At 59.6% G+C, this 57,671-nt stretch carries 43 protein-coding genes and 2 pseudogenes; 27 read left to right on the forward strand and 18 right to left on the reverse strand.

The genetic code is table 11. The features are described 5' to 3' along the window. Positions 1 to 183 precede the first annotated feature (183 nt). Positions 184 to 537: a hydroxyisourate hydrolase gene (gene uraH, locus OX460_RS20735; protein WP_070303439.1), complete on the reverse strand. Its 354-nt coding sequence runs from the start codon at positions 535 to 537 to the stop codon at positions 184 to 186. A 121-nt stretch (positions 538 to 658) separates the two neighbouring features. Here uraH and puuE point away from each other — a divergent pair, with 121 nt between their 5' ends. From puuE to OX460_RS20785, 10 genes are all read left to right on the forward strand, one after another. Further along, positions 659 to 1,612, forward strand: a complete 954-nt coding sequence (gene puuE, locus OX460_RS20740) for an allantoinase PuuE (RefSeq protein ID WP_251349723.1) — start codon at positions 659 to 661, stop codon at positions 1,610 to 1,612. A gap of 99 nt (positions 1,613 to 1,711) precedes the next feature. After that, complete coding sequence (gene xdhA / locus OX460_RS20745) at positions 1,712 to 3,178, forward strand: xanthine dehydrogenase small subunit (RefSeq protein ID WP_289899778.1); 1,467 nt, start codon at positions 1,712 to 1,714, stop codon at positions 3,176 to 3,178. Between the two features lie 10 nt (positions 3,179 to 3,188). Continuing rightward, complete coding sequence (gene xdhB, locus OX460_RS20750; protein ID WP_289899779.1) at positions 3,189 to 5,534, forward strand: xanthine dehydrogenase molybdopterin binding subunit; 2,346 nt, start codon at positions 3,189 to 3,191, stop codon at positions 5,532 to 5,534. Positions 5,535 to 5,543: 9 nt separating this feature from the next. Continuing rightward, positions 5,544 to 6,611 carry a xanthine dehydrogenase accessory protein XdhC gene (gene xdhC, locus OX460_RS20755; RefSeq protein WP_289899780.1) on the forward strand — a complete coding sequence of 356 codons (1,068 nt, stop codon included), beginning with the start codon at positions 5,544 to 5,546 and terminating at the stop codon, positions 6,609 to 6,611. 9 nt (positions 6,612 to 6,620) lie between these two features. Then, positions 6,621 to 7,937, forward strand: coding sequence for a guanine deaminase (gene guaD, locus OX460_RS20760; RefSeq protein WP_289899781.1), 1,317 nt, complete (start codon positions 6,621 to 6,623; stop codon positions 7,935 to 7,937). Positions 7,938 to 7,980: 43 nt separating this feature from the next. Next, positions 7,981 to 9,468 (forward strand): adenosine deaminase, encoded by a 1,488-nt coding sequence (locus tag OX460_RS20765; protein WP_289899782.1) that lies wholly within the window; start codon positions 7,981 to 7,983, stop codon positions 9,466 to 9,468. Between the two features lie 531 nt (positions 9,469 to 9,999). Beyond that, complete coding sequence (locus OX460_RS20770; protein WP_289899783.1) at positions 10,000 to 12,423, forward strand: TonB-dependent receptor; 2,424 nt, start codon at positions 10,000 to 10,002, stop codon at positions 12,421 to 12,423. Positions 12,424 to 12,634: 211 nt separating this feature from the next. Further along, positions 12,635 to 14,287 (forward strand): bifunctional metallophosphatase/5'-nucleotidase, encoded by a 1,653-nt coding sequence (locus OX460_RS20775; protein ID WP_289899784.1) that lies wholly within the window; start codon positions 12,635 to 12,637, stop codon positions 14,285 to 14,287. A gap of 17 nt (positions 14,288 to 14,304) precedes the next feature. Beyond that, on the forward strand, positions 14,305 to 15,534 hold the full coding sequence (locus tag OX460_RS20780; RefSeq protein ID WP_289899785.1) for a phospholipase D-like domain-containing protein: 1,230 nt from the start codon (positions 14,305 to 14,307) through the stop codon (positions 15,532 to 15,534). A gap of 2 nt (positions 15,535 to 15,536) precedes the next feature. Next, positions 15,537 to 16,607 carry a S1/P1 nuclease gene (locus OX460_RS20785; RefSeq protein WP_289899786.1) on the forward strand — a complete coding sequence of 357 codons (1,071 nt, stop codon included), beginning with the start codon at positions 15,537 to 15,539 and terminating at the stop codon, positions 16,605 to 16,607. A 35-nt stretch (positions 16,608 to 16,642) separates the two neighbouring features. On the opposite strand, the gene OX460_RS20790 is transcribed toward OX460_RS20785, so the two are convergent. Then, positions 16,643 to 17,407: a DeoR/GlpR family DNA-binding transcription regulator gene (locus OX460_RS20790; protein ID WP_289899787.1), complete on the reverse strand. Its 765-nt coding sequence runs from the start codon at positions 17,405 to 17,407 to the stop codon at positions 16,643 to 16,645. A 95-nt stretch (positions 17,408 to 17,502) separates the two neighbouring features. Here OX460_RS20790 and OX460_RS20795 point away from each other — a divergent pair. After that, positions 17,503 to 18,087 (forward strand): annotated as a pseudogene (locus OX460_RS20795) (NUDIX domain-containing protein); the annotation flags it as partial. A gap of 392 nt (positions 18,088 to 18,479) precedes the next feature. On the opposite strand, the gene OX460_RS20800 reads toward OX460_RS20795, so the two are convergent. From OX460_RS20800 to OX460_RS20810, 3 genes are all read right to left on the reverse strand, one after another. Further along, positions 18,480 to 18,980 (reverse strand): toxin-activating lysine-acyltransferase, encoded by a 501-nt coding sequence (locus OX460_RS20800; RefSeq protein WP_289899788.1) that lies wholly within the window; start codon positions 18,978 to 18,980, stop codon positions 18,480 to 18,482. Between the two features lie 26 nt (positions 18,981 to 19,006). Beyond that, a complete protein-coding gene (locus OX460_RS20805; protein WP_289899789.1) occupies positions 19,007 to 20,725 on the reverse strand; it encodes a hypothetical protein in 1,719 nt (572 codons plus the stop codon). Between the two features lie 136 nt (positions 20,726 to 20,861). Continuing rightward, positions 20,862 to 21,104: a hypothetical protein gene (locus OX460_RS20810; RefSeq protein WP_143451385.1), complete on the reverse strand. Its 243-nt coding sequence runs from the start codon at positions 21,102 to 21,104 to the stop codon at positions 20,862 to 20,864. Between the two features lie 515 nt (positions 21,105 to 21,619). Between OX460_RS20810 and OX460_RS20815 the strand changes: the two genes are divergently transcribed. Together OX460_RS20815 and OX460_RS20820 are read left to right on the forward strand one after the other, a co-directional pair. Beyond that, the gene (locus tag OX460_RS20815; RefSeq protein WP_289899790.1) at positions 21,620 to 22,999 is read left to right on the forward strand and encodes an HlyD family efflux transporter periplasmic adaptor subunit; all 1,380 of its coding nucleotides are present in this window, start codon (positions 21,620 to 21,622) and stop codon (positions 22,997 to 22,999) included. A gap of 38 nt (positions 23,000 to 23,037) precedes the next feature. Continuing rightward, a complete protein-coding gene (locus OX460_RS20820) occupies positions 23,038 to 25,137 on the forward strand; it encodes a peptidase domain-containing ABC transporter (RefSeq protein WP_099665378.1) in 2,100 nt (699 codons plus the stop codon). 107 nt (positions 25,138 to 25,244) lie between these two features. Here OX460_RS20820 and OX460_RS20825 read toward each other — a convergent pair whose 3' ends face one another. The 7 genes from OX460_RS20825 to OX460_RS20855 all read right to left on the reverse strand — a co-directional run bounded on the left by OX460_RS20825 (position 25,245) and on the right by OX460_RS20855 (position 33,360). After that, complete coding sequence (locus OX460_RS20825) at positions 25,245 to 26,216, reverse strand: ABC transporter permease (RefSeq protein ID WP_086145100.1); 972 nt, start codon at positions 26,214 to 26,216, stop codon at positions 25,245 to 25,247. Positions 26,217 to 26,219: 3 nt separating this feature from the next. Then, positions 26,220 to 27,299 carry an ABC transporter permease gene (locus OX460_RS20830; protein WP_289899791.1) on the reverse strand — a complete coding sequence of 360 codons (1,080 nt, stop codon included), beginning with the start codon at positions 27,297 to 27,299 and terminating at the stop codon, positions 26,220 to 26,222. Then, positions 27,296 to 28,825, reverse strand: a complete 1,530-nt coding sequence (locus tag OX460_RS20835) for an ABC transporter ATP-binding protein (RefSeq protein ID WP_099665375.1) — start codon at positions 28,823 to 28,825, stop codon at positions 27,296 to 27,298. The genes OX460_RS20830 and OX460_RS20835 overlap by 4 nt, the downstream gene beginning before the upstream one ends. Before the next feature lie 81 nt (positions 28,826 to 28,906). After that, positions 28,907 to 29,902, reverse strand: coding sequence for a BMP family ABC transporter substrate-binding protein (locus OX460_RS20840; RefSeq protein ID WP_071325222.1), 996 nt, complete (start codon positions 29,900 to 29,902; stop codon positions 28,907 to 28,909). A 379-nt stretch (positions 29,903 to 30,281) separates the two neighbouring features. Next, positions 30,282 to 31,184 carry a LysR family transcriptional regulator gene (locus tag OX460_RS20845; RefSeq protein ID WP_077400023.1) on the reverse strand — a complete coding sequence of 301 codons (903 nt, stop codon included), beginning with the start codon at positions 31,182 to 31,184 and terminating at the stop codon, positions 30,282 to 30,284. A gap of 87 nt (positions 31,185 to 31,271) precedes the next feature. Then, positions 31,272 to 32,201 (reverse strand): pseudouridine-5'-phosphate glycosidase, encoded by a 930-nt coding sequence (locus tag OX460_RS20850; protein WP_289899792.1) that lies wholly within the window; start codon positions 32,199 to 32,201, stop codon positions 31,272 to 31,274. 1 nt (position 32,202) lies between these two features. Continuing rightward, complete coding sequence (locus OX460_RS20855; RefSeq protein ID WP_099665373.1) at positions 32,203 to 33,360, reverse strand: carbohydrate kinase; 1,158 nt, start codon at positions 33,358 to 33,360, stop codon at positions 32,203 to 32,205. A gap of 380 nt (positions 33,361 to 33,740) precedes the next feature. On the opposite strand from OX460_RS20855, the gene xapA reads away from it, so the two are divergent. The 7 genes and pseudogenes from xapA to OX460_RS20890 all read left to right on the forward strand — a co-directional run bounded on the left by xapA (position 33,741) and on the right by OX460_RS20890 (position 42,356). Continuing rightward, on the forward strand, positions 33,741 to 34,580 hold the full coding sequence (xapA, locus tag OX460_RS20860; RefSeq protein ID WP_099665372.1) for a xanthosine phosphorylase: 840 nt from the start codon (positions 33,741 to 33,743) through the stop codon (positions 34,578 to 34,580). Positions 34,581 to 34,686: 106 nt separating this feature from the next. Further along, a complete protein-coding gene (locus OX460_RS20865; RefSeq protein ID WP_251349738.1) occupies positions 34,687 to 35,880 on the forward strand; it encodes a phosphopentomutase in 1,194 nt (397 codons plus the stop codon). Further along, a complete protein-coding gene (gene deoC, locus OX460_RS20870; RefSeq protein ID WP_099665370.1) occupies positions 35,877 to 36,836 on the forward strand; it encodes a deoxyribose-phosphate aldolase in 960 nt (319 codons plus the stop codon). The genes OX460_RS20865 and deoC overlap by 4 nt, the downstream gene beginning before the upstream one ends. Positions 36,837 to 36,878: 42 nt before the next feature. Then, a complete protein-coding gene (locus OX460_RS20875) occupies positions 36,879 to 39,230 on the forward strand; it encodes an aldehyde dehydrogenase family protein (protein ID WP_289900082.1) in 2,352 nt (783 codons plus the stop codon). A gap of 74 nt (positions 39,231 to 39,304) precedes the next feature. After that, positions 39,305 to 40,627 carry a thymidine phosphorylase gene (deoA, locus tag OX460_RS20880; protein ID WP_289899793.1) on the forward strand — a complete coding sequence of 441 codons (1,323 nt, stop codon included), beginning with the start codon at positions 39,305 to 39,307 and terminating at the stop codon, positions 40,625 to 40,627. 84 nt (positions 40,628 to 40,711) lie between these two features. Further along, a pseudogene (locus OX460_RS20885) lies at positions 40,712 to 41,134 on the forward strand (cytidine deaminase); the annotation flags it as partial. Between the two features lie 4 nt (positions 41,135 to 41,138). Continuing rightward, a complete protein-coding gene (locus OX460_RS20890) occupies positions 41,139 to 42,356 on the forward strand; it encodes a nucleoside deaminase (protein WP_180278815.1) in 1,218 nt (405 codons plus the stop codon). Position 42,357: 1 nt separating this feature from the next. On the opposite strand, the gene OX460_RS20895 is transcribed toward OX460_RS20890, so the two are convergent. From OX460_RS20895 to OX460_RS20920, 6 genes are all read right to left on the reverse strand, one after another. Further along, positions 42,358 to 43,521 (reverse strand): dipeptidase, encoded by a 1,164-nt coding sequence (locus tag OX460_RS20895; protein ID WP_289899794.1) that lies wholly within the window; start codon positions 43,519 to 43,521, stop codon positions 42,358 to 42,360. An 11-nt stretch (positions 43,522 to 43,532) separates the two neighbouring features. Continuing rightward, entirely contained in the window at positions 43,533 to 43,955 is a 423-nt protein-coding gene (locus OX460_RS20900) for a VOC family protein (RefSeq protein ID WP_099665365.1), read from the reverse strand. A gap of 160 nt (positions 43,956 to 44,115) precedes the next feature. Then, positions 44,116 to 44,385, reverse strand: coding sequence for a hypothetical protein (locus OX460_RS20905; RefSeq protein WP_289899795.1), 270 nt, complete (start codon positions 44,383 to 44,385; stop codon positions 44,116 to 44,118). A gap of 141 nt (positions 44,386 to 44,526) precedes the next feature. Continuing rightward, positions 44,527 to 45,042 (reverse strand): hypothetical protein, encoded by a 516-nt coding sequence (locus OX460_RS20910; RefSeq protein ID WP_289899796.1) that lies wholly within the window; start codon positions 45,040 to 45,042, stop codon positions 44,527 to 44,529. Between the two features lie 91 nt (positions 45,043 to 45,133). Next, positions 45,134 to 45,811, reverse strand: coding sequence for a TetR/AcrR family transcriptional regulator (locus tag OX460_RS20915; RefSeq protein WP_289899797.1), 678 nt, complete (start codon positions 45,809 to 45,811; stop codon positions 45,134 to 45,136). A 10-nt stretch (positions 45,812 to 45,821) separates the two neighbouring features. After that, positions 45,822 to 47,279, reverse strand: a complete 1,458-nt coding sequence (locus tag OX460_RS20920; protein ID WP_289899798.1) for a PLP-dependent aminotransferase family protein — start codon at positions 47,277 to 47,279, stop codon at positions 45,822 to 45,824. 199 nt (positions 47,280 to 47,478) lie between these two features. On the opposite strand from OX460_RS20920, the gene OX460_RS20925 reads away from it, so the two are divergent. From OX460_RS20925 to OX460_RS20955, 7 genes are all read left to right on the forward strand, one after another. Beyond that, entirely contained in the window at positions 47,479 to 48,795 is a 1,317-nt protein-coding gene (locus tag OX460_RS20925) for an aspartate aminotransferase family protein (protein WP_289899799.1), read from the forward strand. An 8-nt stretch (positions 48,796 to 48,803) separates the two neighbouring features. After that, entirely contained in the window at positions 48,804 to 50,306 is a 1,503-nt protein-coding gene (locus OX460_RS20930; protein ID WP_289899800.1) for a CoA-acylating methylmalonate-semialdehyde dehydrogenase, read from the forward strand. Between the two features lie 47 nt (positions 50,307 to 50,353). After that, a complete protein-coding gene (locus OX460_RS20935; protein ID WP_289899801.1) occupies positions 50,354 to 51,721 on the forward strand; it encodes an NAD(P)-dependent oxidoreductase in 1,368 nt (455 codons plus the stop codon). Beyond that, positions 51,721 to 53,001 (forward strand): NAD-dependent dihydropyrimidine dehydrogenase subunit PreA, encoded by a 1,281-nt coding sequence (preA, locus tag OX460_RS20940; RefSeq protein WP_289899802.1) that lies wholly within the window; start codon positions 51,721 to 51,723, stop codon positions 52,999 to 53,001. Before OX460_RS20935 ends, preA begins: the two co-directional genes overlap by 1 nt. Before the next feature lie 142 nt (positions 53,002 to 53,143). After that, complete coding sequence (locus tag OX460_RS20945) at positions 53,144 to 54,628, forward strand: NCS1 family nucleobase:cation symporter-1 (protein ID WP_289899803.1); 1,485 nt, start codon at positions 53,144 to 53,146, stop codon at positions 54,626 to 54,628. Positions 54,629 to 54,645: 17 nt separating this feature from the next. Beyond that, complete coding sequence (gene hydA, locus OX460_RS20950) at positions 54,646 to 56,037, forward strand: dihydropyrimidinase (protein WP_289899804.1); 1,392 nt, start codon at positions 54,646 to 54,648, stop codon at positions 56,035 to 56,037. A 10-nt stretch (positions 56,038 to 56,047) separates the two neighbouring features. Next, entirely contained in the window at positions 56,048 to 57,283 is a 1,236-nt protein-coding gene (locus OX460_RS20955; protein ID WP_289899805.1) for a Zn-dependent hydrolase, read from the forward strand. The last annotated feature ends 388 nt before the right edge of the window (positions 57,284 to 57,671 follow it).

A 57,671-nucleotide genomic window follows, 5' to 3' on the forward strand; every position in this document is an offset into this window, starting at 1 on the left:
GTGAAACAACTTTGCGCCGATGATAGTGCTGCAACCAGTGTGAAAGTAGGTTATCGTCAGGCTTGTTATTCAAAAAAACCCCTTCCGGTGATCCGGTTGGGGTTTTTTTACGTCTGGCGGTTTTGTCAGCAGACAGGCGTAAAAAAAGCAGCGCTGCGCGCTGCCTTTGTCATGTAACGTCGCTTAACTTCCGCGATAGGTCGAATACGACCACGGCGACACTACCAGCGGCACGTGGTAGTTCTCGTCCGTATGCGCAATGCCGAAGGCCAGGGTGACCAGATCGATGAAACGGGGCGAAGGCAGTTCCACTCCCTGGGCGGCGAAATAGTCGCCTGCGTTGAACACCAGTTCATATTGACCCGCTTTCATGCTCTCGCCTTCCAGTAATGGCGTGCTGCAGCGGCCATCGCTATTGGTCATATCCATCTTCAATAGCACTTTTCCTTCCGGCGCAACTGAAAACAGGGCCACCTTGACGCCGGCTCCCGGCCTGCCGTGGGCGATATCGAGTACATGCGTGCTGAGTTTTCCCATTTGCTATCCTGTATATAGGGTGAGTGAATGTGCTTATCGTGCAAATCATATACCGGTGACTGCGCCTGGCTATATGATTGGGCATATAGCCAACATTGTCCTCCTATAGGCGCGCCTCCGCATGAACAATTACGAAGATTATCCACGCGACTTGATCGGCTATGGCCGCACGCCCCCGCATCCGCAATGGCCGGGCAAGGCCCGCATCGCCCTGCAATTCGTCCTCAATTACGAGGAAGGGGCGGAGAACAGCGTGCTGCATGGCGATCCTGCCTCGGAAACCTTTTTATCGGAAATGATCGGTGCGGCCGCTTTTCCCGCGCGCCACCTGAGCATGGAGTCGATCTACGAATACGGCTCGCGTGCCGGACTGTGGCGCTTGCTGCGCATGTTCGAGGACCGGCGCCTGCCGCTGACCGTATTTGGTGTATCGATGGCCTTGAAACGCAATCCGGAGGCGGTGGCCGCGTTCCAGCAACTGGGGCATGAAATCGCCTGTCATGGCTTGCGCTGGATTTCCTACCAAAACATGGATGAAGCGACGGAGCGCGAACACATGCGCGAAGCCGTGCAGATCATTCGCGAATTGACGGGTTCCGCCCCGCAAGGCTGGTACACGGGGCGCGATTCGCCCAATACGCGCAAACTGGTGGTCGAGCATGGTGGTTTCCGCTACGACGCCGATTATTACGGCGACGATCTGCCATTCTGGGAGAAAGTGGCGTACACGGATGCCGCCGGCATGCCGGCCGTGCAGCCGCAGCTGATCGTGCCTTACACCCTGGACACGAACGACATGCGCTTTGCCGCCATGCAAGGCTTTAATTCGGGCACGCAATTTTTCGATTATCTGAAGGATGCCTTCGATGTGCTGTATGCGGAAGGCGATCCGAACGGCTTGAATCAGCCGAAGATGTTGTCGGTGGGCTTGCATTGCCGCCTGGTGGGACGTCCGGGACGGGCCGCGGCGCTGGCGCGCTTCCTCGACTATGTACAGGGCCATGAGCAGGTGTGGATCACGCGCCGCATCGATATCGCTGAGCACTGGCATGCGACGCATCCCTATGCTGCTTGATGGGTATTGATATTGGATGATAAGTAAAATCAGTCTTTGCATATAGTTGTCCCATATGCCGGTGTTAATCTCCTATACTGGGACTATACCGAGGCCAGCATGTCAGAACCGATCCGCTTTTATTACCGTGGTGCCGTACAGGAAGTACGCAACGCCGCCCCTACGCAGACTGTGTTGCAGCACCTGCGCGAGGATTTGCATTGCACTGGCACCAAGGAAGGCTGCGCCGAAGGCGATTGCGGCGCCTGCACCGTCGTCATCGGCAGCCTGGTCGATGGCCAGGTCGAGATGAAGGCCGTCAACGCTTGCATTCAGCTCACGCCCACCCTCGATGGCAAGGCCCTGTTTTCCGTGGAAGACTTGCAGCAGCCGGATGGCGCCCTGCACCCGGTGCAGCAGGCGATGGTCGAGTGCCACGGATCCCAGTGCGGTTTTTGCACGCCCGGTTTTGTCATGTCCTTGTGGGGCATGTATCTGAAAAAAAACGGCGAGACGCCCACGCGCTGCGAAATCGACGACACCCTGTCGGGCAATCTGTGCCGCTGCACCGGTTACCGGCCCATCATCGATGCCGCCAGGCGCATGGGGGAATTGCCGCACGTCACGTTCGATCGCGATGCCTTGAGGGAGCAATTGCAGGCGCTGCAGCGCGGCAGCCTGCATACGTATGAACATGGCGGCCAGCACTTCCACGCGCCGCGCAGCATCGATGAATTGGTGGCGTTGCGCGCGGAAAAGCCGCAAGCCTGCCTGCTGGCCGGTTCCACCGACGTGGGCTTGTGGGTGACCAAGCAATTGCGCGACCTGGGCGAGATCATTTATCTGGGCCACGTGGCTGCGCTGAAAACCATCTCCGCGGACGACGGCAAGCTGCACATCGGCGCTGGCGCCAGCCTGAACGATGCTTACGGGGCGCTGTGCCAGCATTACCCGGAGGAATTGTCGGAACTGTGGCAGCGCTTTGCCTCCTTGCCGATTCGTAACGCGGGTACCCTGGGCGGCAATGTGGCCAATGGTTCTCCCATCGGCGACTCGATGCCGTGGCTGATTGCGCTGGGCAGCGACATCGTGCTGCGCGGCCCTGCCGGCCAGCGCATCATGCCGCTGGAAAACTTCTATCTGGGGTACCAAAAGAAAGATTTGCAGCCAGGCGAATTCGTCGAAGCCGTGCGCGTGCCCTTGCCACGTGCCGACGTGCAATTTCGTACGTATAAACTGGCCAAGCGCTTCGACCAGGATATTTCGGCCGTGTGCGCCGCCTTCGCGTTCCAGCTCGATGGCGAATGCATCGTCGATGCGCGCATCGCCTTTGGCGGCATGGCGGCCACGCCGCAGCGCGCCGCGCAAACGGAAGCATTTTTGCGTGGACAGGCGTGGACGGAAGACAACCTGGTCATCGCCATGCGCTTGCTGGCCGACGATTACGCGCCCCTGTCCGACATGCGCGCGTCGACTACCTACCGCATGACGACGGCGCAAAACCTGCTGCGCCGCTTCTGGCTGGAAACACGTCCCGCTGCGCCCTTGTTGCGCACGGCCGTCAACGCCTACGCTTGCCGCGCCTGAAAGGACCAGCATGAACCATCCTGCCACGCCCGAACTGCAAGCGGCCGCCTGGGCCGCCGTGGGCAAGCCCAGCCCGCATGAATCGGCGCAATTGCATGTGCTGGGACAAGCCACGTACACGGACGACATCGCCGAACTGCAGGGTACCTTGCATGCGGCGCTGGGCCTGTCGCAAAAGCCGCACGCGCGCATTACGGCCATGGATTTGTCTGCCGTGCGCGCCGCTGGCGGTGTCGTCGCCGTCTATACGGCGCAGGACATTCCCGGCACGAATGATTGCGGTCCCATTATCCACGATGATCCCATCCTGGCTTTTGATCTGGTGCAATACGTGGGCCAGCCCATCTTCATCGTCGTGGCCGATACGCATGACCATGCGCGCCGCGCCGCCCGCCTGGCGCAAGTGTCATATGAGGAATTGCCCGCGATCATGACGCCGCAAGCGGCCAAGGCCGCGCAATCGTATGTGCTGCCGCCGATGCAGCTGACGCGCGGCAATTACCAGGCCGCGTTCGAAGGCGCGCCGCATGTGGTCAAGGGCCAGCTCTACGTGGGCGGCCAGGAACAGTTTTATCTGGAAGGACAGATTTCCTACGCCATCCCGAAGGAAGCGCAAGGCATGCTGGTGCTGTGTTCGACCCAGCATCCGAGCGAGATGCAGCACGTGGTGGCGCATGCGCTGGGCGTGCATTCGCACAACATCACGGTCGAGTGCCGGCGCATGGGGGGCGGTTTCGGTGGCAAGGAATCGCAGTCGGCCCTGTGGGCAGCGGCGTCATCGATTGCTGCGGCCAAACTGAAGCGCCCCGTCAAATTGCGGGCCGACCGCGACGACGACATGCTGGTGACGGGCAAGCGCCACTGTTTCTATTATGAATACGAAGTGGGCTACGACGACGAAGGCCGCATCCTTGCCGCCAAGGTCGACATGACCACGCGCGCGGGCTATTCGGCCGACTTGTCCGGCCCCGTCGCCACGCGCGCCGTCTGCCACTTCGACAATACATATTACCTGTCCGACGTGGATATCCGCGCCGCCTGCGGCAAGACGAATACCCAGTCGAACACGGCATTCCGGGGCTTTGGCGGGCCGCAGGGGGCCATTGCCATCGAGTATGTCATCGATGAAATCGCCCGCCACTTGCAACGCGATGCGCTCGATATCCGCCTGCTCAATTTCTATGGCCGCAACGATGCGGATGGACGCAACGTCACGCCCTACGGGCAGAAGATCGTCGACAACGTGATTCATGAACTCGTTGCCGAACTGGAAGAGAGCAGTGATTACCGGGCGCGCCGCCGCGCCATTGACGCCTTCAACGAGGCCAGCCCGGTCCTGAAGAAGGGCCTGGCCTTCACGCCCTTGAAATTCGGCATCGCCTTCAACGTCACGCATCTGAACCAAGCGGGCGCCCTCGTGCACGTGTACGTGGATGGCTCCGTGCTGGTCAACCATGGCGGCACGGAAATGGGCCAGGGCATCAATACCAAGGTCATGCAGGTGGTGGCGCACGAGCTGGGCCTGGACCTGGACCGCGTGCGGGCCACGGCCACCGATACCAGCAAGGTGGCGAACACGTCGGCCACGGCGGCGTCCACCGGCGCCGACTTGAACGGCAAGGCGGCGCAGGATGCGGCGCGCCAAATCCGTGAACGCCTGGCCGATTATGCGGTCAAACTGTACGGCGGCGACGTTGCTGCTGTGCGCTTCTTTGACAACCATATTCACGTGTATGGCCATGTCGTCGCGTTTGCCGAACTGGTGCAGAAGGCGTATCTGGACCGCGTACAACTGTGGTCGGACGGTTTCTATGCCACGCCCGGCCTGTCGTGGGATGCGAAGACGATGACGGGCCATCCGTTTTCGTATTACGCGTATGGTGCGGCTGTGGCGGAAGTGGTGGTCGATACCCTGACAGGCGAATGGAAATTGCTGCGTGCGGACGCCTTGTACGATGCGGGTCAGTCATTGAATCCCGCGATTGATCTGGGTCAAGTGGAGGGGGCATTTATCCAGGGCATGGGTTGGCTGACGACGGAGCAGCTGTGGTGGAATGCGGCGGGTAAGTTGATGACGCACGCGCCATCGACGTACAAAATTCCTGGCATTTCCGATTGTCCGGAAGATTTCCGTGTGAAACTGTTTCAGAATCGCAATGTGGAAGACAGCATCCACCGTTCCAAGGCCGTGGGCGAGCCGCCGCTGCTGTTGCCGTTTTCCGTGTTCTTCGCCATCCGCGACGCCATTTCCAGCGTGGGCCATCACGCCGTGCAGCCACCGCTCAACGCCCCCGCCACCAGCGAGGAAATCCTCAAGGCGGTCATGGCCGTGCAAGCGGCGCATGCCGGCGCCTAGGAGCAGAGCATGAGCGACTGGCTGACAGCGATGGAGAACGACACGCAGGCATCCGTGCTGGTGACGGTTGCCCTGGTGGAAGGTTCCGGACCGCGCGAGGCGGGCGCGAAGATGCGCGTGACCCTCGATGGCCAGGTGGACACCATCGGTGGCGGCCACCTGGAATTGCGCGCCGTGGAAATCGCCAAGACCATGCTGGCCACGGGCGAGACCCATGCGCGGCTCGAGCGTTTTGCGCTGGGCCCCAGCCTGGGACAATGCTGCGGCGGCGTCGTCCACCTGGCATTCGAATATGTCGATGCCAGCCTGAAAGAATTGCTGGCCGCCTTGCGCGAACGCCGCCAGCAAGACAGCTGGCGTTTGACGGCGCTCGACGGTGAAGCCGCGTCGGCGCTGTTCGATGCTGCCGGTCGCCTGATCGCCGGCACAGGCGCACAGGCGCCCGACACGTTTTCGCGCGAACGCAGTACCCATGTGGCCCAGGATGCCAAGGGCCGGCGCTGGCTGGTCGATCCCTGCCTGGCGCCGCGCGCCCATTTGACCTTGTTTGGCGCCGGCCATGTGGGTGCCGCCATCGTGCGCGCGCTGGCCCACTTGCCCTGCAATATCACCTGGGTGGATGAACGCGAAGACATGTTTCCTGCGCAACTACCGGATAATGTGCGCATCGCCGCCACCGATATGCCCGAGGAATTTGTCGCCATGGCGCCGCCGGGCGGCAGTTTTCTCGTCATGACGCATAGCCATGCGCTCGATCAGCGCTTGACGCAAGCCATCATGGAGCGCGAGGATGCGGGCTGGTTCGGCTTGATCGGTTCGCACACGAAACGCAAGCAGTTCGAGCACCGCCTGCAGGCGCGCGGCGTGCCGGACGCGCGTATTGCCGCCATGGTATGTCCGATCGGCATGCCCGGTATTCGCAACAAGGCGCCGGCCGTGATCGCCGCGTCCGTTGCCTGTCAACTACTCATGGTGTGGGAGGAAGCGGCCGCGGCCGCCCTGGCCGCACCGCTGCGGCTGGCCTCTGCCAGCGCGCCACCGCGACGCGAGAAACGCGCCGCCTTTCACCCGTTATAGAAAGAAGTCATGCCGATTGTTCCTGCTACATTGCAAGCTTACCGTGCCAGCTTGCTGCACTTCCACGCCGATCCCGCCTTCAGCGAGGAGGCGCACGCCTGGCATGCGGATGGCTTGCTGATCGTGGCCGATGGCAAGGTCGTGGCCGCCGGCGATTATGCGCAGCTGCAAGCGACTTTGCCGCCCGGCACCGAGATCGTCGATTACCGCGGCAAGCTGATCGTGCCGGGTTTCATCGATACCCATCTGCACTTCCCGCAGACGGAAATGATCGCCTCGCCCGCTCCCGGTTTGCTGCCGTGGCTGGAAACGTATACTTTCCCCACCGAGCGCGCGTTTGAGAATCCTCAACATGCGCGCGATGTGGCCGAGTTTTTCCTCGATGAACTGCTGCGCTGCGGCACCACGACGGCCATGGTGTATGGCAGCGTGCATCCGCAATCGGTCGATGCCTTCTTTGGCGCCAGCGAGGCGCGCGGCTTGCGCATGGTTGCGGGCAAGGTCATGATGGACCGCAATTGCCCCGAGTTCCTGCGCGACACGGCCGAGTCGGGCGCGCGCGAAAGCGAAGAGCTGATCCAGCGCTGGCACAAGCACGGCCGTTCGCTGTATGCGATCACGCCCCGTTTCGTGCCGACGTCCACCAATGAACAGATGCACCTGGCGGGCGAGCTGGCGCGCGCCTATCCGGATACGTATTTGCAGACGCACGTGTCGGAAAACGCGGATGAATGCCGCTGGGTGCGCGAATTGCATCCGCAGGCGCGCAGCTATCTCGATGTGTATGACCAGTACGGCATGCTGCGTCCGCGCGCCATGTTCGGGCACTGCATCTGGCTCGACGAGCGCGACCGCGCGCGCATGGCGGAGACGTCGTCGGCGGCCGCCATTTGTCCTACATCAAACCTGTTCCTGGGCAGCGGCCTGTTCGATTTCGAGCGGGCCGATGCGGCGCGGGTGCTGCTGTCGCTGGCCACCGACGTGGGCGGCGGCACCTCGTTCTCGATGTTGCAAACAATGAACGAAGCCTATAAAGTAGCACGCTTGAAAGGCAGCTATCTGCCCGCCTTGCGCATGTTTTATCTGGCGACCCTGGGCGCTGCAAGGGCCATGCAACTGGAAGGCACCCTGGGCAATTTCGCGGCAGGCACGGAAGCGGATTTTATTGTGCTCGACAAGCAATCGACGCCGCTGCTCGAGCGCCGCACGGCCGGCTGTCAAAGCCTGGAGGAATTGCTGTTTGCCTTTGCGCTGCTGGGCGACGACCGTGCCGTGGCCGCCACCTATTCAGGCGGCCGATGCGTGCATGTGCGGGGGCAGGGCTGACCTACCCGTTGTTCAACACGAATTATCCTGAGCGAGAACGCGAATGCACAAGAAACTCACTGGCCTGGCGCTTGGCGCCGCGCTGGCCTTGACCGGCACGGCGCAGGCCGCCCCGTCTTCCAATGAAGCGGCTACCGCGCGCCATTTTGCAGCCCTGGTTGCCGGTGCGCAGCCGAAGACGGCCGAGTTGAGCCTGTTCTTTTCCATGATGCCCAAGGGTGGTGACTTGCATCACCATTACTCGGGCGCCATTTACGCCGAGCAATTCCTCGACTGGGTCGACAAGGAAAACTATTGCGTCAACAAGACAACCTACCGCATCGAAAGCAACAAGGACGTCGTGGCGGCCGAGCGCGCCAAGCCGGCCGCGCAGCGTGGATGCCTGTCGTCCACGGAAGTGTTTGCCGATGCGGGCCTGTATGCGGAATTGCTGCAGCGCTGGTCGACCAAGGATTTCTATAATCACGGCGCCATCCAGACGCCGCCGGACCGTACCTTCTTCGATACCTTTGGCTATTTCGGCCCCGTGGCATCCACGAACACGGCCGATGGCCTGAAAACCCTGAAGCAGCGCGCCATCGCGGAAAACCTCAGCTACATCGAGACGATTTTTGAACTGTCGCCATTCGTGCAGAACGCGCAGTTCGACCAGCAAGTGCTGGCGCCGGGCTTGCAGCCGGCAGCATTGCAAGCCGTGCTGGCCAACTGGACAGGCAGCCTGGAGCAGGATGCCAGCTTCCAGAAAAGCATCACTGCCTACAACGACAACGTCAACGCCAGCAGCGCCGGTATCGACGATGCGAACTTCACCATGCGCTACCAGGCATATGTGCTGCGTTTCCTGTCGCCATCGCAAGTGTTCTCGTCCATGGTGGCCGCGTTCAAGGCAGCGAGCCTGAATCCGCTGCTGGTGGGCGTGAACATCGTGGGCCAGGAAAGCGTGAACGTGTCGATGCGCGATTACAGCCTGCACATGGAAATGTTCAAGTTCCTCAAGGCAAAATATCCGAACGTCAAGATCGCCTTGCACGCCGGTGAGCTGGCGCTGGGCATGGTGCCGCCGGAAGGCATGGCTTTCCACATCGCCGAAGCCGTCGATGTGGCGGGCGCCGACCGTATCGGTCACGGCATGGATATCGCCTACGAGCACAATGCGCTGGCGACCATGCAAAAGATGCGCGAACGGGGCATCCCCGTGGAAGTGAACCTGACCAGCAACGATTACATTCTCGGCATCAAGGGCCAGGCCCATCCGATCACCCTGTACCGCAAGTATGGCGTGCCCTTCGTCATCTCCACCGATGACGCGGGCGTCTCGCGCAATACCCTGTCGAATGAATACGTGCTGTTTGCCAGCCAGTACAAGACGGATTATGCGGAAATCAAAAAGCTGTCGTATAACAGCTTACGGTACTCGTTCCTGGCGGAAGCGGACAAGCAACGTTTGCTGAAAGCGCTCGATGCCCGTTTCACCCGTTTCGAAGCCTTGATCGCAAATAGTGATCGCAAAGCAACTGTTGTAAAACCGTAAAAGTATTTCACCTCTCTTCCTTGCCACGCGACCGCGACTAGCGGTCGCGTAATCTCCTGTTCTTCATAGTTACAAAACCCTCCTTTTATCCTTTTTGTTGTGCCTTTACGACAAAAAATGATGCTCTAGTAGTGCTTTCTTGCAATTATTTTCTGAAACAATTTCCAAGTCTTGCCGCTCATCTATAATTTCGCCCCGATGAGGTGAGCTTGCTCGGTTGATACAAAAAATGCGGCTTCCAGCGGTGATTTATATTTTTTATATATAAATCATTAAAAAAAAACGTATTTGTCAGCCTACAGACCTTAATGCATAGTTGGACGGCGAAGAATTGAATAAGTCATTTTTGATATCGCTTTTGTGACAATTCAGGATGTCTAGCGGCTCCTGTCACATTGCGGTCATATCCGTGTAACGGATTTGAAATATTCGATCTTTATACTGCCGTGTCTAGTTGGATAGTTTCCGTGTTTCACCACAATATAAGCAAGTCAAAATCTTGTAAGTTACAACACACTCTAGGGGGTTCAAATGCAGTTCATTCAACAACCAAAATTGCGACTAAGTATGATCGCAGTGGCATGCCAGCTGGCTTGCTTCGGCATCTCCACTGCGCATGCGCAAAGTGCTGAAGGCACGGTATCGCCATCGACGGTGACCGTTACCGGGAAAAAAGTTGGTATGGGCTTGATGGTGCAGGAAGATGCGCCAAAGGCACGCAGTACCGTGACGGCCGAGGAGTTGGCAAAACAGCGTCCAACCGGCAATGCATACGATGCCCTGACTCTGTTGCCATCGGTGAACACCTATGGCTACGATGCGACTGGTCTGTTTGGTGGCGGCTTGGCCATGCGCGGTTTCAACAGCGATCAGATCGGCGCGACGGTGAATGGCGTGCCAGTGAATGACTCCGGTAACTTCGCTGTATTTCCACAAGAATATGTAGACCAGGAAAACACCTGCTCGCAATTTGTGACCCAAGGCTCGACTGACGTTGATTCTCCACAAGTGGGTGCAACTGGCGGTAACTTTGGTATTACTACCTGCGATCCAGAAGATAAATTCCGTGTACGCGTCATGCAAACCCTGGGTCAGTTGAATCTGGCAAAGTCGTATGTGCGTGTCGATACCGGCCGTTTTGCCAATGACAAAGCGAAGGCATTCATGTCGGTGTCGAATGCGCAAGCGGATAAATGGAAAGGCAAGGGCAAAGCCGATCGTACTCACGTTGACGTTGGCTTCAATTACGACTGGAACCGTTTCAATTACATTCACGCTTCTATCGGTTATAACCGCGCGATTAATAACAACTTCCGCTCGCTTACGCTGAAAGAGCTGGCCACCGAAGGTTACGACGCTGATTACAGCTCCACTTATGCTGGCCAGGCTGCACTCAGCCCAGGCAAGGCAAGCGCTGCCGGTCCACAGGCAGGCACCGGCCAGCCAGCCGCTTACTACAAGCTGGCCCTGAACCCATTCGAGAACGTCATCGCGTCGGCGATCGGTAAATTCCGTCTGGCCGAAGATCTGGATCTGAAAGTCGTGCCTTACTACTGGTATGGTTTCGGCACCGGCGGCGTGCAGCAAAATACGCTGAAAGAAGCCGGCGGCTTCCTCAATCCTGTCACCGGCAAGATCGCCGCCAGCAAGGATGTGAACGGCGACGGCGACAGCCTCGACACCGTATCGATCTATCGCGGCAGTCTGACCCGTACTCATCGTCCTGGCGTCACGACTTCGATCACGTATAACGTGGGCGATCACCAGATTCTGGGTGGCATCTGGTACGAGCGTGCGAATCACCGTCAAACGGCACCTGGCCAACTGGTCAATGCAGATGGTTCCGCACCGGATATCTGGCTGCGCAACAACCTGATTACCCGTCCGGACGGCACCTTGTATCAAAACCGCGATTGGGAGACGATCAGCACGGCTTACCAGGCGTTCTTGCAAGATACCATCACTTTGATGGACAACAAGCTGAACCTTAACATCGGTGTGCGCGCTCCATACATCAAGCGTGATTTCACCAATAACGCCAGCGAAGGCAGCAATTCGCAAACCACGTACAACGTGTCGAAGACGTACTCGGACGTGTTGCCACAATTGGGCGCGCGTTACCGTGTTACCAACGACGACCAGATCTTTGCCAGCCTGGCGAAGAACATGCGTGCGCCGAACAACTTCGTGCTGGCACCGAACAATCCGCCGTACGTGACTGTGACGAATGGTGTTGCCACCATCGTCAAGGACGTCAAGCCTGAAGTGTCGTGGAGCCTGGACGTTGGCTACCGTCATCAAACCAAGGATATTTCGACCTCGCTGACCGCTTTCTACACGGACTTCAAAGATCGCCAGGCAACCGCAATCGATCCAAACACACTGACCAGCCTGACGACCAACGTAGGCAAAGTGCGTAACAAAGGTATTGAGCTGGAAGTCGGCAATACGCCGATCAACGGCTGGTCGGTTTATGGTTCGCTCGGCTACCTGAAGACCAAGATGGAAGATGATCTGGCCGTGGTCGCCAAAACCGTCAATGGCAAAACTATTGTTGGTTATGCACCAACCGCTGGCAAGAATTTCTCCCTGTCGCCTAAGCTGAAAGCCGGCTTGAGCGCCTCTTATGAAACCAACGCCTGGTATGTTCGCGTAAAAGCCCGTTACACCGCCTCGCAATACGCTACGCTGGTGAACGACGAGGAAGTGCCAGCGTACACCCTGGTTGACCTGGATGCGGCATATCAGTTGCCAACTTTCGGCATGTTCAAGAATCCTAAGCTGACCCTGAACGTATCGAATTTGTTGAACCGCGAGTACCGCAACCCAAGTTCCGGTACGGGTATTGGCGCCAATGATATCGTTACGGCTGCCGGTACGTTCGCAGGTCGCGCACCAACCTACTACATGGGTGCGCCGCGCTTCGCGTCGGTCACCTTGCGCGTCGACTTCTAAGCATGGCTGTCAACTCCGCGCTGCCCGTTAGGGCGGCGTCGAGTTGTATCAACCAGGCTGAGATAGCAAGAGTACAGGCCTTCGGGCCTGTTTTTTTTATGGGTAAGGATCTTTCACCGTCTTTGCCATTGGCGCCGCCCCGTCCAGGAGTCTCCGCATGATCCCATCCCTTTCCCTCCACCGGCCTCCATCGAGGTTGCCACGTCTGCTCATGCTTGCCCTGTTGATGACCGGTTGCGCCACGCATCCTGCGGTGCCCGTCGATATCAACCTGGTCGCCCTGAACGATTTTCACGGCAATCTCGACCGCAGCAAATTTAGCTACACGAGCATCGCCGATGCCGAGCGCAAGACGGTGCAGGCCGGTGGCATCGATACCTTGTCCGGCGCATTGACGGCGTGGCGGCGCGAAGACGCGCAGCTGATTTTTGTCGGCAATGGCGACCTGGTCGGCGCCAGCCCCGCCATGTCGGCGCTGTGGGCCGACGAACCGAGCATCGTCGCCATGAACATGCTGGGCATGAAGGCCAGTTCCGTCGGCAACCATGAATTTGACCAGGGCAAGGCGGAATTGCTGCGCCAGCAGCGCGGCGGTTGCGACTCGTCGCGCGCCGACAAGGCATGCAAGTTCACCCCCGACTTCAAGGGCGCCAGCTATACCTATATGGCGGCCAATGTCATCGACACGCAGACGGGCAAATCCCTGCTGCCCGCCTATCGCATCGAAGAGGCGCATGGCGTCAAGGTGGGCCTGATCGGCGCCGTGCTGAAAGATACGCCGTCCGTGGTGACGGCCGCCGGCATTGCCGGTTTGCAGTTCGGCGACGAAGCGGACGCCATCAACGCCACCTTGCCGCAGTTGCGCGCGCAGGGCGTGGGCGTGTTCGTCGTGCTGCTGCACCAGGGCGGCGAGACGAAGGAAGCCGTCGACCAGCCCGATTGCAGCCAGCTGAAGGGCGAAGTGGTGGATGTCGTGAAACGTCTCGATCCGGCGATTCAGTTGGTCATCAGCGGCCATTCGCACCAGGGTTATCTGTGCCGTGTCGATGGCCGCCTGGTGACGCAAGCGCAGATGGGCGGACACATGTTGACGCGCATCAAGCTCAAGGTCGATCCCGTCAAGAATGCGCTGATCGATGCCAGTGCGCAAAACGTGGTCATGCTGCCAGGCATGTATGAGCCGGACCCGGCCGTGGCAGCCTACCTGGAATCGGTGAAGCAGCGCAGCGCGGCCGAATTGTCGCGTCCCGTGGCCGCCATCGCCGTGCCCACCGTGGGCCGCAGCACCAAGGGCGGCGGCGCTTCCCCGCTGGGCGACCTGGTGGCCGACAGCACTCTGTTCGGCGCGCGCGCAGCCGGCGCGCAAATTGGCCTGATGAACAATGGCGGCATCCGCAAGGACCTGGAAGCGGGCGCCGACCTGATGACGAACGTGGGCCAGAACCAGGCCGTGGTGCCGTTCGGCAACACTCTGATCGTCGTGAGTCTTTCCGGCGCGCAAATTCGTACCTTGCTCGAGCAGCAATGGCCGGGCGAAGAGGCCGGCGAGGGCAATCTGCTGCAAGTGTCCCAAGGTTTTAGCTACCGTTGGGACAGCACGCAGCCGCAAGGCCAGCGCGTGGTGCCGGGCAGCATCATGCTGAATGGCATTCCTCTTGAAGACAATCAACAATACCGAGTCGCCGCCAACAGTTTCCTGGCTGGTGGCGGCGACCGCTTCACCGTGCTGGCGGCCGGCACGCGCCGCCTGGACACGGGCGTGCGCGACATCGACGCCTTCAGCAATTACCTGATCGACCGCGCGCGCGCCGGCAAGCCGACTGGCAGCGCCACGGCGGCCGGCCGCATCGTGCGCGTCAAATAACATTACAAGGAATAACCATGCGTCGCTTATTTGTTTCTGTCGTTCTCTCCAGTCTGTTCGCGGGCACGGCCCACGCCGATTTCACGATTCCCGGCTTTGAGCTGGTACACACCTCGCCCGTGGAAACGAGCTTGACGAATCCTGACCTGCGCGAGCCCGTCACCGTGTGGAGCGAGCTGTTTGATTCGGCCAAGAAAGAAATCGTCATCGCCCAGTTCTATGCCGTCAGCAAGCCGGGCACGGCCTTTGAAAAAGTGCTGGCGAGCCTGACGGCCGCAGGCCAGCGCGGCGTGAAAATCCGCTTCCTGCTGGACCAGAAGGGCGTGGGCCTGTCGGAAGCGGCCACCATCGACCGGATCAAGGCGATACCCAACCTTGATCTGCGCCTCATCGACTTCAATAAAATCACGGGCAATGGCATCGTGCACGCGAAATACCTGGCCGTCGATGGCCAGGTGGCATACATCGGCAGCCAGAATTTTGACTGGCGCTCGTTCGAGCACATCCATGAGACGGGCTTGAAGATCACGGAGCCGGCCATGGTGAGCCAGGTGCAAGCGATTTTCGAGCAGGATTGGCAAGCCCAGGCATTGACGTCGCAAGGCAGCCGCGCCACGGTGCTCAACAGCAAGATCGTGCCTGCCAACTACGCGCAAAACGCCTTCCTGCTGGCCAGCCCGAATGCCTACAACCCGGCCGGCGTGGGTGACTCGGAAACGGGCTTGCCCGCCTTGCTGGCGGAAGCGAAAAGCGAAGTGCGCATCCAGCTGCTCGACTATGCCCCCCTGTCCTACGGCCCGAACCGCACGCGGCCGTATTACGCCGTGATCGACAATGCCGTGCGCGCGGCTGCCCAGCGTGGCGTGAAAATCAAGCTGATGGTGTCCGCCTGGAACACGGAGGCGCCTGCCATCGCTTACTTGAAAAGCCTGGCCCTGGTGCCGAACGTGGAAATCCGCATTGTGACGATACCCGCGGCATCGACGGGATTCATCCCGTTCGCGCGCGTGATCCACAGCAAGACCATGAGCATCGACGGCAAGCTGGCCTGGGTCGGCACGAGCAACTGGGCGGGCGGCTATTTCGACCTGTCGCGCAACCTGGAAGTGGTGTTGCGCAACGATGCCATGGCGCAGCGTATTGCCGCGCTGCATGAGCAGACGTGGAGCTCGGCGTATGCGCAGCCCATCGATATCAACAAGCAATATCCGAAGCCGGCCAAGGCGGCGCCGCAAGGCAAGGAGTGAACATGAAAAAACTGTTGACGGTGCTGGCGCTGGGCGCGGTTTTCTCCTCCGGCAATGTGCTGGCCTGGGGCAACGACGGCCACCGCGCCGTGGGCGCCATCGCCGATCAGTTGCTCAAGGGTAGCGTGGCGCAGGCACGGCTGGAGAAATTGCTGTTGCCCGGCGAAAGCCTGGAAAAGATCGCCAACTGGCCCGATTGCGTGAAGGGCACATATTGCGGTCCGCAATCGCCCGAAATGTTGACCTATGTCGCGGCGAACCCCAAGCATGGCGAATACCATTACACGAACGTGCCGTTCCAGAACGCGCATTACCACGACCATGGCGTGGGCACGGCCGATGTCGATATCGTGCAGACGCTCAAGCAGGCGATCCTGGTGTTGCAAGGCAAGGATGATGCGGCCAGCAATCCGCACGGCTTCAGCCAGCGCGAAGCGTTGATCCTGATCACGCACCTGGTCGGTGATATCCACCAGCCATTGCATGTGGGTAATGCGTTTGTCGGCAAGGATGGCCAGTTTTTCGTGCCCGCCACGCAGGCGCAGATTGACGATGTCACCATTTTCAATGCGCGCGGCGGCAATGACTTGCTGCTCGACGATGCGAAGATGACGGCGCTGTCGGACGCCGTGATCCCCGCGCCGCTGCCGGCCGAGGATGGCGCGGCCAAGCCCGCCAGCGCGTATCCGAAGTCGCCCACCAAGCCCCTGCATTCATATTGGGACACGACGGTGGTCGATTACGCCATGCGCCGCCTGAGCACGCGCACGCCGCAGCAGTTTGCGCGCACCGTGATCGCCAGCGCGCCTGTGGTCAGCGTTAATAGCGGCGACCCCGCCACCTGGCCGTATCAATGGGCCGATGCCTCGCTGGCGGCGTCAAAGATTGCCTTCACGGACGTGGTGGCCGGCCCGGCCACGCAGCAGACCAGCCGCAAGGGCGATGTCTACAACGTGTGGAACTTGAACGTGCCGGACAATTATCCCGTGCCCAGCTCGGCGCTGGCGAAGCAGCAGCTGATCGAGGCGGGCTATCGTCTGGCCGCCGTGCTGCAGGCGATCTGGCCGCAGTAAAGTGTCATGCGAAAGCGGCCTGAGGGCCGCTTTTTTCATGCCAGGGTGATGCTGATCCCCATCTCGCGGTAGGGCGCGCTCAGGGCGTCTTCCACGTCGCGGTGCACGATGATGTCGTTGACCTGGCTCAAGGGGACGATTTGAAACGGCGAGGCCGTATTGAACTTTTCCGGTGAAGCCAGCACGACGGTGCGGCTGGACGCTTCGCTGAGCGCGCGTTTCACGCACGCTTCTTCGTGGTCCCCCGTAGTGATGCCCGCTTGCGGATGCAGGCTGGACACGCCCATGAAATACAGGTCGGCGCGGATGCGGCCGATGGCTTCCACGGTGGCCGCACCGACACCCACGATCGAGTGCTTGTACAGGCGCCCGCCCAGCATCAGGACCTCGACGCCGGGGTGATTCACGAGTTCGACGGCAATCGAAGGACTGTGCGTGACGATGGTGGCGCGCAATTCCCGCGGCAGCTGGCGCGCCAGTTGCACGGCAGTCGTGCCGCCATCGAGAAATACCACCTGCCCCGTTTGTATCATGGCACCCGCCGCGCGACCGATGGCGGGCTTGGCTTCCAGCGAAATCTGTTCGCGCCCCGCAAACGGCGCCAGCGCGGGCGAACGGGGCAGCAAGGGCAGGGCACCGCCGTGCACGCGCTCCAATAGACCCTCTTTCGCCAGTTCGCGCAGGTCGCGGCGTATCGTGTCTTCCGACAAGCCCAGGCTATCGCTGACGGCCTTGGCGACGATCTGGCCTTCGCGCTGGAGCAAGTCCAGCAGGTATTGTTTGCGTTGATGTGTCAGCATGATTTTTCTTGTATTTTCTTGTATTTTCTTGATATTGCACGAGTTTGCATGATAAAGTCGGAAAAGGCAAGCATATACAAGCACAAGGAGACACTATGCGTGAAGAAAATAGCAAGCAGGAACGGGTCCGCATCCACGGCGTGCAGACCCTGTCGCACGACTGGTATTTATTGCAGAAAACCACGTTCGACTATCTGCGCCGCGATGGGCAGTGGCAGACGCAGACGCGGGAAATCTATGACCGGGGCGATGGCGCCACCATCTTGCTCTACAACAAAGTCAAGCGCACGGTGATTTTGATCCGCCAGTTCCGCTTTCCCACCTACCGCGAAGGCCACGACGGTTTCCTCATCGAATCGGCGGCCGGCTTGCTGGAAGAGGCCAGCGCGGAACAGCGCATCCGCGCCGAGGTGGAAGAAGAAACGGGCTATGCGGTGGGCGCCGTGCATAAAGTGTTCGAGGCTTTCATGAGCCCCGGTTCCGTGACGGAGCGCCTGCATTTTTTTGTCGCCGAGTACGATCCGGCCAGCCGCATCGGCGACGGCGGCGGCCTGGCGCACGAGGGCGAAGATATCGAAGTGCTGGAACTGCCCCTGGCGCAAGCGCTGCAGATGGTGGCCGATGGCCGCATCTGCGACGGCAAGACCATCATGCTGCTGCAGCATGCGCAGTTGCACTTGATGCCGCCAGCGCAAGAGATGCGACGGGGCCTGCAGATTTTAGTAGCTGGCCCGTATCGTTCCGGCACGGGCGACGACCCCGTCTTGATGCAGCGCAATGTGGACGCCATGCAAGCCGTCTGCCTGCCGCTGTATGCCAAGGGACACATGCCCGTGCTCGGTGAATGGCTGGCCTTGCCCATGCTGGCGCTGGCCGGTTCTACCCGGGTGGGCGATGCCGTGTATGAGGAATTATTCCACGCGCATGCGACGCGTTTATTGAGCCATTGCGATGCCGTGCTGCGCATCGGTGGGCCATCACAGGGGGCGGAACAGATGGTCAGCATGGCCCGCCATTCGGGCATACCCGTATATTTCTCATTAGAAAAACTTTTGGAAATGCACAGTTCTAGCTAAATAAGATTTTTGAATGCAGGGCAGTCGGACTTCCCGCAAGTACAGGATCCGATTCCACGCGACGGTGCGAGGAAAAAGTAATTTTTTTCATTTCGGGTTAGTTCTTTGTAAATTCGTTCTTCGTTCCTTATTCTGAAATAACGAATTTTTTTCTCGGCAAGGAAAACATCATCGCGTAAATCATTTAATATATACATTAAATTTCCAGACGGCGCCAGAAAATCCATGATCCATAATGAATTTCCACAATTCCACTCTTCCGCGCTGATATTGGCATTGTTTGTTTTCATGATGCGTAGTTCTGTTGAACTGTCCAGGTATGCCCATGCAATATACCCAACGGGAAATCCTTCAATATTGAAGTAAATTTTTATATTTTTCTGCAATATTGCATTGAGTAAGTTGTTTGATAAATAAGAAATTTCCCTATTAGCATGGGCAGGGTTGTTCTTCATGATGATAATGATGTGGCCCAGAATTTCAGCTGTTTCTTGCATCTTCTGTGCAGGTCTGTCATACACTCTCAAAAAACTGTTTCGCATAATTTTTTCATCAAATTTTTTTCATCGTCATTGGATGTGCGATTTTGAAAATAATTGATTAATTTATTTTCTTGATCGACATTTTTCACGAGTAAGGGAGCCATAGTCTCCGAGAAGATTGAACCCTCGCCAATCCATGCGCTTAAGTCTATATTTCCGTCTATTGGGTCGGATAGAGAGATTTTGTTTTTATTGATGATGTTATTGATGAAATCTTTGCTATCCAGGCCAGATGCAACATGCATATCGATTGTTCTGTCGAGTGTATGCCTGTATAAATCAGGAGTTCCCTGATTTATCCTGAGTGAATTAATCTTGATAAAAAGGTGAGCGGAATTCCTTTCGGCAGGGTTTTTCTTGAATAGACAGGCATCACGCAGATTCCAATATGAATCTATGAATTCATGTAGCAGGCGGATGTCATTTAATTCTTGGGAAAGAGAAATTTCAGCTTGTTGTTTATTTTTGCATAGGCTGATCAATCGAATTAAAGAGTTCAGGCTGTAGCTGCCCATTTTCTCTGGCATGAAAGCATCTTGCCCGGCGCAAGCAGGATACAGCTTGAACGGTTCGGAATTTCCCTTGAGTATTATTTTTTTAAAACAAGAAAAAGCAGATTTTGTTAGATGATTGTCAATGGATAGTAAATCCCATGCGGGTATGCCAGTTAGTTTTAAAAATTCCAGCTGAATGCTATCAGAAAGCTTTTTTGAGAAAATGGAAAGAATATCGTTTGGGGGAACCAAGAATCTCTTCTTCTCGTTAGGCAAATACCTTTGGATGGAAAGAACTATTTCATTTATGGTATTTTTAATTTGACTATCTTCGCCAAAAGGAACCCCATGTTTGGCGACTATGATCTTCCCATAATCTGAAACGCTTGATGCAGTGCCAAAATCAATCCAACGTCCATCCATGCACATGTTGGACGGAGATTGCAAGCCATGTGACAGGCGTTTTGCCGTTGCTGCCGCATGTTGATCGGCAAAACGTTCAACCATGGCGATTAGCAAGCTATTCAGCTGGTGGTTTGAATTGCTCAGGAAAGGGGCTGCGTCACTTGCTTGCGCCAAGGCCACTACTGCGGCCCGGGTTCTTTCTGCATCCGACACCATGCCATGTCTCGCCTCATCATGGCGCGAAAAGTAAAGTGATCGGACAAAATGGCCGGGTCTCAGTGCCGCTTCACGGATAGTAAGTCCTCGACGGGTTGTTTCTGTACTCCCTTCCGCTGACGAAAAGGCTGGAACCCGGGTGCCGGTATCAATGAGGCCGTGTATCCTGACGGCGCCGTGAGGTAGTGCGCTGTGGCTTATCTCGCTCCAGATGGCTTCCCTGATCCCGCCGGCCAGAGATTCGCCACCATAGGAATGCCAGAAAGACGTGGCACTTCCCGCCAAGGGATTTTTGCCTATTCCTTTAATTTGAATGCTGTTTCTCAAGCCACATCGGGCTCCCCCCCCATTTGAAGTTACACCTACGCCGCCATATCTTTCGCCAAGAAATAGCTTGATGTCTTTCGCAGACGAGGCAGAGGGATGATCACCATCAATAGGAATATAAAAAGCATGTTCATCAAGGTCAGGTGGTGATATTCCGTAGGGATTGCTCCAGACTATTTTCGCCGAGGTGAGTTTTTGTGCGGAAAATTCAACAAAAGAAGATTTTGGTAGAATATTTTCTAAAAAATTATTTATCATGAAAATATTGAATTTAAAATTACATATCAAATAATGTTAATTTTATTGCTTGTTTTGTAAAGTGGAAGGAGGGTATTCGTCCCCCCTTCCATTCCTGTATCTATAAATATTTACTTCTCAGATTGATGATGATAATTTAAAACTGCATATCCCACAAATCCCTGTAATAGCTGCCATCAGAGTAGCCGCCGCCGCCAGTGTCTCCAGCACCGCCACCTGCACCGGCTTGATAATCGGGCAGGCGATTTTGTGCAGCTTCTGCTGCTGCTTCATCGGCCAGGATGCGTTGGCGTTCATCTTCCGTCAAATCCCACCAGCCTTCGTCGCTAGAGCCGGCACCGGCAACGGCTTCTAATTCTTGAATATTTAAAATACGCATGAATACTGCCTTTCAAAGATGAATTGACATTCCAGGATGAACTGGAAAGTTTTCTCCAATATGGAGGGTATTCGTTAAGAAACATATCAAAACGAAATATTTGGATAGAATCATGGTGCACGTTAAAAATATGAATTATTTTCACGTTGCATCATGGCGTTGTTTCATCTGACGCTGATCTAATGTAAGTTGATTTTTTAGAAAAATCAATAGAATTCAATTGAAGTGGAAAAAAATCGGCTACAATTATTTTCCGTTGATCCGTTGATAGTGTGAGGAAAACTGTGCCAAAACAGCCGTGGATAAGCTACTAAAAGTCGACAATTTTTATTGTCGAATTAACCATGTGAGATAGCTTGATGATCACATAACAATATGGTCATGTATCTCAGACACATACATGTCTTACTGCGCAGTATGAGTGAACAGAAATAATACCGTCAGGCTTTATGCATGTTTAACCTCATCAGAAATTCGCTTTATGTCCGGGAATGGACTTCAAGGTATAGGTATCAATGAACATACATGACATGCCTCTGGAAACGAAGATAGAAGCCACAGTGCCACCCGCAAAAAATGAGGAATCGAAACCGCTTCCATTGTTCCGACCGGAAGTTCACCTATCGAGAAGCAGCCAGTGGGCCGGAGCCATCAGTCTGGCGCAGCCCGTTTCACGCTGGCTGGTGGCGGGGATTGCTTTTATCGTAGGCCTGTTGCTGATCCTGTTTATTTCTTTTGGTAGCTTTACAAAAAAAAATCGCGTCGTGGGTATTATTGTTCCTCAGGGTGGCAGCCTTGGAATTGCCGCACTTGCTGCAGGTGTTCTGACAAAAAATTTTGTGAAGGAAGGGCAGCATGTACAGATCGGCGATCCTCTGTTTGAATTGTCAACAGCCCGGCAGGCGGGTGATGGGGAAATCACAGGGTTGATCGCGCAACAGTTGGCGGTCCGACGGCAGACGCTGGATGCGGAACGACGCGTTCTTATTACGAGAATAAAGGAAAAAGGCCAGCAAATTGACGAACGGCAGCGAATTTTAGCCAGTGAAATTAGTCAATTGAACGTGGAATTGGAGCTGGCGGGACGACGTGAAGAGTTGGCGAAGTCAAGCGTTGCGAAGTACGAAACGTTGCAGCGTAGTGGCTATGTCTCCGACGCGCAAGTTCAGCAGAAGCAGGTAGAGTTGATTGATTACTCAAGTCGATTGAGCAGTCTGCAGCGAACAAAGGCTCAGCAGGCAGCCAGGAATTACGCTTTGGATGCAGAGCGTACGAATCTGGCGGGAGAGCTCACCGGTCAACTAGTGCAATTGGATCGTGCTGTTGCCAGTATTAGTCAGGAGGCGGCAGAGAATGAGAATCGAAAATTAAATTTCATCACCGCCCCCAGCAGCGGGACAATTACCACGATTACCTATCAGGCAGGACAGACCGTGAGTGGTGGGCAGGCACTTGCGACACTCGTACCCGATGCCACCGAACCACAGACAGATGCTGACGGACTTGAAGTCCACTTGTATGCTCCGAGCCGGACAACTGGTTTTGTTGCCGTCGGACAGGATGTATTAATGCGTCTGCAAGCGTACCCTTATCAAAAATTTGGCCTTCAGACTGGCGTCATTACAGGTGTCAGCAACACGCCGTTTGCTCCAACTGAATTACCAGTGAACCTGGCCAGCACAATTTTAAGTAACTCGGAAAGGAGCTTGCCAGGTTCTAACAGCAATGAAGCTCTTTACCGCATTAAGGTAAGGCTGGCACGTTCCTATATCCTGGTTAATGGGAAGAGGCAGTCCTTGCGACCAGGTATGGCGCTGGAAGCGGACATTATTCAGGACAAACGGCAGATATGGGAGTGGATCGCTGAACCATTGTTGACACGTTTGAATGGTTAATCATCATAAAGAAGCAGCCAAACGAAAATATAGACTTGATGAAAACTATACTCCAAACTGAAAAAAGCGAATGTGGCATTGCTAGTCTGGCCATGATTTGTAATTATTTTGGCTATCACGTCGGCTTGCCTGAGTTGCGCCGAAAGTTTTCGATAAGCCTGAAGGGGACAACCTTAGCGCAACTCGTACGATATGCGGGAGCGATGCACATGGCTGCGCGTCCCCTGCGCTTGGAGTTGGATCAGCTTGCAGAACTGAAATGTCCCGCCATTTTGCATTGGAATTTGAATCATTTTGTCGTTTTGAAAAGTGTCAAACGAAAATTTTTCGGTAAATTGCTTATAAAAATCATTGATCCTGCAATTGGGGAAAGAGTTGTTTCGATAGATGAGGTATCGAAGAATTTCACTGGCGTAGCCCTGGAATTGACGCCAAACGATGCGTTTGAAGTAAAGCAGGAAGAGAAAAAGATCTCCATTCGTGCATTGACTGGAAGAATTTCCGGTTTGCGTCGGGCTTTGATACAAATTTTCTTACTCGCAATTACACTTGAATTATTTGCGATTGTAATGCCACTTTTCAACCAATTTGTGATTGACGAAGTGATAGTTGCTGGTGATAAAGATCTTTTGCAAATTCTGGTTCTTGGCTTTTCCTTACTACTGTTGACGCAGACTGCGATTGGACTGGCCCGCAGCTGGTTTCTGATGCGTTGGAGCATAGACATTGGTTTTCAATGGGGGAATAGAGTGTTCGCCCACCTGACACGGCTGCCCATTTCCTATTTTGAAAAAAGGCATGTCGGTGATGTAGTGTCGCGTTTTTCGAGCATGAGTGCGATTCAATCTACGTTGACCAATATTTTTGTTGAAAGTGTTATCGATGGGTTGATGGCCTCGTTTGCCCTGATCATCATGATCATGTATAGCCCACGTTTGACAGCGATCGTTGTCATCGCCGCATTATGTTACGCACTGTTGCGGTGGGTATTTTATCAACCCCTGCGCGAAGCTTCTTTGGAGAGGATTCTACTTTCTTCAAAAGAAAATACGCACTTTCTGGAAACCATACGTGCAATCACTCCGTTGAAGCTATTCGGACGTGAATCCGAACGTGGCGCATATTGGCGTAATTTAAAACTTGATGTTATCAATAGAGATATCAAGACCCAAAAACTTGGCATTGTATTCAAGGTTGGCAATGGTTTGATTTCTGGAGTACAAGGGTTGAGTCTGCTTTATTTGGGCGCAATGGCCGTCATGGGGGGGAGCATGACGGTGGGTATGCTCATGGCCTTCGTCAGTTATTCCAGCACATTTTCCAGTCGTGTCTTCAGCTTGATCGATGTCTTTGTCAACTTCAGAATGCTAGGTATGCATGCAGAGCGTCTGGCCGATATTGTGCTCGAACCGGTGGAGCCTGAAATGGATTTCGAGCTGGATACAACGGGCATTCAACCCGCCATTACATTGAAAAATGTGAGTTTCCGCTACGCAGAAGGTGAACCATGGGTCTTGAAGGACGTTAACTTGCACATACCGGCCGGCCAAAGTGTCGCCTTGGTTGGAGCAAGTGGCTGCGGGAAAACAACCATGTGCAAAATCATCACTGGTCTGCTGTTGCCGTCATCTGGTGAAGTGCTGATCGACAATATTCCAATTCAGAAGATCGGGCTGAGGGCCTATCGAACACTGGTGGGCACCGTGATGCAAGACGATGTGTTGCTTGCCGGATCCATCATGGAGAACATCAGTTTTTTTGATACGAGCATGTCGTATGCTGCGGTCGAAGAGTGCGCGAAACTTGCTGCCATACATGAAGAAATAGCGAGAATGCCCATGGGATATCAAACACTGGTCGGTGATATGGGCAGCAGTTTGTCAGGAGGGCAGAAACAGCGTATTTTGCTGGCCAGAGCATTGTATAAGCAACCCAAAATATTGGCGCTCGACGAAGCTACCAGTCATCTCGACATTGCAAATGAATACAAGGTCAATCTGGCGATAAACAAGATGAACCTGACACGTATCATGGTGGCGCACCGACCGGAAACCATCAAAATGGCGAGCCGTGTCGTCCACCTGGTTGCAGGGCAAGTTCATGAATCATTATTCGAGAAGGATGGTGCCCAGGTTTAAGGACCGCACGCCAGGTATGGAACGACACTTGTGTTCCTGAGCTCTCAGAACGAGGCAGGATGGAAAATGCACCGGAAAGCGTGATCGCTTTCCGGTGTTGTGGGCGATTAACGCGATTTGACGAACGGGATACCGATGGCCTTCGGCGCGATGGATTTCGCCATCAAGCCCGCCAGCACGATCACGGTGACGACATACGGCACCATCTGGATCAGCGAGCCGGGGATGCGGCCCACGACGGGCAAGTCCACGCCTTCAATCTGAATCTGGATGGCGGCAAAGAAGCCGAACATCAAACAGCCGAGGAAGGTGTAGACGGGACGCCAGTTGCCGAACACCATGGCCGTCAGGGCCAGGTAGCCGGCGCCGGCCGACATGTCGCGCAGGAAGAAGCCGCTTTGCACGATGGCAAGATATGCGCCCGAGAACGAGCACAGGATGCCGGCCACCAGCATGGCCAGGTAGCGCGTCGCTTCCACGCTCACGCCAGCCGAGTCGGCCGCGTGCGGGTTTTCGCCGCAGGCGCGCAGGCGCAGACCGAAGCGCGTGTGGTACAGCAGCCAGTGCACGAGCGGAATCAGCAGGAATGCCACGTAGACGAGGATGGAATGGCCGCCGATCAGGTGGGCGTACACCCAGCCGATGAAGGGGATATGTTCCACGTATTGCGTACCTGGCAAGACCACGTCGAACAGCCGCGCCGAACCGAGGTCGGGCGTGCGGCCGCCTTGCTGGAAGAAGAATTGCGCCAGAACAAACGTCAGTCCGCTCATGGCGATATTGATCGCCATGCCGGCCACCAGCTGGTTGCCCTTTTGCGTGATGCTGACATAGGCTTGCAGCAGGGCCAGGGCGACGCAGACGAGCATGCCGGCAGCCATGCCGTAATACGGGTTTTGCGTCGTGTAGGCCACCGCAGCGGAAGCGAAGGCGCTGGCCAGGATCTTGCCTTCCAGGCCGATGTCGATCATGCCGCTGCGTTCGGCAAACAGGCCGGCCATGGCGGCAAAGATCAGGACGGGCGCATTGCGCACGGTCGATACCAGGATGCTGGCGAAATGAAAGTCGTCGAGTGTCATGGTTTAGCCTTTGGTACGCTTGAGCAGGGCGGAAATGGCCGGTGCATAGAAGTTTTCCATGGCGCCGCAGAACAGGATGATCAAGCCCTGGATGAAAATGAACGTTTCCGTCGGGATATTCGGTTTTTCCAGCGACAGGTCGAAACCACCCTGTATCAGCGCGCCGAACAGCACGGCCGACAGGAAGATGCCGACCGGATGCTGGCGGCCCATCAGGGCGATGGCGATGCCGATGAAGCCGGCGCCGCCGACGAAGTTCAGCGACAGGTAGTGCGTCGAACCCATGATGGAATTGACGGCGCCGAGGCCCGCCAGCGCGCCCGAGATCAGCATGACGACGATGATCATCTTGCTGATCGACACGCCCGCGTAGTGGGCCGCATGCTTGTTGAGACCCGTGGCGCGCAGCTTGAAGCCCCACGACGAGCGCCAGACCATCACGCCATAGATCGCCAGCGCGGCAATCGCCAGGATAAAGCTGATGTTCAGCGGCGTGTCGCCCAGCGACGGGAACCAGGTGGAAAGGCGTGGCATTTCGCCGCTTTCCGCAAACACGCGGCTGGCCGTGTTCTGCTCGCCCGTGGGGATCAGGTATCGCACGATCACAGAATTCATGAGCGAGGATGCAATGTAGTTGAACATGATGGTGGTGACGACGATGTGGCTGCCCCGCTTGGCTTGCAGATAGCCGGGCAGAAAACCCCACAGTGCACCAAAGACGGCTGCACTAATCATGGCCACGGGAATCAAGGCCCAGGCGGATAGCGATTGATCGAACGCCAGCATGGCGCATGTGATACCCAGGCCGCCGATGTACATCTGGCCTTCGGAACCGATATTGAACAGGCCGGCCTGCATCGCCACCGAGACCGACAGGCCCGTGAAGATGAAGGTACTGGCGTAGAACAGGGTGTAGCTCAAGCCTTCCGGATTGAGGACGGCGCTATTGACGAGAATACCCAGCGATTCGGCCGGGTCTTCGCCCAGCATATAAATCACCAGGGCTGAGACCAGCAAGGCCGACAGCAGGTTTAACATGGGCATGACAAAGGCTGTCGCCCAGCGTGGCAAGTCGTTATTCATGATTTATGCATTCCCCCCATCAACAGACCGATGCGGGTGGTATCGAATTCTTCAATTTTCAGTTCGCCGGTGATGCGTCCGCCGCACATGACGAGGATGCGGTCGGCCAGCGCCCGCACTTCTTCCAGTTCGACGGACACCAGCAGGATCGCCACGCCCGCGTCGCGCAGGGCCAGCAATTGCGTATGGATGCTTTCGATGGTGCCGATGTCGACGCCGCGCGTGGGCTGGCCCACCAGCATCAGTTTCGGCTTGGCCAGCACTTCGCGCGCAATCACCACCTTTTGCTGGTTACCGCCCGACAACAAGCCGATGCGCAAGTCCGGATTGGCCGGACGCACGTCGAAGGTTTTCAGCAATTGCGCGCAACGGGCGCCGATGGCCTTGAAGTTGAACAAGCCCCAGCGGTTTTTCAGGTGGTCCTGGTAACCGAGGATGGTGTTTTGCATGACGGAAAAATTCTTCACCACGCCATCGCGCAAGCGGTCTTCCGGAATGTGGGCGATGCCCAGTTCGCGGAAGGCCAGCGGCAAGCCGTCGGCATCGTGGCGCTTGGCAAACGGCAAGTCCTTGTCCAGGAAGCGCAGCTTGCCCGACGTCGGCAAACGCATGCCGGACAGAATTTCCAGCAGTTCGCTCTGGCCATTGCCCGACACGCCCGCGATGGCGACGATTTCGCCGGCGCGCAGATTAAAACCTATGTCGGCCAGCAATTTGACTTGCTGGTCGTCGGCAAGTTGTAAACCGTCAACTTCCAGCACCGTGGCGCCCGGATTGTACGGTGCGCGGGGCAAGTGGCTCTGGATGGGGCGGCCGACCATCATGTTGGCCAGTTCCTCTTTCGAGGTGCCGGCGGTCGCCACGGCGCCCACCACCGTGCCGCCGCGCATGACGGTGACGTTGTCGGTGATTTCCAGGATCTCTTGCAGCTTGTGCGTGATCAGGATGATGGTCTTGCCTTGTTCCTTGAACAGGCGCAAGATTTCAAACAGCGAAGCTGTTTCCTGGGCCGTCAGCACGGCTGTCGGCTCGTCGAGGATCAGGATATTGGCGCTGCGGTAAATCTGCTTGAGGATTTCCACGCGCTGCTGCGCACCGACGGAGAGGTCTTCGATCTTCGCCAGCGGGTCGACATCGAGGCGGTAGCGGGCGCAAATCTCGCGCAATTTCGCTTCCGCTTCCGTGCGGTGGCTGGCCAGGCGAAAACCGCCTTCCGTGCCCAGCATGATATTGTCGAGGACGGTGAAGTTCTCGACCAGCATGAAGTGCTGGTGCACCATGCCGATGCCGAGGTTGATCGCTTCCTGGCTGTTGCGGATCGGTTGTACTTTTCCGTCGAGCAAGATTTCTCCGCCGTCGGCACGGTAATACCCGTACAGGATGCTCATCAAGGTCGATTTGCCGGCGCCGTTTTCCCCCACCAGGCCGTGGATACTGCCCTTGGCGATGGAGAAGCTGACGTCGGCGTTCGCCTTCACATGTCCAAACTGCTTGGAAATGCTGCGAAATTCTACTGCTGGCTGCATAGGTTCATAACTGGATAGTTTCATGGAAACGCGCCGCGCGGAGACTGGCCCCGGCGGCGCGCTAAAAGATACGGAGAAAAATTAAACCGGGCAGCTGCTGCCGACGCGGTAATCGATCACTTTGATCTTGCCATCGATAATGTCCTTACGCGCACCCAACACGCGCTTTTCGATTTCCGGCGTAATCAGCTTGCGGTTGTTCGCATCGAGCGCCCAATCCACGCCGCCTTCTTTCAAGCCTTTATAGCTGACGCCGCCCTTCCAGGTGCCGTTCTTGACTTGCATGAAGCTGTCGTAGACGGTGTTGTCGACGCGCTTGACCATCGAGGTCAGGATGCTGCCTGGATACAGATGATTCTGGTTCGAATCGACGCCGATGGCCAGCTTGCCTTTTTCCTTGGCCATTTGCAGGGTACCCATGCCGCTGCCGCCAGCGACGGCGAAGACGACATCGACGCCGCGTTCGAATTGCGAGCGGGCCAGTTCGCCGCCCTTGGCCGGGTCATTCCAGGCGCCGGACGTGGTGCCGACCATGTTTTGCGTGATTTCCGCCTTCGTGTTGACGGCCTTGACGCCTTGCGCGTAGCCGCAGGCGAAGTTGCGGATCAGGGGAATATCGATGCCGCCGATGAAGCCGACCTTCTTGCTCTTGCTGGCCATGGCCGCAGCCACGCCCACCAGGTAGGAGCCTTCTTCTTCCTTGAAGACGACGGAATTGACGTTGCTGCCGGCGGCCTGGCCGTCGATCAGCACGAATTTCACGTTCGGGAATTCCTTGGCGACCTTTTGCACGGCTTGCGTTTGCGCAAAGCCGATGGCGGCGATCATGTCGAGTTTCTTGCGGGCCAGGCCGCGCATGACTTGCTCGGCTTGCGTATCGCTGGAGGCTTGCACTTCGATGAAGGAAATGCCCGTGTCTTTTTTGAAGCGCGAGGCGCCTTCGAAAGCGGATTGGTTGAACGACTTGTCGAACTTGCCGCCCGCGTCATACACGACACCCAGTTTTGGGGTAGCCGCGGACGCTTGAGCAGTCAGAAATACGGCTGCGATCGTCAAACTAAATTGTGTAAGTTTCATGAATTGGCTCCTGGAAGATCGATATTGTATATTTTTTATAGGTGAAACATATAATTTGGGGGCGATTTAGCCTGTTTTTGATGCACGAGGTGATAATTCCTTATCAACATTGCACTGTATTGCACAAGATCATTGCTGACCTCGTGTGCTTTTATGTCGACAATGTGATGCTCATGCAACAGTCGACCCCGTGTCTTTTATACGTACAACATCGAAGGGGGCTGCCGGAGCGGGCTGGGATGCGCCGTCAGTTGACGGGCAGGGCAAGCACGGGACCGGCGCCGCGATGGGCGTCCGAATCACTATGCATCATGCCAGATATGTATGACAAATACGTTTTTGTTTAGTTATTTATATGAAAGCCATATAAATTGCGGCTTCAGGCGGCGGGGGGATTCAGGATATTCAAGAAGGCCCGTACGACGGGCGCGTCGTCCAGCGTGGTGTAGCTGATATACAGGTTGGCCGACGGCGGATTGGTCTTGATCGGCAGAAACACCACGCCGGGCCAGCCGATGCGGCTTGTCGTTTCCGGCACCAGGGTCACGCCCAGGCCCGCGCCCACCATGGCCAGCAGGGTTTGCGGTTCGCTCGCTTCCTGAAAGATCACGGGTTCGAAGCCGGCATTGATGCAGCATTGCACCAGGTAGCGGGGAAACGCGGATTTGTCGAGGTTCAGGGTCAGCATCGGTTCGTGGGCGATGTCGATCAGTTCGATGGACGTGTTTTTTGCCAGCGGGTGGTGTTCATTGACGGCCACGCAGACGTTTTCGCGGAAACACAGTTCCTGGCGTAAATTGTCGTGACGCAAGTCGTCGTCGTTGAGCTTGGGCTCGCGCCAGAAGCCCACGTCGATTTGCTTGGCGCGCAAGGCTTCGTATTGCACCGTGGGACCAAATTCATGGATGGTCCAGCTGACGCGGGGAAATTTGGTCTGAAATTCTTCCAGCAGGCTGGGGATGGGGCCCCACATGGCCGAGCCGACGATGCCCACGCGCAAGCGGCCCACTTCGCCGCGGTCGATCTGGCGGATGGTGTCGATGGTCATGCGCATCTTGGCCAGCAGGTCGGCAGCCTCGTTCATCAGCGCCTTGCCCGCCACGGTCAGTTCGAACGTGCGCGTGGTGCGCGCAAACAGGCGTACGCCCAGTTCGCTTTCCAGTTTCATGATCTGCTGGCTCAGCGGCGGCTGCGAGATATGCAGGCGCTCGGCGGCGCGGCTGAAGCTTTTCTCCTCGGCAACGGCAAGAAAATACTTTAACTGTTTCAGATCGATGGACATGCTTTCCTTGGCGTTGCGTGGTGCTAGGCGATGGAACGGCGCGCAGACCTGGAGGCCGGCATGCGCGCTTTCTTTACAGCAGTCCTATTATCGTGCCACGACTGCCTGCATGGCAATGGCCAGCGCCGTGCCGACCTGGGCATTGTGCTTGACCAGCGCGATATTCGTCGCCAGGCTGCGGCCATCCGTCAGCTGCTTGATGCGCGACAAGAGGAATGGCGTGACTTGCTTGCCCTTCACACCACCCGCGTCCGCTTCCTGCAGCGCCTGCGTGGTGATCGCATCGATTTCTTCCTTGGGCATGGCTTGCGCGGCCGGCACGGGGTTGCTGACGATCACGCCGCCTTTCAAGCCCAGTTGCCACTTGGTGCCGATGAAGGCAGCCTGTTCGGCGGCCGTATCGAGGCGGAAATCGGCCTTGAAACCGCTTTCGCGCGTGAAGAAGGCGGGGAAGTCTTCCTGGCCCACGCTGATGACGGGCACGCCATGGGTTTCCAGGTATTCCAGGGTCAGGCCGATGTCGAGGATGGATTTCACGCCCGCGCAGACGACGGCGACGGACGTTTGCGCCAGTTCCTGCAAGTCGGCGGAAATGTCGAAGCTCGTTTCGGCGCCACGGTGCACGCCGCCGATGCCGCCCGTGACGAACACGGAAATACCCGCCAGTTCCGCGCAGATCATGGTGGCCGCCACGGTGGTGGCGCCCAGTTTACCCTGCGACAGGACGAACGGCAGGTCGCGGCGGCTGACTTTCATGGCGTCGGGCGAGGTGCCCAGCAATTCCAGTTGCTCGGGCGACAAGCCCACGCAGATCTTGCCGCCGATGATGGCGATGGTGGCCGGCACGGCGCCGCCGTCACGGATGATCTGCTCCACTTCGCGCGCCATTTCCACGTTTTGCGGATACGGCATGCCGTGCGAAATGATGGTCGACTCCAGCGCCACGATGGCCTTGCCGGCGGCGCGCGCGTCGAGCACTTCTTGCGAGAACAAGAGGAAATTCTGTAATTGGGTCATGTCAGTCCTGTTGAAAGAGGGTAGGGGGGGGCGGCGCCAGGTCGGCGTCGTCAATGTTGTCGAGCGCGCCGGCGGAAATCTGGGGGGAGACGGTGGCCGCCGATTCCAGGGTCATGGCGGCCAGTTTCAGGCCGCGCCGGCATGCCAGTTTCAAATCGCTGCTGTCGTGGTAGAGCGACCAGCAGACGGCGGCGGAAAACGCGTCGCCAGCGCCCGTCACGTCGACGGCGTCCACTTCGCGCGCGGCCAGATGCACGACAGGCGCGTCCAGGCTGTCACCATCCGTGAAGTACACGCCTTCGCCGCCGCAGGTGACGATCACCTGGCGCGCGCCCTGGCGCTGCACTTCGCGGCAGGCGGCGCGCACCTCGAACGCCGTGGGCAAGGCCCGCGCCACGCGCGTTTCCAGTTCGCCACGGTTGAGTATCAGCAAATGCAAGCCCGTCAGGTCTTGCGGCAGGTGCGCCATCTTCGGCTGCGAGACGGCGACGATGACCAGCGGCGTCGCATGGGCGGCGTCCTGGCGCGCGTCGGCCAGCAGCGCCTGCACGCTGTCGTGGCCAAGGTTCAGGTCGCAGACGGTGAGGGCGGCGGCCGCGCGCTGCGGCTGGCGGCTGTGCAAAAAGGCCGGTGTCAGCTGTTCGTAGAGTTGCATGTTGGCCATCGCCAGCAGCATTTCGCCATGTTCGTCGAGCACGGCCGTATAGGTGCCGCTGCTGGTGTTGCTCAAATGTAAGCTGCCGCGCATGTCGATGCCTGCGTCTTCCGCGTGCGTCTGCAGCGCGTGGCCGGCCGCATCGTCGCCCAGCGCCGTCAGCAGGGCGACGGGAATGGACAGGCGGGCCAGGTTTTCCGCGATGTTGCGGCCGACGCCGCCAAACACTTCTTCCGAGCGCACGGGATTCGAGGTGCCCATCTGCAAGGTCGCCAGCGTGCGCATCTTGCGGTCGAGGTTGGCGGCGCCTATGCACAGCACGGGACGGCTGTCGGGCAGCACGTAGGCGCGTCCCAGCAGGCGTCGCTCGCGGATCAACCCGGCGATGTGGCCGGCGACGGCCGAGCGCGACAAGCCCAGTTCGCTCGCCAGGTCTTGCTGCGAGATGAAGGGGTTGTTGCGGATCAGCGTGTACAGCTGGTCTTTTTTATTGGTGTCGGTCACAAGGTTTTCGCTGAAGGTTTAAACATTTGTCTGGGACTGTAAACATTTGTCTTTCATGTGTCAAGCCCATGTCCAGCCCGTGTCAGGCGTGCGCGAAAAGCGGTCGTATGGAGCTTGTATGCATGCATTTTCGGGGCATGGCAGGTCTGGGCTTGCCTGGACTATAATGTCGGCCATTTATATTTGAATTGTATAAATGGGCAAGAAAAATGGTATTTGCCATACATATTCCGTTTGATGCATAGTGGCGGCAAATAGTGGCAATACGCATTTCGATATACCTGTAACACCATACTTAGCCGATACCTGGGCCGCAGTCCTTCACCGGGCACGGCCGCGCAGGCAGCACCCCATCATCATTAGTCAATCAGAGGATAACCATGTCGAACAACAGCCCTTTCCACGCCGCCGAAATCATCCGTGCCCGCGCTCCTGCAAATTTCAAGCCGCGCGTGGCGATGATCCTCGGCTCCGGCCTGGGTGTGTTGGCCGAGCAGATGACAGACGCCGTCAGCATCAGCTTTGACGAATTGCCAGGCTTTCCGATCAGCACCGTGCACGGTCACGCCGGCGAACTGGTGGTCGGCACCCTGTCGGGCGTCGCCGTCGTCTGCATGAAGGGCCGTGGCCACTTCTACGAAGGCTATGGCATGGGCGTCATGACGAGCGCCATCCGCACCCTGAAACTGCTGGGCTGCGAAATGCTGTTCGTCACCAACGCCGCCGGTTCCCTGCGCCCTGAAGTGGACGCGGGCAGCCTGGTGGCCATCAGCGACCACATCAACCTGTTGCCAGGCACGCCGATGGTCGGCCCGAACGACGACCGCTTCGGCCCGCGCTTCTTCAGCATGGCCAACGCCTACGATGCGGACCTGCGCAACCTGGTCAAGGACACGGCCGCCACGAATGGCATCACCCTGCACGAAGGCGTGTTCGTCGCCTACCCTGGCCCGAACTTCGAGACGGCCGCGGAAATCCGCATGATGGCCCGCCTGGGTGCCGACACGGTCGGCATGTCGGTGGTGCCGGAAGTGGTGTCGGCCCGTCATTGCGACCTGAAAGTGGTGGGCGTGTCCGTCATCACCAATCTGGCCGAAGGCATGTCGCCATTCGCCCTGTCGCACGAACAGACCCTGAAATACGCGGCCATCGGCGCGAAAGACCTGGTCAAGCTGATCCTCGCTTTCCTCTCCAAAGTCGCTGAAAAACCGCAAGCCTAAGCACTTTTTTATGCAGTAGCGGCGCGCCGGCCACCGGCGCTGCCGCGCGGCAGGCCGGGAAAATCCGGCCTACACTGTCCGCATCATCCACAAAGCGAGCCTTATCATGTCACGCGCATTTATCCTCCTGCTTGATTCCTTCGGCCTTGGCGCGACGCCAGACGCCGCCAAGTATGGCGACGCAGGTGCCAATACCTTTGGCCATATTGCCAGCACTGTCGCCAAAAGCGGCAAGACCTTGAAACTCCCGAACATGGAACGCCTGGGCCTGGGCGCCGCGGCGCACCTGGCCAGCGGCGAATGGGCCACGGGCTTCGACCAGCGCGACGGTTTCACCGGCGCCTACGGCGCGGCGCGCGAGCGCTCCACCGGCAAGGACACGCAGAGCGGCCACTGGGAAATCGCCGGTGTGCCCGTCGAATTCGACTGGGGCTACTTCCCCCGCACGACACCATCGTTTCCGGCCGACCTGACCGACAAGCTGAAAGCCATGTCCGGCGTGCCGGGCTTCCTCGGCGACTGCCATGCCTCGGGTACGGACATCATCAACAAGCATGGCGACGAGCACGTCGCCACCGGCAAGCTGATTATCTATACCTCGGGCGACTCGGTGATGCAGATCGCCGCGCACGAAGAATCGTTCGGCCTCGAACGCCTGTACCAGGTGTGCGAAATGGCCTTCAAGCTGGTCGAACCGTACAACATCGGCCGCGTCATCGCCCGCCCGTTCACCGGCAGCAATGGCAACTACACGCGCACGTCCAACCGCCACGACTACGCCGTCGCGCCGCCAAGCAAGACCCTGCTCGACCACGTCAAGGATGCGGGCGGCGAAGTCGTCGGCCTGGGCAAGATCAGCGACATTTTCGCCACCCAGGGCATTTCGCGCGTCGTCAAAGGCGTCGACAACATGGCGCTGTTCGAAGCGCTGTTGAAGACGGCCGATGAAGTGCAGGACAAGTCGCTCACTTTTGTGAACTTCGTCGATTTCGACCAGGCTTTCGGCCACCGCCGCAACACCGAAGGCTATGCCGACGCGCTGCGCGAAATGGATGCGCGCCTGCCGGAATTCATGGCCAAGCTGAAGGAAGGCGACCTGGTCGTGATCACCGCCGACCATGGCTGCGACCCCACCTGGCACGGCTCCGACCACACCCGCGAACACATTCCGATGATCTTCTTCGGCCCCGGCGTGGCCCCGCGCGCACTGGGCATTTCCGAGACGTTCTCCGATATTGGCCAAACCCTCGCCAAACACCTTGGCGTACCACCACTTGCTAATGGAACCAGCTTGTTATGACACTCATGCACCCCGAATTCAAGCGTAACGAGGCCGTTGGCCTCGACCTGGGCTGGATCAACCAGATCCGCGTCAACCGCGCCGCGACGGACCGCCGCGCGGCCAGCCTGGCGAACCGCCGTACGGTGAAAAAGGAATACCAGGCCGCCTGGCTGGTGAAAGCCATCCAGATGATCGACCTGACCACCCTGGGCGGCGACGATACGCCGGGCCGCGTGGAACGCCTGTGCATGAAGGCCATGCGCCCGCTGCGCGCCGACCTGATGGAGGCACTGGGCTTGACGGAACTGAGCACCGGCGCCGTGTGCGTGTACCACGAGATGATCCAGCCGGCCGTGAAAGTCATACAGGGCCGCTTGCCCATCGCCGCCGTGTCGACGGGTTTCCCCGCCGGCTTGACGAGCATGGAAACGAAGCTGCGCGAGATTGAACTGTCGGTCGCCGCGGGCGCTTCGGAAATCGATATCGTCATCACGCGTCAGCACGTCCTGAATGGCAACTGGCAAGTGCTGTACGACGAAATGCTGGCTTACCGCAAGGCTTGCGGCGAAGCGCACGTGAAGGCAATTCTCGCCACGGGCGACTTGTTGACCATGGAAAACGTGGCCAAGGCGTCGTGGGTTTGCATGATGGCCGGCGCCGATTTCATCAAGACTTCCACCGGCAAGGAAGGCGTGAACGCCACCATCCCCGTGGCCCTGACGATGGTGCGCACGATCCGCGAATACCACGAGCAGACGGGTTTCCAGGTGGGCTTCAAGCCGGCCGGCGGCGTCAGCTCGGCCAAGAGCGCGCTGCAATACCTGACCCTGATGAAGGAAGAACTGGGCAATGAATGGCTGCAGCCGCACCTGTTCCGCATCGGCGCTTCCAGCCTGCTGACCGACATCGAGCGCCAGCTCGAGCACTACGTCACTGGCAGCTACTCGGCCAATCATCGTCACGCACAACCTTAAAGAACAATCGTCATGCCAACAATTAACGAGATTCTCAATACTATGGACTACGGCCCTGCTCCCGAAAGTCAAAAAGAAGCGCAGGCGTGGCTAGCTGGCCACCAGCGCACATTCGGTCTGTTCATCGACAATGCCTGGAGCGAGCCGGCCGAGCTGTTCGCCTCGACCAACCCTGCCGACGGCACGCAACTGGCCGAGCTGACGCAAGCCACGGATGCTGACGTGGAACGCGCCGTGGAAGCGGCACGCCGCGCGCTGCCGGTCTGGCAAGGCATGGGCGGCCACGGCCGCGCCAAGGTCATGTACGCGCTGGCCCGCCTGCTGCAAAAGCATTCGCGCCTGTTCGCCGTGCTGGAAACGCTGGACAACGGCAAGACCATCCGCGAAACGCGCGATATCGACTTGCCGCTGGCCGCGCGCCATTTCTACCATCACGCCGGCTGGGCGCAGCTGCAGTCGGAGGAATTCGCCGACTACCGCGCCGTGGGCGTGGTGGGGCAGATCGTGCCGTGGAATTTCCCGCTGCTGATGCTGTCGTGGAAAATCGCCCCGGCCCTGGCCGCGGGTAACACGGTGGTCTTCAAACCGGCCGAATTCACGTCGCTGACGGCCATGCTGTTCGCCGAATTGTGCGTGCAGGCGGGCGTGCCGGCGGGCGTGGTCAATATCGTCACCGGCGACGGCCGCGTGGGCTCGGCCATCGTCAACCATCCGGGCGTCGACAAGATCGCGTTTACGGGTTCCACGGAAGTGGGCCGCCTGATTCGCGAGGCGACGGCCGGCAGCGGCAAGAAGCTGTCCCTCGAATTGGGCGGCAAGTCGCCGTTCATCGTCTTCGAAGACGCGGACCTGGACGGCGCCGTGGAAGGCCTGGTCGACTCGATCTGGTTCAACCAGGGACAAGTGTGCTGCGCCGGTTCGCGCCTGCTGGTGCAGGAATCGATCCAGGAGCGCTTCTTGAACAAGGTACGCGCCCGCATGGAAAACCTGCGTCTCGGTTCGCCCCTGGACAAATCGATGGACGTGGGCGCGCTGGTCGATCCCGTGCAGCGCCAGCGCATCGCCGCGCTGGTCGATTCTGCCCGTGCCGAAGGCTGCGACGTATGGCAACCGGCGTGCGAATTGCCGGCGGACGGTTCGTGGTTCCCGCCGACCCTGATCACGGGCGCGTCCACTTCCGCCGCCGTGGCGCAAGCTGAAATCTTCGGCCCCGTGCTGGTGGCGATGAGCTTCCGCACGCCGCCTGAAGCGGTGCAACTGGCGAACAACACGGTGTACGGCCTGGCCGCCAGCGTGTGGACCGAGTCGATCAGCCTGGCGCTGGACATCGCGCCTGCCATCAAAGCCGGCGTGGTGTGGATCAACAGCGCCAACCAGTTCGACGCGGCGTGCGGCTTCGGCGGCTACCGCGAATCGGGCTTCGGTCGTGAGGGCGGCCGCGAAGGCATGCTGGAATACATGACGGCCTTGGCCGAAGATGCGCGTCCGGCCTTGCCGGTGGTGGAAGCCAAGGCCAAGGCGGCGGCAAAGCCGGCGGCAGCCGATCCGTTCGCCATCGACCGCACGGCCAAGATGTATATCGGCGGCAAGCAGGCGCGCCCTGACAGCGCTTACAGCACCCCGGTATTCGGCGCGAATGGCGCCCTGCTGGGCGAAGTGGGCGTGGGCAGCCGCAAGGACATCCGCAATGCCGTCGAAGCGGCCCATAAAGCGTCCGGCTGGACCAGCGCCACGGCGCACAACCGCGCGCAAGTGCTGTACTACATCGCCGAAAACCTCGCTGCGCGCGCCGACGAATTCGCCGCCCGCATCGCTGCCATGACGGGCAGTAAAAATCCTGAGAAGGAAGTGCAGGCATCGATCGAACGCCTGTTCTACTACGCCGCCTGGGCCGACAAGTACGACGGCCTGGCGCACCAGCCGCCAACCAAGGGCATCACCGTGGCGCTCAATGAAGCGGTCGGCGTGATCGGCATCGTTTGCCCGAATGAAGCGCCTTTGCTGGGCTTCATTTCGCTGGTGGCGCCGGCCATCGCGCTGGGCAACCGCGTGGTGGTGGTGCCGTCGGAAGCGCATCCGCTCTCCGCGCTGGACCTGTACCAGGTGTTCGACACGTCCGACTTGCCGGGCGGCGTCGTCAACATCATCAGCGGCAACGCCGATGAACTGGCGCGCACCCTGGCCACGCACGCCGACATCGACGCCGTCTGGCGCCATGACGGTTCCGCCGACGGTTGCGCGGAAGTCGAGCGCCTGTCGGCCGGCACCCTGAAGCGCACCTGGGTAGGCGGCGCGAAGGGCCGCGACTGGTACAGCGCCGCGCAAAGCGGCGGCCGCGCCGTGCTGGCGCATGCGTCGCAAGTGAAAAACGTGTGGATTCCTTACGGCGTCTGATAAGTAGCTAGCGTTACAAAGCTGGGGTCAGATCCGCAGGGACTGACCCCAGATCTCATGATTGGAGTTATTCCATGTTGTTAACCCAGGAAATCATTCGCAAGAAACGCGACAAGGGTGTGCTGAGCGCCGAGGAAATCCAGTTTTTCGTGCGCGGCATCACTGACGGCAGCGTCAGCGAAGGCCAGATCGCGGCGCTGGGCATGGCCGTCTATTTTAATGACATGAACATGGACGAGCGCGTGGCGTTCACCCTGGCCATGCGCGATTCCGGCCAGGTGCTGGACTGGCGTTCGCTGAACTTGCCGGGCCCCATCGTCGACAAGCATTCGACGGGCGGCGTGGGCGATGTCGTCTCCCTGCTGCTGGGCCCCATGGTCGCCGCGTGCGGCGGCTACGTGCCGATGATCTCGGGCCGCGGCCTGGGGCACACGGGCGGCACGCTGGACAAGTTCGACGCCATTCCAGGCTATTGCACGGTGCCGGACAATGAATTGTTCCGCAAGGTGGTCAAGGAAGTGGGCGTGGCCATCATCGGCCAGACGGCGCAGCTGGCGCCGGCCGACAAGCGTTTCTACAGCATCCGCGACGTCACCGCCACGGTGGAATCGGTGGCCATGATTACCGGCTCCATCCTGTCGAAGAAACTGTCGGCCGGGCTGGACGCGCTGGTGATGGATGTCAAAGTGGGCACGGGCGCCTTCATGCCGACCTACGACAAATCGGTGGAACTGGCCGAAAGCATCGTCGCCGTCGGCAATGGCGCGGGCATGCAGACGTCGGCGATTTTGACGGACATGAACGAGTCGCTGGCGCCGTACGCCGGCAATGCGCTGGAAGTGCGCGGCGCCATGGATTACCTGACGGGCCGTTCGCGTCCCGCGCGCCTGCATGAAGTCACCCTGGCGCTGTGCGCCGAGATGCTGGTGCTGGGCGGCCTGGCCGCCACCGAAGAAGAGGCGCGCGTGAAATTGATGGCGGCCCTCGATTCGGGCGAAGCGGCCGAGCGCTTTGCGCGCATGGTGTCCGCACTGGGCGGCCCGGCCGACCTGGTCGAACATCCGGACAAGCACCTGGAACAGGCGCCGTTCATCGTGCCGGCGCCTGCGCTGTCGTCCGGTTACGCCAACGTGCGTGATTGCCGCGCCATCGGCCTGGCCGTGGTCGCCTTGGGCGGCGGCCGCCGCCGTCCGACCGACAGCATCGATTTCGCCGTCGGCCTGACGGACCTGGTCGGCCTGGGCGAGCCGGTTGCTGTCGGCCAGCCGCTGGCCATGGTGCACGCGCGCACGGAAGCGGCGGCGCAGCAAGCCGTCAAGGAAATCCAGGACGCGTATGCTATCGGCACGGTGGCGCTGGCGGCCAATCCCGTGATTTACCGTACCATTCGTCCGTAGTTGAAAACCAGGGGCAGACCCCCGCTTGCGATAGCGCTGAGCTATGTGCCGGCGGTGGTCTGAGCCCAGTCTTATGAATTCAAGGGTATTGCAGAAAAAATGAACAACCAAGAACTGATCGCCGAAGCCAATGCCGGCCGTGAACTGGCCTACGCACCCTACTCGCGTTTCAAGGTGGGCGCGGCGCTGCTGTGCAAGGATGGCCGCGTCTTCCGTGGCTGTAACGTGGAAAACGCCGCCTATGGCCTGTGCAATTGCGCCGAGCGCACGGCGTTTTTCAGCGCCATCGCGCATGGCTGCAAACCGGGCGACTTCGCCAAGCTGGCCGTCACGGGCGACACGGCGGAACCGATTTCGCCATGTGGCGCCTGCCGTCAGGTGATCTTCGAGATGGGCGGCGCCGACCTGCCGGTGATCCTGACGAACTTGAAAAACGATGTCATGGAAGTGACGGCGGGCTGGTTGCTGCCGCATGGCTTCGGCAATTCCGACCTGGACATGAAGTAACAGGATCCGCTTGAACAAGACGATCGACATCCAGGCCGCCGTGGCGATTGCCGCGGCCGAAGCCATGGCGGCCAAGACGCAGGGCACCTTCGGCGTGGGCGGCGTGCTGCTCGATGGCGCCGGCAACGTGCTGCAATCGATGCACAACAACGTCGTGCGCCAGGGCCTGGTGTTTGACCCCACGGCGCATGGCGAACGCCAGCTGGTGGACTGGTATTTCGCCGAGCGGGCCAAGGGCACGCCCTTGCCGCCGCCAGGGGAACTGACTATCGTCACCTCGCTCGACCCCTGCTGCATGTGCACGGGGGCGATTCTGGCGGCCGGTTTCAACGTGGTGGTGGCCGCGCCCGATGTCAAGGCGGGCATCAATTACGATGGTAGCGCCACGTTTACGGCCTTGCCGGCGCCGTTGCAGGTGCAGGCCGGCCGCAGCTTTTGCTATCCGGCCGTGCGCGGCGCCACCGAGTATGCGCGCCTGCCTTCCGGCGCCACGCCCAAATCTTTTTTCATCGGCAAGAGCATCCACGAGGCGACGCAGGCACTGTGCTCGCTCGTGTTCGAGTCGACATCGGCGCAGGTGATGCAGCTGCTGAACGCCGGCGACGACGTGCAGCTGCGTGATCCTGCCACCTTGCCATCCGAGCATGCCGTGGTGCGCGCCCTGCGCCGCCGCTATCCCGATGCCCTGACTTACCGTTGCGACCCGCACGTGCCTGATGCGGGCCTGGCGCCATTCCTGCAGGCGGCCATGGAGCAGGATGTGCGCGATGGCGGCCAAGGCGACGCGGCCGCCTTGCTCGATTCCTTTGGCAACCTGCTGCTGTGCATGCCGGGAAACGTGGCGCAATCGGCCATCCGCACGCCGTTCATGGAATGCACGCGCCAGTACGCGCAGCTGCGCTTTGAATTGATGGCGAATGCGGCGCCGGCGCTGCAGGAAGAATTCAAAAGCTACCTGGGCCACCCCAAGCACGGTACCTTCGTGCTGGCCATCGGCCCGGACGACAGCGCCGCCAGTTTCATGACCCTGGGCGCCTACGGCTCCACCATGGAGGGGGCACTGCCGGAGAATAATCCGGCGCAATTCCAGTACGTGCGACCCGCCATGGCGGAAGACGCGCTGCTGGCGCTGTGCGAGTCGATGCCGCCGCTGTACCGCAAGCTGATACGCATCCGGCCGCGCCAGGTGCTGGACCAGGCCCTAGTCCAGGCGCTAGGCTAGCCTAGGCGTCATCGTCCGGCAGGTTTTTCAGTAAAAAGTCGCGCACGTTTTCGCCCGCCACGCGGCGGATCTGCGCTTCCGACAAGCCTGCGTCGAGCAGGGCCTGCGTCAGGCGCGGCAAGCCCGTCGCATCGATGGCCGTGGTGACGGCGCCGTCGAAGTCCGAACCATAGGCCACGTGTTCGGCACCGATCAGTTTTACCGTGTACTTGATGGCGCGCGCGATGGACGCCACGTCCTTGCCGCAGACGGCCGTATTCCAGAAACCGATGCCCACCAGGCCACCTTGGGCGGCGATGCGTTTCAGTTGTGCGTCGCTGAGGTTGCGCCCGTTGGCGCAAGTGCCGCGCACGCCCGTGTGCGACACCATTACGGGGCGTTTCGCCATCGTCAATACGTCGTCGATGGTGGCCGGCGAGGCGTGCGCCAGGTCGACAATCATCTTGCGTTGCTCCATGGCGCGCAGCCATTGCTTGCCCAGCGGCGTCAAGCCGCCTTTCTTCAAGCCGTGCTGGGAGCCGGACAGTTCCGTATCGAAGAAGTGCGTGGACGCGGCCATGCGGTAGCCGGCCCGGTACAGGGTATCGAGGTTGTCCAGCTTGCCTTCGAGCGCATGCGCGCCTTCCAGCGTCAGCCAGCCGGCCAGCAGGGCGGGATCTTGCTCGCGCGCGGCGATGAAGCTGCGCAGCTGGGCGCGGCTGCCGATGACCCTGACCTTGCCCTGGCTCTTGGCCGCTTGCTGGCGCAGCTCGTCGGCCTGGTAGGTGGCGCGCGCCAGCAGGCTGTTCCAGGTGGCAGGCGGCAAGCCTTGCGCCACCACCAGCGCCGTGATGTTGTCCGTGTCGCTGCCATTGCGCTCGATATTCATCTTGCGCGGCGTCTTGGTGACGACGGAAAAGGCTTGCAGCGCCACGTTGGCCCGCTGCAGGCGGGGGAAGTCGACATGGCCGCGCTGGCTGTCGCGGTTCAGGTTGCGTTGCCACAGCAGGCTGTCTGCGTGCAGGTCGGCGATCCACAGGCTCTGGTGCAGGGCCACAGTGGCTGCCGACGGCGCCTTGCCGGATGGAGGATGGACGCGGTTGAGGTGCTCGTCGACGAGGACGGGAGCGGACAGGAAACCGCCGATCAGCGCAAGGCTGGCGGCGGCGAGGGTACTGATAATCATTGTTCTCCGTCTTACCATGGATCGTAGGTGCCCAGGCTCCAGATATGGCCTTCCGGGTCACGGCAGGTAAAGCCCCGTCCGCCGTAATCTTCATCCTTGATGTCGAGCACGATTTCGGCGCCCGCTTCGCGCGCGCTGCGGTAGACGGCATCGGCATCGCTGACGACCAGATAGCAGTTTTGCGTGTTCGCGCCACCGACGTCGCCGGGCAGTTTCATCAGGCGGCCATAGTCGCTGTCGATGGCCGGCGCCACCATGACCATGCCATTGCCAAAGCTCAGTTGCGCATGGGCGACGCCGCCGTTTCCGTCAGGCACAATCAATTGTTTTTCAAAGCCGAGCGCCTTGCACAGCCATTCGATGGCGGCGGGCGCGTCGCGGTAGCGCAGGCAGGGAATGGTCGTGCCGGTTGTGGCTTTTGCAGTCGAGGTCATCAGAAAACTCCTATGGCTGTGGGGGAGTAGCTTCGATTGTTAATCTTGCGTAGCGTTCCGTCTCAATACCATCCATCGGGAGGGGTTTGATGCCCGTCAGTGCCGCGCCCATCCATAGTGCCATAGAATAATCATTGCACTCTTGCTACTACGCAAATTTTTATTGCGGCGACTGCGAAGAGTTCGCTGCCTTCGTGTCCGCGTCGATGTCATCGCTGTTGCTTGCCCATCTCAGCAGCATGACGAGGGCAAACAGCATGATTGCCAGCGGCAAGATGGTGATCACGAACGCCAGGCCCAGGCAGCATGCCAGCAGCATGGGCCAGGACATGGCGCGCAGGGCGGCCATGCCCTGGCGCGTGTAAGCGCACAGCTCGCTCCAGAAAGCGCTGAAGGAAGTGCTGCCCGGTGCCGAATTGAGGTCTTTCATGCCATTCTCCTGTCGTGTGGGTGCCGCTGCGTATGCAAGCTGGCGATGGATCCACTATAGGCAAAACCCCGCTGCCAGGCATCGCGTATGCGACGAATGGCGGGAATGGCGGACCGAACGGCGACAGGTCGGGACAAACGGTTATTCAAACACCTTGAGTTTCAGCTGGAAACTGAGGGCGCCATACAGGCGGTCCTTGTAGGATGGCACGATGGCGATATTCACGCCCACGCGCTGGTATTCATAGCTGATGGTAGGCACCAGGGCCGGGAACCAGCCGCCATCGCGCATCTTCGGATAGCCGCTGAAGCCGCCAACGACGGCGCCGACGCGCAGCGGGCCCACCTTGATGGGCTGGTAGTACACGCCCAGATAGTTCGAATAGGCGCGGTCGCTATTGTAGAAGCGGCCGGCCGTGACCGAGGCGACGGTGGAAAAGCGGTATTCGGCGCCCAGGCCCGGATTGCTGTCGTTCAGGTTCTTGTCGCGCTGGAAATGATACGAATAAAAGCCCGCGTTGAGCCAGGTTTCGCTCAGCGGCTGGTTGTCTATCATGCCGACTGTCTGCGCCTGTGCCGCGCCCGCCACTGCCAGCAGCGCCGCGCAGGCAGCTTTGCCCAGCAATGACGCGGTGCGCGCCGATGACCATTGTTTCATGCCTGTTCCTTATCCTGTCGATATTGCGCCGCCATTGCAAACGCTTCAGCGCGCCATGCTATCACTGTCAGATTGTTCATTGGAAATTTCATCACGTGCCGGGCACAGTCCTGGGCAGGGCGATGGCCGCCTGCACCATGTGCGTAAGCAGGATTTCGGCATCCTCGTAATCCTTGCGCGTGAGCTGCTTGCGCTCCAGCACCAGGGCCATCTGCGCTGAAAAATCCGCATACGATTGCGTCATGGCCCAGATGGCGAACATCAGGTGCGTGGCGTTGACGGGCGCGATCCTGCCGGCGGCGATCCAGGCTTCGAAGACGGCGATATCCTTGCGCAGCAGGGGCACGACCCGGTCGCGTATCTGCGCGCCGTACAGGGGAGCGCCATTGATCACTTCCAGCGCATACACGCGCGAAGCCCACGGCTGTTCGCGCGAAAAACGCAGTTTGGCGCCGATGTACGCGCGCAGCACGTCGCGCGGCTCGTCGTGTTCATTGGCCAGCGATTCCATGCGCGCCAGCCAGTCGTCGAGCACGTCGTCGAGCACGCGCTGGTACAGCAGCTGCTTGGATGGAAAGTAATACATCAGGTTTTGCTTCGACAGGCCGGCTCGCTCGGCGATGGTGGCGATCGACGCGCCCTCATAGCCGCTTTCCGCGAACACGCGCACGGCTTGCTCCAGGATGTCCGCTTCCAGGCGGTCGCGGTTTTGCAGGCGCCGGCCGCCGGCATTTTTCACGGAAAGGGCAGGGGATTTGTCGCTGGCCATGGCGGATTCTTTAGCGTGGGCGGATCGATTGCAGGAAGGCTTGCAGCACGGGGGTATCGGTGTAGGCCACGTTGAAGCGGAACCACACCGTCTCGGGCGCGCGCAGCATGAAAAATTCGTTCGGCGACAGCAGGATGCCGGCCTTCAAGGCCATGTCGGCGATGATCTTGCCATTCCACTCCGGCGTTTGCACATCGGGCCAGCCGGCGCTGACGAACATGCCGCCGCGCGGACGCGCCACGGGGGCCATGCCCGCCTGCGCAAGGCAATCGATGCTGCGCTCACGGGCCGCATCGAGCTGCGCCACCAGCCTTTCCACCATGCGCTTGTAGGGCCGCGCGGAGATGGCGTGGTAGACGGCGCGCTCGTTGATTTCCGACGTCGTCAGGCCCGCCAGCATTTTTACGCGTACCAGTTCGGCCACCAGCGATGGCGAGGCGCAAATCGATCCCACGCGCAGCACGGGCGACAGGGTCTTGGAAAAACTGCCCACGCGGATCACGCGGCGCAAGCCATCCATGGCCGCCAGCGATGCTTCGCCGCGCGCCGCCAGTTCGCGGTAGATATCGTCTTCCACCAGCCAGAAATCAAATTGTTCGGCCAGTGCCAGCAAACGGTGCGCCTGCGCCTGGCTGAGCGAGGTGCCGAGCGGATTTTGCAGCACCGTGTTGACGAACATCAACTTGGGCTGCGTGCGCGCAGCCTCGCTGGCCAGCGCATCGAGGTCCAGGCCCGCCTCGCCGCGCGCAATGCCCACGGGGATGCAGCCGTGGTGGCGGATCAGCGACTGCAGATTGCTGTAGCCTGGGTCTTCCACCAGCACCGTGTCGCCCGGCTTGGTCAGGCTGCGCAGGACCAGGTCAAAAGCGTGCGTGGCGCCATGCGTCAGCAAGACCTGGTCCGGCTCCACCTGGAACAGTTCTTCCGACAGGCTTGTCGCCAGGTGCTGGCGCAGCGAGGGAAAGCCCAGCGGATGGCCATAGCCGCGCAGCCGGCTGGCGGGAATGCGCATGGCCTGACGCACGGCATCGAGCACGGTCGCTTCGCCATACATTTCGGGCGGCAGCCAGCCCGCGCCCACGGGCAGGGCGTCGGACACGCCCGAATACAGGTCAGGCGTGAGGGCGTCGATGGCGGTGGGACTCGTATGCACGGCCGTCTGCGGCGAGGCGGCGATATCGTGGCGTGCGACGAAATAGCCGGAGCCGCGGCGCGACGACAGCAAGCCCAGGTTGACCAGGCGGTCATACGATTCGACGACGGTAAACGTCGACACGCCATTGCAGCGGGCGAACTGGCGCACGGACGGCATGCGCGTGCCGATGCGCAGGGTGCGGCTGCCCACCATGACGCTGATGGCGATGACGATCTGCTCGACCAGGCCGCCCTTTTTCTGGCGGTCGATGTCCAGCACGGGCCAGCCGCTGGTCTGTTCGGGGGCATCGTCTGTGCTGTCGCTGTGCTTCACGGTGGCTCCTTATGCTGCCCTGCACAAAACTGTACTGATTTTCCGACCTGTACGGTTGGGATACTTTGCCGTTTGTGTATCTGTGCCATTGGGGATGGCCTGTCTATTATTACATCAGCTTTTTGCCAACTGGTAAATTATTTTACGCTTCGTCAAAAACGATCCTGGCCCCGCGCCAACCCATCCCAAGGAGAAGGTCATGAACGAAACAAGGCCGGAATCGATGTCGGCATTCTGGATGCCGTTTACGAACAACCGTGATTTCAAGGCCAACCCGCGCTTGCTCGTGTCGGCCGAAGGCATGTACTACAAGGACGTCGATGGCAACAGCATCCTCGATGGCACGGCCGGCCTGTGGTGCGTGCCCTGCGGCCATGCGCAGCCAAAAATCGTCGGCGCCATCCGCGACATGGTGGGCCAGCTCGACTTCGCGCCTACCTTCCAGATGGGCCATCCGGCCGCCTTCGACCTGGCGGAAAAACTGATGGACTACACGGGCCACAAGTTCGGCCACGTCTTCTACACCAACTCCGGTTCCGAAGCCGTCGACACTGCCTTGAAGATCGCGCTGGCCTATCACCGGGCGCGCGGCGAGGGCGCACGTACGCGCTTGATCGGCCGCGAACGCGGTTACCACGGCGTGGGCTTCGGCGGCATTTCCGTGGGCGGCATCGGCGGCAACCGCAAGACCTTTGGCCCGCTGTTGCCCGGCGTGGACCATTTGCCGCACACGCATAACCTGGACAAGAACGCCTATACGGTGGGCGAGCCCGAATACGGCACCCACCTGGCCGATGAACTGGAACGCATCGTCGCTCTGCACGACGCCTCGACGATTGCCGCCGTCATCGTCGAACCGGTGGCCGGCTCCACGGGCGTGCTGATTCCGCCGAAAGGCTATCTGAAACGCTTGCGTGAGCTGTGCACCAAGCACGGCATCCTCTTGATTTTCGATGAAGTCATCACGGGTTTTGGCCGCATGACGACGCCGTTCGCGGCTGATTATTTCGATGTCGAGCCTGACCTGATGACGACGGCCAAGGGCCTGACCAACGGCATGGTGCCGATGGGGGCCGTCTTCAGCAAAAAGTATATCCACGACGCCTTCATGGATGCGCCGGCCGGCATCGAACTGTTCCACGGTTACACGTATTCCGGTCACCCGCTGGCCTGCGCCGCCTCGCTGGCGACTCTGCAAGTGTTCGAGGAGCAGGACATCCTGGGCCACGCGAAAGCGATGCAGGCATATTGGAGCGACGCCGTGCACTCGCTGAAAGGCTTGCCGCACGTGATCGACCTGCGCAGCATTGGCCTCATCGCCGGCATCGAGCTCGATCCCATCGCCGGCAAACCCGGTGCGCGCGCCTTCAGCGCCTTCAAACAAGCCTTCGCCGACGGCGTGCTGATACGCACGACGGGCGACATCATCGCCCTGTCGCCGCCGCTGGTGCTGGAAAAACAGCATGTCGACGAGCTGTTTGGCAAGCTGGCCAAGGTACTCAAAAATCTCGACTAAGGAACACCATGAACGATCTCGACACCATCACCCACTTCATCAACGGCGCCAAAGTCGACACGAATAGTGGCCGCTATGGCGACGTGTACAACCCGGCCCTGGGCGTACCTGTGGCCCGGGTGGCGCTGGGCACCGTGGAAGACGTGGATGCGGCCGTGCAGGCGGCCGCTGCCGCCTTTCCTTCCTGGTCCGCAACGCCGCCCTTGACGCGTGCGCGCGTGCTGTTCCGCTACCTGCAGTTGTGCCAGCAGCACACGGACGACTTTGCCGCCATGCTCACGCGTGAGCACGGCAAGACTTTCGCGGATGCGCAGGGCGAAGTGGCGCGCGGCATCGAGATGGTGGAATTTGCCGTCGGCATCCCGCAATTGTTAAAGGGCGAATTCACGGACCAGATTTCGCGCGGCATCGACGCCTGGTCCATGCGCCAGGCGCTGGGCGTGGTGGCCGGCATCACGCCATTCAATTTTCCCGTGATGGTGCCGATGTGGATGTTCCCCGTCGCCATCGCCTGCGGCAATACCTTCGTCCTGAAACCGTCGGAGCGCGATCCGTCGGCATCCCTGCTGCACGCCAAACTGCTGAAGGAGGCGGGCCTGCCCGACGGCGTCTTCAACGTGGTGCAGGGCGACAAGGTGACGGTCGACGCCTTGCTCGACCACCCGGTCGTGCAGGCGATCAGCTTTGTCGGCTCGACGCCGATCGCCGAATACATCTATGCGCGCGGCAGCGCCAGCGGCAAGCGCGTGCAAGCGCTGGGCGGCGCGAAGAACCACATGGTGGTGATGCCAGACGCGGACATGGACATGACGGTCGACGCCTTGATCGGCGCTGCCTACGGTTCGGCGGGCGAGCGTTGCATGGCCATTTCCGTGGTCGTGGCCGTGGGCGACGCGGGCGACAAATTGATCGATGCACTGGCAACGCGCACGGCCGCACTGAAAGTGCGCGACGGCATGGAAGGTGGTGCGGAAATGGGGCCGGTCGTGTCGCTGGCGGCCAAGCAGCGCATCGAAAAACTGATCGCCTCGGGCGTGGAGCAGGGCGCGACCCTGGTCGTCGATGGCCGCAACCATGTGGTGCCGGGCCGCGAAAACGGCTTCTTTGTCGGCGGCACTTTATTTGACCACGTCACGCGCGACATGAGCATCTACAAGGAAGAGATTTTTGGCCCCGTGCTGTGCGTGCTGCGCTGCCCAGACGTGGTGCATGCGGTGGAGCTGATCAATGCCAACGAGTATGGCAACGGCGTGGCCATCTATACGCGCGACGGCGGCGTGGCGCGCGAATTCGTGCGACAGATCCAGGTCGGCATGGTGGGCGTCAACATCCCCTTGCCCGTGCCGATGGCCTTCAACAGCTTTGGCGGCTGGAAGCGCAGCATGTTCGGCGACCACCACGCCTATGGTCCCGAAGGCGTGCGTTTCTACACGCGCCACAAGGCCGTGATGCAGCGCTGGCCGAATACGGCAAGCGCTGGTGTGGAATTTGCTTTTCCCCAGATGAAGTGACGGTTTCACACTGAAAATCCACCGCAGGATCAAAGAAGGAAAACGCGATGATCGAGTCCCTGAGCTATTTGCCGCATCCCGCCCTGCCCAACGAGGAACTGGCGGGCCATTTCACGGACCTGGCGCCTCCTTTGAGCGCGCGCCAGGCCGCCATCGAAAGCGCCCGTTGCCTGTACTGCTACGACGCGCCGTGCAGCCGCATCTGTCCGTCGGAAATCGACGTGGCCAGCTTCATCCGCAATATCCACGACAAGAACATCAACGGCGCCGCCGCCGGCATCCTGAAACAGAACATCCTGGGCGGCAGCTGCGCCCGCGTCTGCCCGACGGAAATCCTCTGCGAAGACGTCTGCGTGCGCAACCACGACGCGGAAGGCCAGCCCGTCAAGATCGGCCTCTTGCAGCGCTACGCCGTCGATCATATGCAGTTCGCGGCGCACCCGTTCAAACGGGCGGCAAGCACGGGCAAGACAATTGCCATCGTCGGTGCGGGCCCTGGCGGCCTGTCGTGCGCGCACCGCCTGGCCATGCTGGGACACGACGTGGTGATCTTTGAAAAGGAAGGCAAGGCGGGCGGCTTGAATGAATACGGCATCGCCAAGTACAAGCTGACGGACGATTTCGCGCAAAAGGAAATCGACTTTCTGCTGGACATCGGCGGCATTGAAATCCGATGTCGCCAGGTGCTGGGCGAGAACCTGCAGCTGCGCGACTTGCACGCGCAATACGACGCCGTCTTCCTGGGGCTGGGCCTGGGCGCCAGCCGCAAGCTGGGCTTGACGGGCGAGGACGCACCGGGCTTGCTGGCCGCCGTCGATTACATCGCCGCGCTGCGCCAGGCCGACGACCTGGCCGCACTGCCCGTGCCGAAACGCGCGATCGTGATTGGCGCCGGCAATACGGCCATCGACATGGCCGTGCAGATTCAAAGGCTGGGCGCCGAGGAAGTCACTCTCGTCTACCGCCGCGGCTTCGACGCCATGACGGCCACGCATCATGAACAGGAAATCGCCAAGGCCAACCAGGTGCGCATGCTGACGTGGGCCCAGCCGCAGCAGGTGTTGCTCGATGCGGCTGGCAAGGTGGCCGGCATGCGCTTCGAAAAAACCCGCATGCAGGGCACGCGCCTGGCGGGCACCGGCGAAACCTTCGACGTGGCGGCCGACGCCATTTTCAAGGCCATCGGCCAGAGCCTCGACCCCGACGTGCTGCATGACCCGATGGCGGCGCTGTTGCAGCGAGACGGCGACAAGATCGCCGTCGATGCGCGCTTTCGCACGGTGCTGCCGGGGATCTACGCGGGCGGCGACTGCGTGGCGCCGGGACAGGACTTGACGGTGCAGGCCGTCCAGCATGGCAAGCTGGCCGCACTGGCAATCCATTCCGATTTATTCAATAAAGTGGAGGCTGCATAATGGCTGATCTCAGCATCGAATTTTGCGGCATCAAGGCGCCGAATCCCTTCTGGCTGGCGTCCGCGCCGCCGACCGACAAGGCCTACAACGTGGTGCGCGCCTTCGAGGCGGGATGGGGTGGCGTCGTGTGGAAAACGCTCGGTGAAGACCCTGCCGCCGTCAACGTCTCGTCGCGCTATTCCGCTTTGTACGGCAAGAACCGCGAAGTGGTCGGCTTCAATAACATCGAACTCATTACCGACCGCTCGCTGGAGATCAACCTGCGCGAAATCACACAGGTGAAAAAGGATTGGCCCGACCGCGCCATGATCGTCTCCCTGATGCTGCCGTGCGAAGAGCACTACTGGGCCGACATCCTGCCCAAGGTCGAGGCGACAGGCGCGGACGGCATCGAACTCAATTTCGGCTGCCCGCACGGCATGCCGGAGCGGGGCATGGGCGCGGCCGTGGGCCAGGTGCCCGAGTACGTGCAGATGGTCACCGCCTGGTGCAAGAAGCACAGCAAACTCCCCGTCATCGTCAAGCTCACGCCCAACATCACGGACGTGCGCATGCCGGCGCGCGCGGCCAAGGCGGGCGGTGCGGACGCCGTCTCGCTGATCAACACCATCAACTCGATTACCTCGCTGGACCTGGACCGCATGGTGGCCTTGCCCATCGTGGGCGGCGCCAGCACGCACGGCGGCTATTGCGGAGCGGCCGTGAAACCCATCGCGCTGAACATGGTGGCGGAAATCGCCCGCGATCCGCAGACGCGCGGCTTGCCCATTTCCGGCATCGGCGGCATCGGCAACTGGCGCGACGCGGCCGAATTCCTTGCCCTGGGCGCAGGCTGCGTGCAGGTGTGCACGGCAGCCATGCTGCATGGTTTCCGCATCGTCGAAGAGATGAAGGATGGCTTGTCGCGCTGGATGGACGAGAAGGGATATGAGCGCATCAGCGACTTTTCCGGCAAGGCCGTGGCCAATACGACGGACTGGAAATACCTGGATATGAATTACCAGGTCATCGCGCAGATCAATCAGGACGACTGCATCAAATGCGGCAAGTGCTACGTGGCTTGCGAAGACACCTCGCACCAGTCGATTGCGCAGCTGATCGACGCTGCCGGCACGCGCACGTATGAGGTGATCAAGGAGGAATGCGTGGGCTGCAACCTGTGCGAAATCACCTGTCCGGTGCAGGGCTGCATCACGATGGTGCCGCAGGCCACGGGCAAGCCATACATGAACTGGACGCAGGATCCGCGAAATCCAAGAGCGCTGGCGGAGACGGCATAGGGCACGTTTATTGCGTGCGTTTATTTTATAAACAGCGGCGCGTCTTTGCAGTAAGCTAGATTACTTAAAAGCCGAGCCGTTTCAACATTGCCGTATCCCTGGCGCCTTCGCGTGCCAGCGGTCTAACCGATGGAGCAACCCTGTGAACCACGACTATTCAGGCAACACGCAACTCTGGAATGAAGACCTGGCGCCCACCACGGCGGCGCAGCGCACCTGGCGCTGGTATCACTTCGCCGCGCTGTGGGTCGGCATGGTGATGTGCATTCCCGCCTACACCCTGTCGGCCAGCTTGATCGACAGTGGCATGTCCGGTTACCAGGCCGTGCTCACGGTTTTTCTCGCCAACGCCATCGTGCTCTTGCCCATGCTGCTGATCGGCCATGCGGGTACCAAGTACGGCATCCCGTATGCGGTGCTGGCGCGCGCCTCGTTCGGCACCATGGGCGCGCGTCTTCCGGCCCTGATGCGCGCCATCGTCGCCTGCGGCTGGTATGGCATCCAGACCTGGTTCGGCGGGCAGATGATCTACACCCTGATGGGCGTGCTGGCGGGCCATGAGCTGGGCGGCGAGAAGATTGCGGGCCTGGGCATCAATGGCAGCCAGTTGCTGTGCTTCCTGGCTTTCTGGGCCATCCAGTTCTATTACATCCTGCATGGCATGGAGTCGATCCGCAAGCTGGAAACCTACACGGCGCCCTTGAAAATCCTCATCTGCTTCGTGCTGCTGTACTGGGTGCACAGCAAGGCCGGCGGCGTAGCCAGCCTGCTGGATCAGCCATCGCAATTCATCCCCGGCGGCAAAAAGGCGGGCCAGTTCTGGAGCGTCTTCTGGCCATCGTTGACGGCCATGGTGGGCTTCTGGGCCACCCTGGCCTTGAACATTCCCGACTTCACGCGCTTCGCCAAGACGCAGCGCGACCAGGTGATCGGCCAGTCGATCGGCCTGCCCGTGCCGATGGGATTGCTGGCCATGCTGGCCGTGATCGTCACGGCAGGCTCCGTCGTCATGTACGGCAAGGCCATCTGGGATCCCGTCGACCTGGCCAGCCGCATGACGGGCGCCGCCGTGCTGATCGCCCTGATCATCCTTTTGATCGACACGGTCAGCGTCAACCTGGCGGCCAACCTGGTGGGGCCCGCCTACGACTTTTCCTCGCTGGCGCCGAAGCAGATTTCGTACAAGATGGGCGGCTACATCACGGCCTTCATCGCCATCGTCATGATGCCGTGGAAGGTGCTCGAGTCGACGCAGGGCTATATCTTCACCTGGCTGATCGGCTACTCGGCCCTGCTGGGCCCCATCGCCGGCATCCTCATCGTCGACTACTACTTTGTACGCAAGACGCAGCTCGACGTCAGGCAGCTGTACCGCGACGACGGCGTCTACTCGTATGGCAATGGCTGGAATATGGCGGCGCTGATCGCCTTTGTCATCGCCGTGCTGCCGAATATCCCGGGCTTTTTGAACGCGGCCTTTCCCACGGCGTTTCCCGACGTGGCCGAAGGCTTTAAAACCATCTACACCTACGCCTGGTTCGTGGGCGTGGCCATCGCCGCCGTCGTTTACGGCGCCATGATGAAGGGCAAGGCGGCGGAGAGAGTGCAGCAGGCGCCGCAGTCGTAATCACTCAAGGAGACAAGATGACTACACTGATACGTGGCGGTACTGTCGTCAACGCCGACCGCGCCTTCCGCGCCGACGTGCTGATCGAGGGCGACACGATTGCCGCCGTCGGCGAGAACCTGCCGGTGCCGGTCGGCGCCACGGCGATCGATGCGGGCGGCCTGTATGTGATGCCGGGCGGAATAGACACCCACACGCACATGAATCTGCCCTTCATGGGCACCGTGACATCCGACGATTTTTTCACGGGCACGGCGGCGGGCCTGGCGGGCGGCACCACCACCATCATGGATTTCGTCATCCCCGCACCGAAGCAGTCACTGATCGAGGCGTATCACCAGTGGCGCGAGTGGTCGGCCAAGGCGGCCGGCGACTACACCTTCCACGTGGCGATCACCTGGTGGAGCGAGCAGGTACATGAAGAGATGGGAGTGCTGGTGCGCGAACATGGCGTGAACAGCTTCAAGCATTTCATGGCGTATAAAAACGCCATCATGGCCGACGATGAAACCCTGGTGAAAAGTTTTACACGTTCGCTTGAACTGGGAGCACTGCCCACCGTGCATGCGGAAAACGGCGAACTGGTTTTTCAATTGCAGCAAGCCCTGCTCAAGAAGGGGATTGCCGGGCCGCAGGCGCACCCGCTGTCGCGCCCGCCTGCCGTGGAGGCGGAAGCGGCCAACCGCGCAATCGCCATCGCCAATGTCTTGAATACCCCCGTGTACATCGTGCACGTCTCGTGCGCCGAGTCGCTGGACGCCATCACGCGGGCGCGCGCGAATGGTCAGCGCGTGTATGGCGAAGCGCTGGCGGGCCACCTGGTGATCGACGACAGCGTCTACCAGGGCGACGATTTCGATTTCGTCGCGGGCCACGTCATGAGCCCGCCGTTCCGCGGCAAACACCATCAGGCGGCTCTGTGGCACGGCCTGCAAAGCGGTAACCTGCACACGACGGCCACGGACCACTGCACCTTTTGCGCCGAGCAGAAGGCGGCGGGCAAGGACGACTTCACGCGCATCCCGAACGGTTGCGGCGGCGTCGAGGAACGCATGGCCGTGGTGTGGGATGCGGGCGTCAATTCCGGCATGCTGACGCCGTCCGAGTTCGTCAAGGTGTCGTCGACCAATGCGGCGCAGATCTTCAATATGTATCCGCGCAAGGGCGTCATCGCCGTTGGCAGCGACGCCGACATCGTGCTGTGGGACCCGCAGGGCACGCGCACCATTTCCGCCGCCACGCAGTTCGCCAAGGGAGGCTTCAATGTCTTCGAAGGGCGCGCCGTGCGCGGTATCCCCAGCACCACGATTGCCGCCGGCAAGGTGGTCTTCCACCAGGGTGAACTGATGGCGGCGGAAGGGGCAGGGCGCTATGTTGAGCGGCCCGCGTTTTCCGCCACCACCGCATAAGGAGTTGACGATGGATGCACTGCGTATCAATGGCGAACGGCTGTGGGCGGCCCTGATGGAACTGGCGCAAATCGGCGCGACGGTGAAAGGCGGCGTCAAACGCCTGGCCCTGACGGACCTGGACAAGCAGGGGCGCGACCTGGTGGTGGGATGGGGCCGCGAAGCGGGCATGAGCATCACCATCGACCAGATCGGCAATGTCTTCATGCGCCGCGACGGCACGGACAATAGCTTGCCGCCCGTAATGACGGGCAGCCATATCGACACCCAGCCCACGGGCGGCAAGTTCGATGGCAATTACGGCGTGCTGGCGGGCCTGGAAGTGGTGCGCACCCTGAACGATCTGAAAATCAAGACGCAGGCCCCTATCGAAGTGGCCTTCTGGACCAACGAGGAAGGCTCGCGCTTCGTGCCCGTGATGATGGGCTCGGGCGTATTTTGCGGCGCCTTTTCGCTCGAAACCGCGTATGCGGCCAAGGATACGGAAGGCAAAACCGTGGGCGAGGAACTGGCACGCATCGGTTATCGTGGTGACCAGGTGCCGGGCGACCACCCGATCGGCGCCTACTTTGAAACGCACATAGAGCAGGGGCCGGTGCTGGAAGACGCCGATAAGGTGATAGGTGTGGTGCCTGCCGTGATGGGGCTGTCGTGGTACGACTGCGTGGTGACGGGCATGGAAGCGCATGCGGGTCCCACGCCCATGGGCTTGCGCAAGGATGCGCTGCAGGTAGCCACCACCATCATGCAGGAAGTCGTCGCCATTGCCAACCGCTATCCGCCGTATGGGCGCGGCACGGTGGGCATGGTGCAGGTCTTCCCGAACAGCCGCAACGTGATCCCCGGCGAAGTCAAATTCAGCATCGACCTGCGTAACGTGAACGACGAACTGCTCAACACCATGCATGGCGAAATCACGGCCTTCATCAATGCCACGCGCGAGAAGACAGGGCTGGGCATTTCACTGGAAAGAGTCTCCTATTACCCGCCATGCCCGTTCCATCCCGACTGCGTGGGCGCCGTGCGCAACGCCACGGCAAATCTGGGCTACTCGGTGATGGACGTGGTGTCCGGCGCCGGCCACGATGCCATTTACGCGGCCAGGCTGGCGCCGGCCGGCATGATCTTTGTGCCGTGCAAGGATGGCATCAGCCACAATGAAATCGAAGACGCCAAGCCCGAGCACCTGGAAGCGGGCTGCAACGTGCTGCTGCACGCGATGCTGGAGCGGGCGGTGGCCGTGTAGTGCGGCTATCACAAGAAATAAGTAGTGCCGTAAGGGCTGTTTGGAGCCCCTACGGCACTCAGTTAGTCAGCTAAAACAGCTGTAGTTGACCAGGATGAGACCGCCAGTGTTGGCAGACGTTCTCGAATCTTCCGAAGCGAAATCGGACGTACATCCGAACGAAGACAGTTTTTCTTCGATTGTATGTTAGAGGCATCTTATGCTCCAATAAATTGGAGGGCCATTTGGCTTGCCTGCTGCTGCTTCTTAGTTTAGACTAAGTAGGTCCTCGACAGACGAAAGCGCAGGTGGCTGGGTAAGCCCTTATCACCTTGCCAATGATGTTGTTTCATACGGCTTCTATGGTCATATGAATTTTCATCATATAAATATCCTCCTTGTTAGCGCT

Origin of the sequence: Janthinobacterium sp. SUN033 (genome assembly GCF_030397595.1) — a bacterium.
GTDB lineage: Bacteria > Pseudomonadota > Gammaproteobacteria > Burkholderiales > Burkholderiaceae_D > Janthinobacterium > Janthinobacterium kumbetense.

What these genes read in the sequence shown, in the direction of transcription:
- uraH (WP_070303439.1), bottom strand. Translation starts at nt 537, where the DNA reads ATGGGAAAACTCAGCACGCATGTACTCGATATCGCCCACGGCAGGCCG.
- puuE (WP_251349723.1), top strand. Translation starts at nt 659, where the DNA reads ATGAACAATTACGAAGATTATCCACGCGACTTGATCGGCTATGGCCGC.
- xdhA (WP_289899778.1), top strand. Translation starts at nt 1,712, where the DNA reads ATGTCAGAACCGATCCGCTTTTATTACCGTGGTGCCGTACAGGAAGTA.
- xdhB (WP_289899779.1), top strand. Translation starts at nt 3,189, where the DNA reads ATGAACCATCCTGCCACGCCCGAACTGCAAGCGGCCGCCTGGGCCGCC.
- xdhC (WP_289899780.1), top strand. Translation starts at nt 5,544, where the DNA reads ATGAGCGACTGGCTGACAGCGATGGAGAACGACACGCAGGCATCCGTG.
- guaD (WP_289899781.1), top strand. Translation starts at nt 6,621, where the DNA reads ATGCCGATTGTTCCTGCTACATTGCAAGCTTACCGTGCCAGCTTGCTG.
- OX460_RS20765 (WP_289899782.1), top strand. Translation starts at nt 7,981, where the DNA reads ATGCACAAGAAACTCACTGGCCTGGCGCTTGGCGCCGCGCTGGCCTTG.
- OX460_RS20770 (WP_289899783.1), top strand. Translation starts at nt 10,000, where the DNA reads ATGCAGTTCATTCAACAACCAAAATTGCGACTAAGTATGATCGCAGTG.
- OX460_RS20775 (WP_289899784.1), top strand. Translation starts at nt 12,635, where the DNA reads ATGCTTGCCCTGTTGATGACCGGTTGCGCCACGCATCCTGCGGTGCCC.
- OX460_RS20780 (WP_289899785.1), top strand. Translation starts at nt 14,305, where the DNA reads ATGCGTCGCTTATTTGTTTCTGTCGTTCTCTCCAGTCTGTTCGCGGGC.
- OX460_RS20785 (WP_289899786.1), top strand. Translation starts at nt 15,537, where the DNA reads ATGAAAAAACTGTTGACGGTGCTGGCGCTGGGCGCGGTTTTCTCCTCC.
- OX460_RS20790 (WP_289899787.1), bottom strand. Translation starts at nt 17,407, where the DNA reads ATGCTGACACATCAACGCAAACAATACCTGCTGGACTTGCTCCAGCGC.
- OX460_RS20800 (WP_289899788.1), bottom strand. Translation starts at nt 18,980, where the DNA reads ATGCAAGAAACAGCTGAAATTCTGGGCCACATCATTATCATCATGAAG.
- OX460_RS20805 (WP_289899789.1), bottom strand. Translation starts at nt 20,725, where the DNA reads ATGATAAATAATTTTTTAGAAAATATTCTACCAAAATCTTCTTTTGTT.
- OX460_RS20810 (WP_143451385.1), bottom strand. Translation starts at nt 21,104, where the DNA reads ATGCGTATTTTAAATATTCAAGAATTAGAAGCCGTTGCCGGTGCCGGC.
- OX460_RS20815 (WP_289899790.1), top strand. Translation starts at nt 21,620, where the DNA reads ATGAACATACATGACATGCCTCTGGAAACGAAGATAGAAGCCACAGTG.
- OX460_RS20820 (WP_099665378.1), top strand. Translation starts at nt 23,038, where the DNA reads ATGAAAACTATACTCCAAACTGAAAAAAGCGAATGTGGCATTGCTAGT.
- OX460_RS20825 (WP_086145100.1), bottom strand. Translation starts at nt 26,216, where the DNA reads ATGACACTCGACGACTTTCATTTCGCCAGCATCCTGGTATCGACCGTG.
- OX460_RS20830 (WP_289899791.1), bottom strand. Translation starts at nt 27,299, where the DNA reads ATGAATAACGACTTGCCACGCTGGGCGACAGCCTTTGTCATGCCCATG.
- OX460_RS20835 (WP_099665375.1), bottom strand. Translation starts at nt 28,825, where the DNA reads ATGCAGCCAGCAGTAGAATTTCGCAGCATTTCCAAGCAGTTTGGACAT.
- OX460_RS20840 (WP_071325222.1), bottom strand. Translation starts at nt 29,902, where the DNA reads ATGAAACTTACACAATTTAGTTTGACGATCGCAGCCGTATTTCTGACT.
- OX460_RS20845 (WP_077400023.1), bottom strand. Translation starts at nt 31,184, where the DNA reads ATGTCCATCGATCTGAAACAGTTAAAGTATTTTCTTGCCGTTGCCGAG.
- OX460_RS20850 (WP_289899792.1), bottom strand. Translation starts at nt 32,201, where the DNA reads ATGACCCAATTACAGAATTTCCTCTTGTTCTCGCAAGAAGTGCTCGAC.
- xapA (WP_099665372.1), top strand. Translation starts at nt 33,741, where the DNA reads ATGTCGAACAACAGCCCTTTCCACGCCGCCGAAATCATCCGTGCCCGC.
- OX460_RS20865 (WP_251349738.1), top strand. Translation starts at nt 34,687, where the DNA reads ATGTCACGCGCATTTATCCTCCTGCTTGATTCCTTCGGCCTTGGCGCG.
- deoC (WP_099665370.1), top strand. Translation starts at nt 35,877, where the DNA reads ATGACACTCATGCACCCCGAATTCAAGCGTAACGAGGCCGTTGGCCTC.
- OX460_RS20875 (WP_289900082.1), top strand. Translation starts at nt 36,879, where the DNA reads ATGGACTACGGCCCTGCTCCCGAAAGTCAAAAAGAAGCGCAGGCGTGG.
- deoA (WP_289899793.1), top strand. Translation starts at nt 39,305, where the DNA reads ATGTTGTTAACCCAGGAAATCATTCGCAAGAAACGCGACAAGGGTGTG.
- OX460_RS20895 (WP_289899794.1), bottom strand. Translation starts at nt 43,521, where the DNA reads ATGATTATCAGTACCCTCGCCGCCGCCAGCCTTGCGCTGATCGGCGGT.
- OX460_RS20900 (WP_099665365.1), bottom strand. Translation starts at nt 43,955, where the DNA reads ATGACCTCGACTGCAAAAGCCACAACCGGCACGACCATTCCCTGCCTG.
- OX460_RS20905 (WP_289899795.1), bottom strand. Translation starts at nt 44,385, where the DNA reads ATGAAAGACCTCAATTCGGCACCGGGCAGCACTTCCTTCAGCGCTTTC.
- OX460_RS20910 (WP_289899796.1), bottom strand. Translation starts at nt 45,042, where the DNA reads ATGAAACAATGGTCATCGGCGCGCACCGCGTCATTGCTGGGCAAAGCT.
- OX460_RS20915 (WP_289899797.1), bottom strand. Translation starts at nt 45,811, where the DNA reads ATGGCCAGCGACAAATCCCCTGCCCTTTCCGTGAAAAATGCCGGCGGC.
- OX460_RS20925 (WP_289899799.1), top strand. Translation starts at nt 47,479, where the DNA reads ATGAACGAAACAAGGCCGGAATCGATGTCGGCATTCTGGATGCCGTTT.
- OX460_RS20930 (WP_289899800.1), top strand. Translation starts at nt 48,804, where the DNA reads ATGAACGATCTCGACACCATCACCCACTTCATCAACGGCGCCAAAGTC.
- OX460_RS20935 (WP_289899801.1), top strand. Translation starts at nt 50,354, where the DNA reads ATGATCGAGTCCCTGAGCTATTTGCCGCATCCCGCCCTGCCCAACGAG.
- preA (WP_289899802.1), top strand. Translation starts at nt 51,721, where the DNA reads ATGGCTGATCTCAGCATCGAATTTTGCGGCATCAAGGCGCCGAATCCC.
- hydA (WP_289899804.1), top strand. Translation starts at nt 54,646, where the DNA reads ATGACTACACTGATACGTGGCGGTACTGTCGTCAACGCCGACCGCGCC.
- OX460_RS20955 (WP_289899805.1), top strand. Translation starts at nt 56,048, where the DNA reads ATGGATGCACTGCGTATCAATGGCGAACGGCTGTGGGCGGCCCTGATG.